General features: G+C 57.7%; 41 protein-coding genes and 1 pseudogene. 26 read left to right on the forward strand and 16 right to left on the reverse strand.

The annotated features are described in order from the left end of the window. Positions 1 to 2,063 (forward strand): hypothetical protein (locus R0I78_RS00005; protein ID WP_317073829.1); only part of this gene is annotated, 2,063 nt, incomplete at its 5' end. 48 nt (positions 2,064 to 2,111) lie between these two features. On the opposite strand, the pseudogene R0I78_RS14895 reads toward R0I78_RS00005, so the two are convergent. Continuing rightward, positions 2,112 to 2,474: pseudogene (locus R0I78_RS14895) on the reverse strand (retention module-containing protein); the annotation flags it as partial. Positions 2,475 to 2,708: 234 nt separating this feature from the next. Here R0I78_RS14895 and R0I78_RS00010 point away from each other — a divergent pair. Genes R0I78_RS00010 through R0I78_RS00030 form a run of 5 tightly spaced genes read left to right on the forward strand, consistent with a single transcriptional unit; the run spans position 2,709 to position 8,593 of the window. Further along, positions 2,709 to 4,118, forward strand: coding sequence for a TolC family outer membrane protein (locus R0I78_RS00010; RefSeq protein ID WP_317073830.1), 1,410 nt, complete (start codon positions 2,709 to 2,711; stop codon positions 4,116 to 4,118). A gap of 56 nt (positions 4,119 to 4,174) precedes the next feature. Then, positions 4,175 to 6,316 (forward strand): type I secretion system permease/ATPase, encoded by a 2,142-nt coding sequence (locus tag R0I78_RS00015; RefSeq protein WP_317073831.1) that lies wholly within the window; start codon positions 4,175 to 4,177, stop codon positions 6,314 to 6,316. Continuing rightward, positions 6,313 to 7,635 (forward strand): HlyD family type I secretion periplasmic adaptor subunit, encoded by a 1,323-nt coding sequence (locus R0I78_RS00020; RefSeq protein ID WP_019933334.1) that lies wholly within the window; start codon positions 6,313 to 6,315, stop codon positions 7,633 to 7,635. The genes R0I78_RS00015 and R0I78_RS00020 overlap by 4 nt, the downstream gene beginning before the upstream one ends. Further along, on the forward strand, positions 7,632 to 8,249 hold the full coding sequence (locus tag R0I78_RS00025; RefSeq protein WP_317073832.1) for a response regulator transcription factor: 618 nt from the start codon (positions 7,632 to 7,634) through the stop codon (positions 8,247 to 8,249). Before R0I78_RS00020 ends, R0I78_RS00025 begins: the two co-directional genes overlap by 4 nt. Then, entirely contained in the window at positions 8,249 to 8,593 is a 345-nt protein-coding gene (locus tag R0I78_RS00030) for a hypothetical protein (RefSeq protein ID WP_026344595.1), read from the forward strand. Before R0I78_RS00025 ends, R0I78_RS00030 begins: the two co-directional genes overlap by 1 nt. Positions 8,594 to 8,602: 9 nt before the next feature. On the opposite strand, the gene R0I78_RS00035 is transcribed toward R0I78_RS00030, so the two are convergent. Together R0I78_RS00035 and R0I78_RS00040 are read right to left on the reverse strand one after the other, a co-directional pair. After that, complete coding sequence (locus R0I78_RS00035; protein ID WP_317073833.1) at positions 8,603 to 10,525, reverse strand: LapD/MoxY N-terminal periplasmic domain-containing protein; 1,923 nt, start codon at positions 10,523 to 10,525, stop codon at positions 8,603 to 8,605. 40 nt (positions 10,526 to 10,565) lie between these two features. Beyond that, a complete protein-coding gene (locus R0I78_RS00040; protein WP_019933330.1) occupies positions 10,566 to 11,249 on the reverse strand; it encodes a transglutaminase-like cysteine peptidase in 684 nt (227 codons plus the stop codon). 168 nt (positions 11,250 to 11,417) lie between these two features. On the opposite strand from R0I78_RS00040, the gene R0I78_RS00045 reads away from it, so the two are divergent. Genes R0I78_RS00045 through R0I78_RS00070 form a run of 6 tightly spaced genes read left to right on the forward strand, consistent with a single transcriptional unit; the run spans position 11,418 to position 16,634 of the window. Continuing rightward, the gene (locus R0I78_RS00045) at positions 11,418 to 12,464 is read left to right on the forward strand and encodes an ABC transporter substrate-binding protein (RefSeq protein WP_317073834.1); all 1,047 of its coding nucleotides are present in this window, start codon (positions 11,418 to 11,420) and stop codon (positions 12,462 to 12,464) included. 2 nt (positions 12,465 to 12,466) lie between these two features. Beyond that, the gene (locus R0I78_RS00050) at positions 12,467 to 13,270 is read left to right on the forward strand and encodes an alkaline phosphatase family protein (protein ID WP_317073835.1); all 804 of its coding nucleotides are present in this window, start codon (positions 12,467 to 12,469) and stop codon (positions 13,268 to 13,270) included. Continuing rightward, positions 13,267 to 14,178 (forward strand): ABC transporter permease, encoded by a 912-nt coding sequence (locus R0I78_RS00055; RefSeq protein WP_317073836.1) that lies wholly within the window; start codon positions 13,267 to 13,269, stop codon positions 14,176 to 14,178. The genes R0I78_RS00050 and R0I78_RS00055 overlap by 4 nt, the downstream gene beginning before the upstream one ends. Beyond that, the gene (locus tag R0I78_RS00060; protein ID WP_317073837.1) at positions 14,171 to 14,953 is read left to right on the forward strand and encodes an ABC transporter permease; all 783 of its coding nucleotides are present in this window, start codon (positions 14,171 to 14,173) and stop codon (positions 14,951 to 14,953) included. The genes R0I78_RS00055 and R0I78_RS00060 overlap by 8 nt, the downstream gene beginning before the upstream one ends. Beyond that, complete coding sequence (locus tag R0I78_RS00065) at positions 14,953 to 15,969, forward strand: ABC transporter ATP-binding protein (protein WP_317073838.1); 1,017 nt, start codon at positions 14,953 to 14,955, stop codon at positions 15,967 to 15,969. The genes R0I78_RS00060 and R0I78_RS00065 overlap by 1 nt, the downstream gene beginning before the upstream one ends. After that, complete coding sequence (locus R0I78_RS00070) at positions 15,969 to 16,634, forward strand: HAD family hydrolase (protein ID WP_317073839.1); 666 nt, start codon at positions 15,969 to 15,971, stop codon at positions 16,632 to 16,634. The genes R0I78_RS00065 and R0I78_RS00070 overlap by 1 nt, the downstream gene beginning before the upstream one ends. A gap of 243 nt (positions 16,635 to 16,877) precedes the next feature. On the opposite strand, the gene R0I78_RS00075 is transcribed toward R0I78_RS00070, so the two are convergent. Then, positions 16,878 to 17,219, reverse strand: coding sequence for a DUF2750 domain-containing protein (locus tag R0I78_RS00075; protein ID WP_317073840.1), 342 nt, complete (start codon positions 17,217 to 17,219; stop codon positions 16,878 to 16,880). Between the two features lie 147 nt (positions 17,220 to 17,366). Here R0I78_RS00075 and R0I78_RS00080 point away from each other — a divergent pair, with 147 nt between their 5' ends. The 4 genes from R0I78_RS00080 (at position 17,367) to R0I78_RS00095 (ending at position 20,434) form a co-directional block, all read left to right on the forward strand. Then, positions 17,367 to 18,014 carry an isochorismatase family protein gene (locus tag R0I78_RS00080; RefSeq protein WP_317073863.1) on the forward strand — a complete coding sequence of 216 codons (648 nt, stop codon included), beginning with the start codon at positions 17,367 to 17,369 and terminating at the stop codon, positions 18,012 to 18,014. After that, positions 18,007 to 19,194, forward strand: coding sequence for a nicotinate phosphoribosyltransferase (pncB, locus tag R0I78_RS00085; RefSeq protein WP_317073841.1), 1,188 nt, complete (start codon positions 18,007 to 18,009; stop codon positions 19,192 to 19,194). The genes R0I78_RS00080 and pncB overlap by 8 nt, the downstream gene beginning before the upstream one ends. A 94-nt stretch (positions 19,195 to 19,288) precedes the next feature. Beyond that, positions 19,289 to 20,083: a phenylalanine 4-monooxygenase gene (phhA, locus tag R0I78_RS00090; RefSeq protein ID WP_317073842.1), complete on the forward strand. Its 795-nt coding sequence runs from the start codon at positions 19,289 to 19,291 to the stop codon at positions 20,081 to 20,083. 9 nt (positions 20,084 to 20,092) lie between these two features. Beyond that, on the forward strand, positions 20,093 to 20,434 hold the full coding sequence (locus tag R0I78_RS00095) for a 4a-hydroxytetrahydrobiopterin dehydratase (RefSeq protein ID WP_317073843.1): 342 nt from the start codon (positions 20,093 to 20,095) through the stop codon (positions 20,432 to 20,434). A gap of 164 nt (positions 20,435 to 20,598) precedes the next feature. Here R0I78_RS00095 and R0I78_RS00100 read toward each other — a convergent pair whose 3' ends face one another. Genes R0I78_RS00100 through puuD form a run of 4 tightly spaced genes read right to left on the reverse strand, consistent with a single transcriptional unit; the run spans position 20,599 to position 24,719 of the window. Next, on the reverse strand, positions 20,599 to 21,873 hold the full coding sequence (locus R0I78_RS00100; protein WP_019933318.1) for an NAD(P)/FAD-dependent oxidoreductase: 1,275 nt from the start codon (positions 21,871 to 21,873) through the stop codon (positions 20,599 to 20,601). A gap of 14 nt (positions 21,874 to 21,887) precedes the next feature. After that, complete coding sequence (gene puuC, locus R0I78_RS00105; RefSeq protein WP_317073864.1) at positions 21,888 to 23,372, reverse strand: aldehyde dehydrogenase PuuC; 1,485 nt, start codon at positions 23,370 to 23,372, stop codon at positions 21,888 to 21,890. A gap of 19 nt (positions 23,373 to 23,391) precedes the next feature. After that, positions 23,392 to 23,952 carry an HTH-type transcriptional regulator PuuR gene (gene puuR / locus R0I78_RS00110; protein WP_317073844.1) on the reverse strand — a complete coding sequence of 187 codons (561 nt, stop codon included), beginning with the start codon at positions 23,950 to 23,952 and terminating at the stop codon, positions 23,392 to 23,394. Further along, on the reverse strand, positions 23,949 to 24,719 hold the full coding sequence (gene puuD, locus R0I78_RS00115) for a gamma-glutamyl-gamma-aminobutyrate hydrolase (RefSeq protein ID WP_317073845.1): 771 nt from the start codon (positions 24,717 to 24,719) through the stop codon (positions 23,949 to 23,951). Before puuD ends, puuR begins: the two co-directional genes overlap by 4 nt. 184 nt (positions 24,720 to 24,903) lie before the next feature. Here puuD and R0I78_RS00120 point away from each other — a divergent pair, with 184 nt between their 5' ends. After that, on the forward strand, positions 24,904 to 26,319 hold the full coding sequence (locus R0I78_RS00120) for a glutamine synthetase family protein (RefSeq protein ID WP_317073846.1): 1,416 nt from the start codon (positions 24,904 to 24,906) through the stop codon (positions 26,317 to 26,319). Positions 26,320 to 26,381: 62 nt separating this feature from the next. Next, on the forward strand, positions 26,382 to 27,866 hold the full coding sequence (locus tag R0I78_RS00125; RefSeq protein ID WP_317073847.1) for a Na+/H+ antiporter NhaC family protein: 1,485 nt from the start codon (positions 26,382 to 26,384) through the stop codon (positions 27,864 to 27,866). A gap of 236 nt (positions 27,867 to 28,102) precedes the next feature. Here R0I78_RS00125 and cydB read toward each other — a convergent pair whose 3' ends face one another. Then, complete coding sequence (gene cydB, locus R0I78_RS00130; protein ID WP_317073848.1) at positions 28,103 to 29,098, reverse strand: cytochrome d ubiquinol oxidase subunit II; 996 nt, start codon at positions 29,096 to 29,098, stop codon at positions 28,103 to 28,105. 1 nt (position 29,099) lies between these two features. Then, on the reverse strand, positions 29,100 to 30,506 hold the full coding sequence (locus R0I78_RS00135) for a cytochrome ubiquinol oxidase subunit I (protein ID WP_317073849.1): 1,407 nt from the start codon (positions 30,504 to 30,506) through the stop codon (positions 29,100 to 29,102). A gap of 291 nt (positions 30,507 to 30,797) precedes the next feature. Here R0I78_RS00135 and R0I78_RS00140 point away from each other — a divergent pair, with 291 nt between their 5' ends. Beyond that, positions 30,798 to 32,666: an ATP-binding protein gene (locus R0I78_RS00140; RefSeq protein ID WP_317073850.1), complete on the forward strand. Its 1,869-nt coding sequence runs from the start codon at positions 30,798 to 30,800 to the stop codon at positions 32,664 to 32,666. Further along, complete coding sequence (locus R0I78_RS00145) at positions 32,663 to 34,024, forward strand: sigma-54 dependent transcriptional regulator (RefSeq protein ID WP_317073851.1); 1,362 nt, start codon at positions 32,663 to 32,665, stop codon at positions 34,022 to 34,024. Before R0I78_RS00140 ends, R0I78_RS00145 begins: the two co-directional genes overlap by 4 nt. 30 nt (positions 34,025 to 34,054) lie before the next feature. Here the strand turns inward: R0I78_RS00145 and R0I78_RS00150 are convergent, their stop codons facing one another. Beyond that, positions 34,055 to 34,804, reverse strand: a complete 750-nt coding sequence (locus R0I78_RS00150) for a M48 family metallopeptidase (protein ID WP_317073852.1) — start codon at positions 34,802 to 34,804, stop codon at positions 34,055 to 34,057. Between the two features lie 225 nt (positions 34,805 to 35,029). On the opposite strand from R0I78_RS00150, the gene R0I78_RS00155 reads away from it, so the two are divergent. Then, positions 35,030 to 36,652: a methyl-accepting chemotaxis protein gene (locus R0I78_RS00155; protein WP_317073853.1), complete on the forward strand. Its 1,623-nt coding sequence runs from the start codon at positions 35,030 to 35,032 to the stop codon at positions 36,650 to 36,652. A 114-nt stretch (positions 36,653 to 36,766) separates the two neighbouring features. Next, a complete protein-coding gene (locus tag R0I78_RS00160) occupies positions 36,767 to 37,093 on the forward strand; it encodes a four helix bundle protein (RefSeq protein ID WP_410506557.1) in 327 nt (108 codons plus the stop codon). Between the two features lie 103 nt (positions 37,094 to 37,196). Here R0I78_RS00160 and R0I78_RS00165 read toward each other — a convergent pair whose 3' ends face one another. After that, entirely contained in the window at positions 37,197 to 38,570 is a 1,374-nt protein-coding gene (locus R0I78_RS00165) for a sodium-dependent transporter (protein WP_317073855.1), read from the reverse strand. Between the two features lie 138 nt (positions 38,571 to 38,708). Next, positions 38,709 to 39,785: a 4-hydroxyphenylpyruvate dioxygenase gene (hppD, locus tag R0I78_RS00170; protein ID WP_317073856.1), complete on the reverse strand. Its 1,077-nt coding sequence runs from the start codon at positions 39,783 to 39,785 to the stop codon at positions 38,709 to 38,711. Between the two features lie 209 nt (positions 39,786 to 39,994). Between hppD and R0I78_RS00175 the strand changes: the two genes are divergently transcribed. After that, positions 39,995 to 40,366 (forward strand): endonuclease domain-containing protein, encoded by a 372-nt coding sequence (locus R0I78_RS00175; protein WP_019933302.1) that lies wholly within the window; start codon positions 39,995 to 39,997, stop codon positions 40,364 to 40,366. Positions 40,367 to 40,739: 373 nt separating this feature from the next. On the opposite strand, the gene R0I78_RS00180 is transcribed toward R0I78_RS00175, so the two are convergent. Both R0I78_RS00180 and R0I78_RS00185 read right to left on the reverse strand, forming a co-directional pair. Next, on the reverse strand, positions 40,740 to 42,740 hold the full coding sequence (locus tag R0I78_RS00180; protein WP_317073857.1) for a UvrD-helicase domain-containing protein: 2,001 nt from the start codon (positions 42,738 to 42,740) through the stop codon (positions 40,740 to 40,742). Between the two features lie 9 nt (positions 42,741 to 42,749). Next, complete coding sequence (locus tag R0I78_RS00185) at positions 42,750 to 43,175, reverse strand: Lrp/AsnC family transcriptional regulator (RefSeq protein WP_317073858.1); 426 nt, start codon at positions 43,173 to 43,175, stop codon at positions 42,750 to 42,752. A 139-nt stretch (positions 43,176 to 43,314) separates the two neighbouring features. On the opposite strand from R0I78_RS00185, the gene yjeH reads away from it, so the two are divergent. The 3 genes from yjeH (at position 43,315) to R0I78_RS00200 (ending at position 47,401) form a co-directional block, all read left to right on the forward strand. Further along, complete coding sequence (gene yjeH, locus R0I78_RS00190; protein WP_317073859.1) at positions 43,315 to 44,589, forward strand: L-methionine/branched-chain amino acid transporter; 1,275 nt, start codon at positions 43,315 to 43,317, stop codon at positions 44,587 to 44,589. Positions 44,590 to 44,855: 266 nt separating this feature from the next. Continuing rightward, positions 44,856 to 45,995: a hypothetical protein gene (locus R0I78_RS00195; protein ID WP_317073860.1), complete on the forward strand. Its 1,140-nt coding sequence runs from the start codon at positions 44,856 to 44,858 to the stop codon at positions 45,993 to 45,995. Then, positions 45,992 to 47,401, forward strand: a complete 1,410-nt coding sequence (locus R0I78_RS00200; protein WP_317073861.1) for a cytochrome P450 — start codon at positions 45,992 to 45,994, stop codon at positions 47,399 to 47,401. Before R0I78_RS00195 ends, R0I78_RS00200 begins: the two co-directional genes overlap by 4 nt. A gap of 34 nt (positions 47,402 to 47,435) precedes the next feature. Here the strand turns inward: R0I78_RS00200 and R0I78_RS00205 are convergent. Beyond that, the coding region (locus R0I78_RS00205) for a transposase (RefSeq protein ID WP_317073862.1) at positions 47,436 to 48,176 on the reverse strand (741 nt) is incomplete at its 5' end.

The following is a 48,176-nucleotide window of genomic DNA, read 5'->3' on the forward strand; positions in this document are numbered from 1 at the left end:
TCAGCATCAGCATCCGCGTCGGCATCAGCATCGGCGTCAGCATCCGCATCGGCATCAGCATCAGCGTCTGCATCGGCATCCGCATCGGCATCCGCATCAGCGTCTGCATCGGCATCAGCGTCTGCATCGGCATCGGCATCGGCATCTGCATCAGCATCCGCATCCGCATCCGCATCGGCGTCTTCATCAGCATCTGCATCGGCATCCGCGTCGGCATCGGCGTCTGCATCCGCATCCGCATCCGCATCAGCGTCGGCATCCGCGTCAGCATCAGCGTCGGCGTCCGCATCCGCGTCAGCATCCGCGTCCGCATCGGCATCAGCGTCCGCATCAGCATCAGCATCCGCATCCGCGTCAGCGTCGGCGTCAGCATCGGCGTCCGCATCCGCGTCAGCATCCGCATCGGCGTCTGCATCCGCATCCGCATCCGCATCAGCGTCGGCATCCGCGTCAGCATCAGCGTCAGCATCCGCGTCGGCGTCCGCATCGGCATCCGCGTCAGCGTCAGCGTCGGCGTCGGCGTCCGCATCGGCATCAGCATCAGCATCCGCGTCGGCATCAGCATCCGCATCCGCGTCGGCGTCCGCATCGGCATCCGCGTCAGCATCGGCGTCAGCGTCAGCGTCGGCATCCGCGTCAGCATCGGCATCAGCATCAGCATCAGCATCGGCATCGGCATCAGCATCAGCATCGGCATCGGCGTCAGCATCGGCATCCGCGTCCGCATCAGCATCTGCATCCGCATCCGCGTCAGCATCGGCATCCGCGTCAGCATCGGCATCCGCGTCAGCATCCGCATCGGCGTCGGCATCGGCATCCGCATCAGCATCAGCATCCGCATCAGCGTCAGCATCAGCGTCCGCATCGGCATCCGCGTCAGCGTCGGCATCGGCGTCAGCATCAGCGTCCGCATCGGCATCAGCATCAGCATCAGCATCAGCATCAGCATCCGCATCGGCATCCGCATCAGCATCAGCATCGGCATCCGCGTCCGCATCAGCATCTGCATCCGCATCCGCGTCAGCATCGGCATCCGCGTCCGCATCAGCATCCGCATCCGCATCGGCATCAGCGTCCGCATCGGCATCCGCATCCGCGTCAGCATCCGCATCGGCATCCGCATCGGCATCCGCATCGGCATCCGCATCGGCATCGGCGTCTGCATCGGCATCGGCATCAGCGTCCGCATCAGCATCGGCATCGGCATCCGCATCCGCGTCCGCATCGGCATCAGCATCGGCATCAGCATCAGCATCGGCATCCGCGTCTGCATCAGCATCCGCATCCGCATCCGCATCCGCATCCGCGTCCGCATCCGCGTCGGCGTCAGCATCCGCGTCGGCGTCCGCATCCGCGTCAGCATCCGCGTCCGCATCGGCATCAGCATCAGCGTCAGCATCGGCATCAGCGTCCGCATCGGCATCCGCGTCAGCGTCGGCATCGGCGTCAGCATCAGCGTCCGCATCGGCATCAGCATCAGCATCCGCATCGGCATCCGCATCAGCATCAGCATCGGCATCTGCATCAGCATCTGCATCAGCATCTGCATCGGCATCCGCGTCCGCATCGGCATCCGCATCAGCATCAGCATCAGCATCAGCATCCGCATCAGCATCAGCATCAGCATCGGCATCGGCGTCCGCATCCGCGTCAGCATCCGCGTCGGCATCGGCATCAGCATCGGCGTCCGCATCGGCGTCAGCGTCGGCATCTGCATCAGCATCTGCATCGGCATCAGCATCTGCATCTGCATCTGCGTCCGCATCGGCATCCGCATCCGCATCGGCATCCGCATCCGCATCCGCATCAGCATCAGCATCCGCATCCGCGTCGGCATCCGCATCGGCGTCTGCATCCGCATCAGCATCGGCATCAGCGTCTGCATCGGCGTCGGCATCGGCATCGGCGTCAGCGTCTGCATCAGCATCCGCATCCGCGTCGGCATCAGCATCTGCGTCGGCGTCGGCGTCGGCATCGGCATCGGCATCGGCATCCGCATCAGGGGCCGCTGCACCGGCTTCAACTTCAAACGGATCTACAGGGGCTATACCAAACTCAAATGACTGAGGATCAACCTGCTCGGCTACTCGGGTTAGCGACACAAAAGAACCACCGCCACCAGAAGGCGCACCGGCAATACCCGCGGCAGGTGCTTCAAGCTCTTCTAAAATATCATCGCCGTTTTCCAGGGCAGCCAATACTGCTTCAACACTGGGATCAAGCAAGGCACTTTCTTGCGTAGCTGGCTCTGCGGCTGACTGCATGCTTGGCGTCATCTGAAGGGTCTGGTTTTCACCAAACAACATGGGCACGTTATCACCAAAATCCAGCGCCACTTCAGCGCCCTCTCCGGTAATTAACGTTTCGCCAGCGAACACAGTGTCGCCAACAGAAAGCTGACGAACAGAACCGTCAGCAGATTTCGCGGTTACCTGGCCAGAGGCCTCGGTGATCACAGCTATTGCTACGCTCATACCTTGCCAACCTTATAAAACCCTGATAATTGCTACATCTTATCGTTAAAGCAAACAAGAAAATATTGTCCTCTGGTACAGTATGTATCCACGTAAAGATGCTTAAGATAGGTTAGGGTTAAAGCTTCAACTGAAGCGCAAGGATATCAGTAAACAGAGCATCCACGTGCACGTGCTTTCGCTTCAATGGATGACTGTAGCTTTAACTAACTCTAATGGACTGGGTCATACATTATGAAATCATCAAAACCACGAGTACTATCTGTTCTTGCAGGAGCATGCTTACTGGCTTCAGCTGCGAATGCGCAGGAATCAGCTGCCAGCCCGGCAGGTATTGTAGAAAAAGCAATTGCAACCAATCCTGATGTTCAGGCCAGCTGGAGAATATTCAATGCCTCGGCATATGACATCGACTTTGCCAAAGGCGGATACAAGCCAACGGTGGATGTAACCGCTGGGTATGGTAAGGAATGGCGCAACTACACCAATCCGGAAGACTTTACCGGCAGTGCCGCAGAAATCTCCCTGGTACAAATGCTCTATGATGGCTTTAAAACCTCAAACGATGTCACTCGTTTTGAGAATGCGCAGCTGGTTCGTTACTTTGAATTACTGGAAACAATTGATGGCACTGCATTAGAAACCCTGAGAGCCTATCAGGATGTCATGCGCTATCGCGATCTGGTGCGTCAGGCGGAAGACAACTTAACCAGCCATGTAGATGTTTTTGAACAAATTGAAACCAGTGCCCGTGCCGGGGTAGCACGCAGAGCAGATCTTGAGCAGATAAGTGGCCGTGTTTCGCTTGCAGAGTCCAACCTGTTAACAGAAACCACCAACCTGCATGATGTCACCGCTCGCTACCTGCGCATTGTCGGAGAGCTGCCACCGGAAAACATGCCGGAGCTGGAGTTCAATAACAGCCAGTTACCGCTGACCTTGCGCGACGCCATGCAACTGGCCTATCAACACAGCCCTTCATTTCACGCCGCACTTCGAAATATCAGCGCCCAGGAAGCTGCTGTAGAAAGCCAGCAGGCGGCGTTTCATCCGGAACTTAACCTTAATGCCAGATACGGCACTCAGGATTATGTAGATGGCACTATCGATGAACGGCGCACCGAAGGGCGTGTTGGTCTGGATGTTCGCTACAACCTGTATCGCGGAGGCCGTGATCAGGCAAATGTTGATAAAGCCTATGAAGAAGTAGACAGAGCCAAGGATCAGCGCAACAAAGCCTGTGTTGATATGCGCCAGACCCTGCAAATTGCATACAACGATGTACAAAAGCTTGATCAGCAGCTGCCCATTCTTAATCAGCACCGGCTGTCCTCAGACAGGGTAAGAGCTGCCTATCAAGGGCAATTTAACATCAGTGAAAGAACGCTGCTTGACGTGCTCGACGCCCAAAACGAATATTTTCAGGCGAGCCGGGCTTATACCAATGCGCTTTACGACAGGGGCACCGCCATTGCACGCACCCTTGCGGCCATGGGCCAGCTGCTGCCAGCGCTGAGCGTAGTTAATGATAAGTTACCCTCGCTCAGTGATCTGGGAGCAGAGCCGGTTACTGTAGATGCAGACTCAGCCTGCCCTGCCGAAGAAATCCGTTCCGCCATCAGCCAGGTCAGAATATTACGCTAATAGCAGGTAATTCATCACAGCCCCGGCATCTTGCCGGGGAATATACGGAAGCTTGAATGCCACAAACAAAACACCATACCCAACAAGCTGATCCCTTGCTCGGGTGTTTGCTCATTTTATGCCGTTTGCACCAGCGAAAGCTTACCAGCGACATCGCACTGGCAGGTTTGCCACTGGCAGATGGCATGTTAACACCGTCTGTGTTTCACCGGGCCGCACGCCGGGCCGGGCTTGCCAGCCAAGTTTCTGTTTACACACTGTCCGACATAAATACATCATTACTTCCCGCCACGCTTTTACTGAATAATAACAATGCCTGTGTTATTACAGGCATTGATCAGCAGCAAAAAACTGCCAGCGTTATCTGGCCCGACCTGCCGGATGCTGAAGTGACCGTCTCTCTTGATACACTTGAACCACAGTATTCCGGAAACCTTATTTATGCTCATCCTCTGTTTCATTTTGATGAGCGCGGAACCAGCGGAAATTTCCGTACCGAAGGACACTGGTTCTGGAGCGTTATAAAGCAAAACCGCCCTCTTTACCGTGACATTATTATTGCCGCCATTCTGATCAATCTGCTGGCGGTCACCATGCCGCTGTTTGTGATGAATGTATATGACAGGGTGGTACCCAATCACGCAACACATACGCTCTGGGTGCTGGCTGCCGGCGTGTTTATTGTGCTATGTGCCGACTTGGGTCTGCGTCTGATGCGAGGCTGGTTTGTTGATATGGGAGCAAATCGTGCCGATATAACGCTCTCTGCGTCCATTATGGAGCACATTCTCAACATGAAGCTGTCACAGCGCCCGGCGTCTGCTGGTTCTTTTGCCAGTAATGTGCAGTCTTTTGAATCAGTGCGCAGCTTTATTGGCTCAGTCACCCTGGTTACATTGGTCGATCTTCCTTTTATTTTATTATTTTGCTCCATTATTGCCATTATTAACTGGCTGATGGTTATTCCCATTATAATAGGCGCATTAATCGTCTTACTGTATGCCATTATTGCCCAGCGCCGTATGCAGCGCCTTTCTGAAAAAATGATGCAGGCAAGCGCCATGCGCAACGCCACCCTGGTAGAGTGCCTGAGTAATCTTGAAACCATTAAAATTACCGGTGCAGCCAGCAAAATGCAGGGCACCTGGGAAAGCACTATTTTATTTCTCTCCAAGCTGACCGCTCGCATGAGACTGCTGGCTTCGTCGGTCAGTAATGGTGCCAACTGGACGCAACAAGTGGTTGCCGTCAGCCTGATTATTCTGGGCGTTTATCTCATTCGTGACGGTCAGCTTACGCAAGGCGGACTTATCGCCTGCTACCTGCTGTCTTCTCGGGCCATGGGGCCGGTAGGCCATGCGGCGTCCTTGCTGTCTCAATATCATCATGCGGTAGCCGCCATGAATACGCTGAACCGGATTATGGACACGCCCACCGAGCGTGCAGAGGGGCAGCATAAAGTCAGCCGTCCTGTGGTAGCAGGAGATATCGAGTTCCGTCAGGTCAGCTTCAGTTATCCCAATGCCGAAAAGCAGGCACTGCAAAATATCAGTTTCAAAATCCAGTCAGGAGAGCATGTGGCTATTCTCGGGCGTAACGGCTCAGGAAAAAGCACCATAGAGCGCATGATCATGGGGCTTTATGAGCCCAGTGCCGGCACTATCCTGATAGACGGCGTTGATATTCGCCAGCTGGATCCGGCCGAATTGCGCAGAGCCATGGGCTATGTGCCACAGGATGTATCACTGTTTTACGGCACTCTGCGCGATAACCTGGTGATGGGCATGTCGCAGGTTGATGATGCCCGTATTGTTCATGCCACCAACCAGAGTGGCCTGGCCGACTTCGTCGACACTCATCCCTCTGGCTTTGATATGCAGGTGGGTGAGCGGGGCGAGCTGTTATCTGGCGGGCAACGTCAGTCCATCGCCATTGCCAGAGCACTGATAAAAGACGCGCCCATTTTACTTCTTGATGAGCCCACAGGATCACTTGATCAACGCAATGAGCAACAGATAAAACAAAGTCTGCAACACTGTGCCCACGGCAAAACCATGGTGCTGGTAACTCACCGGAGTTCACTGCTGTCTTTGGTAGACAGGATCATTGTGGTTGATAATGGCCAGATTGTTGCCAACGGGCCAAAAGAAGAAGTGCTCGAGGCATTAAGGCAAGGCAAAATCGGGAGTGCGGCATGACCCCAAACAGCAAACAGCCTCACACCAACAAAAACTGGGATCTTGATGCCCAATGGGCCCGCCTGCAGCAGGAACCCGTTCGCGCCAGAGCCTTGCTCTATTCCATGGGTCTGGTACTGATTGCTTTGCTGGTCTGGTCTGCTTTTGCTTCTCTTGATGAAGTAACACGGGGAGAGGGCCGGGTGATCCCCTCACGGCAGCTGCAGATAATACAATCGCTGGATGGCGGTATTGTGCAGCAGATCCTGGTGAAAGAAGGCCAAACCGTAGAGGCCGGTGAAGTACTGCTGCGTATCGATCCAACCCGCTCCATGTCCAACCTGCGTGAGAGCCAGGTTCAATATCTGTCGGCCAGTGCTGAAGTGACACGCCTGCAGGCGCTGATTGATCAAACCGAGCCGGTGTTTGCCGATGAGCTGCATGAACAGGCTCCCGATCTTATCAGCCGGGAACTGCGCTTGTATCGCGCCAGCCAGGAAGAGCTGCAAGAGCAAATTGCCATTTATAATCATCAGCTCAGCCAGCGCCAGCAGGATCTGGTTGAAGCGCAGGCTGAACTCAGGCAACACACTCAGTCTTTGGCGCTCAGTCAGCAAGAGCTGAAAGTGACCCGTCCGCTGCTGCAGCTGGGGGCCGTTTCCGATGTAGATATACTGCGCATCCAGCGCGAGATCAGTCGTTCACGTGGTGAAGCCGAGCGGGCAAGAGCCGCCATCAGCCGAAGCGAAGCCGCCATAGAAGAAGCTCAGAACAAACTCAGAGAAGTAGAACTTAATGTGACCAATCAATGGCGGCGTGACTATCTGGCAGCAAAAGCCAGGCTGGATGCACTGGGTGAGGCAGAATCTGCACTGGAAGACAGAGTACAGCAAACCGAGATTCGCGCGCCGGTAAGAGGCACGGTGCAACGGCTGTTTGCCAATACCGTGGGCGGCGTGGTGTCACCGGGCCGGGAAGTGATTGAACTGATCCCGCTGGATGATGAGCTCATCATTGAAGCCAGAATTCAGCCCAAAGACATCGCCTTTATTCGCCCGGGGCAAGACGCCATGATTAAATTCACTGCTTACGATTTTGCCATTTATGGCGGTTTAAATGCGGAAGTCAGACATATCAGTGCCGATACCATCAAGGATGATCAGGGCAGCAGTTACTATCTGGTGCGCCTGGCCACTGAACGAACCAACCTTGCTGCCGATCTTACCATTATTCCCGGCATGGTCACTGAAGTTGATATTCTTACAGGCAAAAAAACCGTACTGGAATACCTGCTGAAACCCGTCCTCAGAGCCACTTCAAAAGCGATGACAGAAAGATGATAAATTCAGTATTTATTACCGAAAAAGGATTTTACAGTCCGCGCTGGCATCAGGCTTTTCCGAATGTAAACCTGGTCGAGGCCAGTGATCAGGCAGCGTTATCTGTTCCTGCCGGACTGATATGGGTTCTTACCGGCGTTGCGGGCTGGGAAGCACAAATCAGGCATCAGACAGCACAAGGAAATACCGTTGTTGCCATTACCCGCAACCCTCAGATAAATGAGCTGCGCCAGGCACTGACCGCAGGAGCCCGAGGCTATCTTGAGGCCTTGTCCAGTCAGCAGATCCTGACTCAGGCAGCCCAAACTGTCTGTGCCGGGGGCATGTGGTTACCTGCCGAGCTGGTCACTCATATGATAGGCCTGCTCTCCCCCATGCTTGAAAACACTGGCAGCGCAGCAGGTGATAAAGAATCGCTGCTCAGCAAATTAACCACACGCGAACGTCAGGTTGCCGCTGAGGTCATAAAAGGCAGCAGTAATAAACGCATTGCCATCACACTGAATATTACCGAGCGTACCGTCAAAGCACATTTAAGCTCTGTATTTGAGAAACTGGGAGCCAGAGATCGCATGCACCTGGTATTACTGGCACGTGAACAGGGACTATGCTGATGTTTGTAAAAAGAGACAAAGACGGGCGTATTTGTGCGGTCAGCCGTGAACAAATCGCGGATATCAGTGAGCCTGTAGAAGACCAATCACCGGAGCTTGCCCGGTTTATTAACGCAGCGGCAGAGCCCGGATCAGATCCGCTCAAAGCGTCTGATCTGGCCATGTCGCGGGTGCTGGAAGACTTGATAGACTTACTGATAGACAAGCAACTGATTCAGTTCACCGAGCTGCCGTCCATGGCTCAGCAAAAACTGCTCACCAGACAAAGCCTGCGCAAGCAATACCGGCTGGATTTATTCAGTGACCATGATAATGATGACGACGAACAAATCCCCATGATCTGATTATTTATATCACAGCGGCCGGATCCCCGGCCCGCCGGCAGCATCAAACCCAAGAGCCCGCAGCAAATCACGCTGCTGTGCATCCTGCACACCGTCTGCAATCATGCACAACCCAATGCTGTGCCCCAGACTGCAAAAACCACGCAAGAACCCCTGGTTGCCTTCATTCTCTTCAAGCCCGGCCAGCAAAGAGCCATCAACCTTAAGATAATCCAGCCCAAGCTCTTCCAGATGCGCAATTTTTGCAAAATCCCGCCCGGCTCGTTCTATACCAAGATGACACCCTGTTGCTTTCACTTCAGTACAAAACGCACGAAATAATTCCAGCTCGGCAATCACATGTCGCTCAGCAAACTCCAGCCAGAGCAAAGGCGCAAAGCCACCGGCATTGCTCAGCAAGCTAACCAGACGCCGCCGGCCTGCCACATCGCGTAATGTATCTACAGACACATTCACTGCCACTGGTTTTTGCTCATTATGTTTCAGCCCGTCAATAACGTGCTCCACCATGGCCAGATCAAGCTCTGCAAGCCGGCCCAGGCGACGGGCCCAGGGCGTAATATCACCGGCCCGCCAGGTGCTGCCCTGCCAGTGCACACGCATCATGGCCTCTTCATGCAAACAGTCATTATCAGCCAGCGTTAATACCGGAAAGCGTGCGGAAACAACCGCATGGGCCGTGGTCACGTTATTCAGCAGCTCACGCCACTCACCTTCACTCCAGTGATGACGCGACGATACCGTTTCCATTACGGCTGTGCCTGTCGCGCCTCCTTGCTCCGCCACGGCCAGCATACTGTCTATCCGGCTCATGACGTCTCCCCGGCTTTCACCGGCGGTGAAATAACAGGCTCCCTGAGGCAACACAGGCTGCACGTCAGCCACCCCCTGGCTCCATTCCCGCAAACGCTGATCAAGCGCGGCACTCAACGCCGGCAAGGCGTCAGTGTCTGTCAGTAATAACAAAAAATCACTGCCATTCAGCCTGCCAGCATTCATGCCGGCAAACAAGGCGCGCTCCTGCTCCGGCCAGCGCTGTAATATGCCTGCCAGCTCAGCCAGCAGCGCATTTGTCTGCCCGTGCCCCAGCATGCGGTTAATACCGGCGAGATCAGCAATACGCACCAGAATCATGCCATGATGGCCGTCATCTTCACTCAGCAGCGCATCAAGCTGGCTGTTAATGGTTTCCCGGTTGGCCAGCCCGGTTACCGCATCATGCTGGTGTTGATAACGTAATGCCTCAAGCCGGCGAGACTCATTTTCCAGCATGTCACGCACCCGGCCCGACAACAGGTTCATGGCTCGCACCAAACGGCCAAACTCCAGGGTTCTGGGCTCGTTGGAGGTAATAAAGCGGCGTCCGCCAATGGCTTCTGCCTGTTTCACCACATCTTCCAGCGGCCGGGTTATTCGTTTTAACAACCAGCTGCCCAGCACACCACATAACACCGCAACCAGCATCAGCCATGCGGTCAGCCGCAGCGTGGTCTGCCACAAGGCGGCATAAGCCACCTGAGTCTGGCTTTCAACATACAAGGTGCCGTATTGATGCCAGCCATCCTGTACCTGAGCAACGCCGGCCGGCACAGACAAGGCTGCCATCTTCTCAAACCAGGCCGGCACAGTATGCTGCTGTGCCGCTGATGCCGACACCTTCTGCTGCCGCACCTCACCGGATGGCGCTATCAGCTCAATACGACGATAGTGGCCGGTATCAAACTGGGCCGATACCAATAATTCCACGGTAACATCATCTTTTTCCACCTGAGATAATGTCAGTGCCAGTGAATTGGCATTATCAATATTCTTCTGCTGCAGCTGTTCCTGATAATAATTACGGGCACTCATGGTGCTGATAGTAAAGCTGCTGATAAAAGCCAATAACATCAGTACCAGGATCGCCAACCACAATTGTTTATTCAGCGACATAGCACTTTCTCCCTGCGGCCATAAACAAATACTGTGTACTTCACCAGCTCACTCCTTCTTGTCGAATTTTTTCCAGCACTTGTCGCCAGCGCGATAACCGCGCCACCGGATTGGCGGCTGATGAAGCTGCGCCCGGTGTCCACAAGCCTTCACTGTTAAAACTAAAAACCGGCGTTAAATCGGTACGCTGAGAGCCGGCCAGAATATTGGAAGTTAAACTGTCCAGCAGCAGCGGATCGGAAGAAGGAGTCGCATAATAACCCAGCACCATATGCGCTTGCGAAATAGAACTGCGAGGCCCGCCAATTTTTGCCCGGACATAAATAAGGCGCAGGCGATCGTCGCTGATCCCCGCCATACGTAAACTCAGATACTGCGCAATGGCGTAATCTTCACAATCACCCAGGCCACGACCCAGGGTTTCTACCGGCGTGGCCCAATAATCTTCCTGCCCCCATAAGTCCTGATCCAGCTGATAGCGCAGATGACGGTGAAAAAAGCGGTTTACCCGGCTTAACCGCTCCTGCTCGGGCAAAGCGCTGATGTCATTCAGCATGCTCTCCCATTCGCGGGAAATATCTGCACGCCCGTAGCGTGCTTCCATCAACTGATGCACACGGGGAAAATCAACATGAATGGTGCCGGCACCGTAAGAAAGCGGCAGATCACGGAAAAGCCATCCCAAAAGCAATAGCAAGGTCATGCTTATGGTTACTTTACGCATTCCGTGAGCCCTGAAGGAGATGATGAATCATCCTAACATAGCGGACTCACTCTGGGCAGTTTCTGAGCATTCCTCGCCACAAAATCATCTTAAAACTGCCGCCTGAATGTCATAAAGCCCCCCTACCATGGGCGCGCATTTTGTTTTAAACACAAGGACATCACGCTCATGAAACAGCTGTTCACCGCAAGTCTGCTTACCCTGGCCCTGGGCACCACCTCCCAGGCCGCCGATCTCAGCGAATTGGAAGCCAGGGCCCGGGCCGAAGGCCAGGTCAACAGCGTCGGCATGCCCGACAGCTGGGCCAACTGGAAGGATACCTGGCGGGATCTGGGTAGCCAGTACGGCCTGAAGCACCAGGACACCGACATGAGCTCGGCCCAGGAAATCGCCAAGTTCGCCGCCGAAAAAGAGGATGCCACCGCCGACATCGGTGACGTGGGTGCCGCCTTTGCCCCTATCGCCGTACAGCAGGGCGTCACTCAGCCCTACAAGCCGTCCACCTGGAGCGAGATCCCCGACTGGGCCAAGGATGCAGACGGCCACTGGATGCTGGGCTACACCGGCACCATCGCCTTTATCGTCAACAACGAGCTGGTGAAAAAAGTGCCCACCTCCTGGGCCGATCTGCGCGACGGCGACTACCAGGTCACAGTGGGGGATGTGGGCGTGGCCGCTCAGGCCAACAGCGCCATTCTGGCCGCCGCCTTTGCTCTGGGCGGAGACGAGTCCAACCTGAGCCCGGCGCTGGATCTATTCGCGGATCTGGCCCGTCAGGGCCGGCTGTCGCCGGTGGACACCAATATCGCCAACCTGGAAAAAGGCGAAATTGAAATGGCGGTGCTGTGGGACTTCAACGCCCTCAACTACCGGGATCAAATCGACCGGGAGCGCTTTACCGTGGTGATCCCCTCAGACGGCTCGCTGATCTCCGGCTATGCCACCATCATCAACAAGTACGCCAAGCACCCCAATGCCGCCAAGCTGGCGCGGGAATACATTCTCAGCGACGCCGGCCAGATCAACCTGGCCCGGGGCTATGCCCGTCCCATTCGCAGTAACGTGACCCTGCCCGACGACGTGCAGGCCAGGCTGCTGCCCAACGAGATGTACGCCAATGCCCGCCCCATTGCCGACTTCGGCACCTGGGAGCAAAGCACCAAGCGCCTGCCCCGCCAGTGGCAGACCGAGGTGCTGGTGCACCAGCAGAGGTAAGCATGCACAAGGTCATACTGATCATCATTGACGGTTTGGCCCATGAGGTAGCCCGGCACAGCCTGGGCTACCTGCTGGCCATGACCGAAGCGGGCCGCGCCACCGGCTACAAGCTACAGTGCGAGCTGCCGGCCCTGTCGCGCCCGCTGTACGAAACCATTCTCACCGGCACCCGGCCGGTGGATCACGACGTGGTGCACAACGGCGTGGTGCGTTTGAGCAACGAAACCAGCCTGTTTCACCTGGCTCAGGGTGCCGGCCTCACCACGGCGGCGGCGGCCTACCACTGGATGAGCGAGCTGTACAACCGCGCGCCCTACGATCCACTGCGGGATCGCTTTACCCAGGACCCACAGCTGCCCATTCAGCACGGCATTTTCTACCACCAGGACGACTACCCCGACAGCCACCTGCTGCTCGACGCCGAGTGGCTGCGATGTAATGCCGATCCGAGTCTGCTGCTGATCCACCCGATGAACGTGGATCATGCCGGCCACCAGTTTGGCCTGGACTCCTCCCAGTACCGCAACAGCGCCCGTCGCTTCGATCTGCTGCTGGCCGATTATGTGCCGCGCTGGCTGCAGCAAGGCTATCAGCTGATGATCACCAGTGATCACGGCATGAACCGGGATCGCAGCCACAGCGGTGCCCTGCCGGAAGAGCGGGAAGTGCCGCTGTTTGTGCTGGGCTCGGCGTTCAGTCACGACCGCCACGCCCACCCGCGCCAGACCGAGCTGTGCGGCACCCTGGCCAGCCTGCTCGGCCTGGATCACCACAAACCCCAGTGCCGGGAGCTGCTGATATGACCGATCTTGCCCTGACCACCGACCGGCCCTCACGCACCGCGGCTCCCGTGAACACCGGCAGCGTTCCGGCCGCTCGCCCTTCGGCCTGGCGACGCCGGCTGCCGCTGCTGTTGCTGCTGCCCTTTGGCCTGGTGTTTACCCTGTTTCAGCTGGCGCCCATTGCCTGGGTGGCGATCAACGCCTTTCAGGCGGGCGGCGACTGGAGCCTGGCCAACTTTCGCGAGATCCTCGGCTCCCCCTGGTATCACCAGTCCTTTAGCAACAGCCTGGATCTGGCGTTCTGGTCCAGCCTGGCGGGACTGATCATCGCCACCCTGGGCACGGCGGCACTGCGGCGGGTGCCGGGCCGGCTGCAAAACGCCGTGGTAGCCTTTACCACCATGGCCAGCAACTTTTCCGGCGTGCCCCTGGCCTTTGCCTTTATCGTGCTGCTGGGCATGAACGGCGCCCTGACCCTGTTGCTGCAGCAGCTGGGGCTGGCCGAGCAGTTCAATCTCTATTCCCGTGGCGGCCTGCTGGTGCTCTACACCTACTTTCAGGTGCCGCTGGCGGTGCTGTTGCTGTACCCGGCCTTTGACGCCGTGCGCGACGACTGGCGCGACGCCGCCGCCCTGCTGGGGGCCGGCCCGGTGCGCTACTGGCTGCGGGTGGTGCTGCCGGTGCTGAGCCCGGCCCTGCTCGGTACCTTTATCATACTGCTGGCCAACGCCCTCGGCGCCTACGCCAGCACCTATGCGCTGATGACCAGCAACTACAACCTGGTGACCATCCAAATTGCCGGCCTGGTGGCGGGAGACATCTTCCTCGAGCCCCAGCTGGCGGCGGCGCTGTCGCTGCTGCTGATGGCCCTGCTGGTGCTGGTCACCGTCGTTAACCAGTGGCTTGTTGCCCGGAGTCGTCATGTCTAAGCCCCCCCTGTCCGCCCGCCTCACGGTCTGGGCCCTGGTCACTCTTCTGGCCGCCCCCATCGTCATTACCCTGGCCTATTCCCTGGCCGAGAGCTGGGGCGCTCACATTCTGCCGCAAGGGTTCAGCACCGAGTGGTATGCCAAACTGTGGACCGACCAGCGCTTTCTGGCCGCCTTTGGCCGTTCGCTGCTGGTGTGCCTGGCGGCGCTCGCGCTCAGCCTGGTGCTGATATTGCCGGCGCTGTTTGTGGTGTTTTACCACTTTCCCCGGCTCAAAGGGCTGATGAACCTGCTGGTGCTGCTGCCCTTTGCAGTGCCGCCGGTGGTGTCGTCGGTAGGCCTGCTGCAACTGTACGCCGGCGGCCCCCTTCCGCTGGTGGGCACGCCCTGGATCCTGGTGCTGTGCTACTTCACCCTGAGCCTGCCCTTTATGTACCGGGCCCTGGCCAACAATCTGGAGGCGGTGAACCTGCCCGACCTGATGGACGCCGCCCACCTGCTGGGTGCCGGCACCACCCGCGCCTTTTTGCAGGTGGTGCTGCCCAACCTGCGCAACGGCCTGCTCAGCGCCCTGTTTCTGGCGTTTTCCTTCCTGTTCGGGGAGTTCGTGTTTGCCAACCTGCTGGTGGGCACCCGCTTTGAAACCCTGCAGGTCTACCTGTACAGCCAGCGCACCACCAGCGGCCACTTCACCAGTGCCATGGTGATGTCCTATTTCCTGTTTATCGGCCTCGCCACCTGGGTGGCGCTGCGCCTGCAATCCCGGAGCGCCTGATGTTTTATCTGGAAGTTGCCCATCTCGCCAAATCCTTTGGCGACACCCGCGTGTTCAGCGACATTCACTTCGATATTAGCCGGGGCGAGCTGGTCACCCTGCTCGGCCCTTCGGGCTGTGGCAAGTCGACCCTGCTGCGCAGCCTGGCCGGGCTGGTCAGCCCGGATCATGGCCATATTCGCGTAGCCGGTGAAGACATTACCCATCTCAAGCCCCAGAAGCGGGGCATTGGCATGGTGTTTCAAAGCTATGCCCTGTTTCCCAACCTGACGGTGGCCGGCAACATCGCCTTTGGCCTGAGTATGCAAAGGCTGAACAAGGCCGAGCTGAATCGCCGGGTGGCGGAAGCCGTGGAGCTGGTAGGCCTGGAAGGCCGGGAAAAGCACTACCCCGCCCAGCTGTCCGGCGGCCAGCGCCAGCGGGTGGCCCTGGCCCGGGCATTGGTGGTGCAGCCGCGCATTCTGCTGCTGGACGAGCCGCTGTCGGCGCTGGATGCGCCCATTCGCAAGCGGCTGCGCGAGCAGATCCGGCGTATTCAGCAACAGCTTGAACTGACCACGGTATTCGTGACCCACGATCAGGAAGAAGCCCTGACCCTGTCGGATCGCATTTTTGTGATGAACCAGGGCAGCATAGTGCAGGCCGACACCGCCGAGGGCGTTTACACGCGCCCCGCCAACGACTTTGTGGCGGGCTTTATGGGCAGCTACAACCTGCTTGGCCCCGAACAGGCCGCCGCCCTGTTCGGCCTGCGCATTCGCGGCCGGCTGGCCATTCGCCCCGAGACCATTTACATTCACGAGCCGGGTCGCGATTATAGTATGCCGATGACAACGCCTTTACCCGCCCACGTGGAGCACCACCAGCTGCTGGGCAACGTGATCCGTTATCGCATGAGACTGGCCCACGCCACCCTGGAGGTGGATACGCTAAACCGGGGCCCGGCCTCATTACTGTCTGCCGGAAGCCGGGTCGAGCTGCTGCTCCCCAAAAATGAACTGAAAGAGGTTGCCTGATGAAGCTGGCCATATTTGATCTGGACGAAACCCTGATTGCCGGTGACTCTGCCACTTTGTGGCTGGAGTTTCTGGCCAAGCGTGGCCTGGTCAGCGACGCCCTGCTGGCCGAAGAGCAGCGGTTAATGGAAGACTATTACGCCGGCACCCTCGATATGAACGCCTACATGGCGCTGACCCTGGCACCGCTGGAAGGCCGGTGTCCCGAAGAGGTGGCCCCACTGGTAACGAAGTTTATCAGCCAGCACATTGCCCCCATCGTTTATCCGCAGGCTCGGGAACGTCTGGACTGGCATCGCACCCAGGGCCACCGCTGCCTGATCATTTCCGCCACCGGCGAGCACCTGGTCAGGCCCATCGCGCATTATCTGGGGGTGGAAGACGCCATTGGTGTACAGGTGGAAGTCGTGAACGGCCGCTACAGCGGCCGGCCGGAAGGTGTTTTCAGTTTTCAGCAGGGAAAGGTAGTGCGCCTGGGTCACTGGCTGCGGGAACACAATGTTGAGCCGGACTTTTGCTACGGCTACAGCGACTCCCACAACGATCTGGCGCTGCTGGAATACGTGGATAAAGCCGTGGTGATCAACGGTGACGAGGCGCTGAACGCCATCGCCGCCGAGCGAGGCTGGCAACAGCTGAACTGGACGCTGAAAAAACAGCCGTAAGCGATCAGCTATAAAAGCATAAACAGACAACGCCGATATTGCCCGAAGCAGCAGTGGGGATTGCCGGAGCCGACTATAAAATGCCAGGGAGGCATTTTCGAGCGTCACATGGGGCGAACCTGCTCGCCGTGACGAAATAAAAAGCCTGACCGAACATTGAGTATGTTCGCAGCAGGCTTTTTAATGAGTGGCATTCAACGAATGCGTGTCGTGAAATCGATTCTTTTCCCGACTTAGCAGCCGTCAGGCGAATTCTTTCACCATTTCCAGCACATCCAGCTCGATACCATCAAGCTCTTCGTTCCAGTTGGGGCCAATGCGTACGCCGTCTTCCGACAGGTCTTCCACCCAAATTTCCAGAAACTCGGCCAGCGTGATCTCAAACGGCTCATACTGGGCCCACTCATCCATGCACTGGGCCTGGGCCTCAGCTTTGGTAGACCACACCGGCATCACTTCGGTATCCTCAAACTCGGTGGAGTCACACACCACCCACTCGTCTCCGAAGCGAAGCCCCCACATCACATTGTCGGCTTTAACCTGATCGATAAAACGCTGATATTCTGTCTGGTGGAGCTGGCTCATTACGGTCACCTTTGGCTTAATGAGGGGAGAACACCCCGAATGGGGGCGATACTGAACCAAATTAACATTAGACTCAATCAAAACAATATTAAAAAACAGTGCTATGCAGTGCCCTTTGCCACACATAACAAACAGGAGACGGCCTTGATGAAATTGCCCGCCAAACACAGGGTAGCCAGTCTGGACGTAGATGCCCAGTATACTTTCACTCCCGCCTGCCCCGAAGAGCTGCCGGTAGCCGGTGGCGATACCATTGCCGAAGAGCTTAACCGCCAGGCCGCCTTTGCCGGCCTGCGCCTGGGCTCCAAAGACGCTCACTCACCGCAAGCTGTCTGGGTAGCCAGTGATGACAAGCCCGCGTTCAGTCCGGTGGAAGGTGACAACGTCGATATTCGCTGGCCCCTGCACGCCGTGCCCGGCACCCGAGGCTTTGAGCTGCTAGACGGCCTGCCCCACCCGGCCGATTATGACTTTTTTGTATGGAAAGGCGTGGAGCCCGACATGCACCCCTACGGTGCCTGCTATCACGACATGGCAGAGCGCCAAAGCACCGGCCTGATTGAATACTTGCGCGGTAACCGCATCAGCACCGTCATCATTGGCGGCCTGGCCACCGATTATTGTGTGTTTCACACTGTCAGGCAGCTGCTGGCCGCCGGCTTTACTGTCATTGTAAACCGTGCCGCCACCCGGGGCGTGGCCGATGACACAACGGAGAGGGCCATTGCCGAGATGATTCAGCTGGGCGCGCACTTTGTGCAGCATGCCAGCGAGCTGGAGCAGGCCCATGACTGAGCCCGTGATCACTACCCTGCTCGACACCGACCTCTATAAATACACCATGATGCAGGCGGTGCTGCATCAGCATCCGGCCGCCGAAGTGGAATACAGGTTTCGCTGCCGCACCCCAAATGTGGACTTTTCAGCCTGCTTTAACGACATCAGCCGGGAAATTGACCACTTATGCACACTGCAGCTCAGCGATGACGAGCTGAATTATCTGGCCGGTCTCGATTACATCAAGCCCGACTTTATTCACTTTTTACGGCTGTTCCGGCTCGACCGGCGCTTTGTGCACCTTGAATGCGTTAACGGCCGGCTGGAACTCAGCATTCGCGGCCCCTGGCTGCACACCATTCTGTTTGAAGTGCCGCTGCTGGCCATTATCAGCGAGGTGTATTGCCGCCATCATTATCCTCAGCCCGACTGGGAGCAGGCACGGGCGCGCACGCAACACAAAATGGACCTGCTGGCACCGGCAGAGGGCTTTCGCTTTTCCGACTTCGGCACCCGCCGGCGCTTTTCTGCCAGATGGCAACAGGAAGTGGTGCAAACCCTGGCCGCCGGCCTGCCCACACAGTTTTCCGGCACCAGCAACCTGGCGCTGTCACGGCTGATTGACCGCCCGCCCATGGGCACCATGGCCCATGAATTTTTGCAGGCCTTTCAGGCGCTGGGCCCGCGCCTGATAGACAGCCAGAAAGCAGCACTCGACGCCTGGGTGAGTGAATATCGCGGCCGGCTGGGCATTGCCCTGACCGATGTGGTGGGCATGGATGCATTTTTGCAGGACTTTGATCTCTACTACGCCAAGCTGTTCGACGGCCTGCGCCACGACTCGGGCGATCCGGTTATCTGGACCGAAAAAGCCCTGGCCCACTACCGCAAGCTGAAAATCGACCCCAACGGCAAGCGGCTGGTCTACAGTGACTCACTCACGGTCAGCAAGGCACTGGAGCTGTATCAGCGCTTTGCCGGCCAGTGCCGGCCGGCCTTTGGCATTGGCACCCACCTGACCAACGACGTTACCAACACGCCGCCGCTCAGCATGGTGATTAAAATGACCCGCTGTAACGGCCAGGCGGTGGCCAAACTGTCCGACAGCCCGGGCAAGGCCATGTGTGAAGACGCCGGTTATCTGGCTTATCTGTCTCAGGTATTTGGCGTGCAGCCGCCATCCGTAAACAAAAACTGACACCCCTGTAACGTCACAGTGCCGCCCTGCCCTTTTCACTCATGGCCGCTGTCTCTACAGTAAAGGCATTATCACTGACAAAGGGCAAGGCTGAATGAACGCCTCCACCTACGTGGCCCGCACACCCGGGCCTGACGGCCATATTCATTATCCGGAGGAAGAAAACGCCATCTGGCAGACGCTTATCACCCGCCAGCTGGATTGTGTGCAGCAAACGGCCTGTAACGAATATCTGACAGGGCTTAAGCAGTTAAATCTGCCACAAGACCACATTCCACAATTGGCAGACATTAACCGGGTGCTGCAGCCCGCCACCGGCTGGCAAGTGGCCAGAGTGCCGGCGCTGATTTCCTTTGATCGCTTTTTTGAACTGCTGGCCAGCCGGCAGTTTCCGGTGGCCACCTTTATTCGCCGGCGTGAGCACCTGGACTATTTACAGGAGCCGGATATTTTTCATGAGCTGTTTGGCCACTGCGCCATGCTCACTCACCCGGCCTTTGCCCGCTTTACTCATACTTATGGCAGGCTTGGCGAAAAAGCCACGCCCAAAGAGCGGGGGTTTCTGGCGCGGCTATACTGGTTTACCGTGGAGTTTGGTTTGCTGAACACGCCTCGGGGCCGGCGCATTTACGGCGGTGGCATACTGTCATCACCCGGTGAGACGCAATATGCTTTTGGGTCGGGCGAGCCCGAGTTTCGCCCCTTTAACCTGCTGGATGTGCTGCGCACCCCCTATCGCATCGACATTATGCAGCCCATTTATTATGTACTGGACAGCCTGGATCAGCTGTTCGCCATTGCCGATATGGATATTATGGCCGAAGTGCACAAGGCACAGCAGCTGGGGCTGTTTGCACCTGCTTTTCCACCCAAGAAAACCGCCATTTAAGGAGACACCATGAGCCAACTGGCCCAACAAGAATGCGAGGCCTGCCGCGCCGATGCGCCCAGAGTCAGCGATGCCGAGCTGGCCGGACTGATGACGCAGATCCCCGACTGGACACCCCAGTCCCGGAACGGTGTGCTGCAGCTGGAGCGGGAGTTTACCTTCAAGAACTTTAAACAGGCCTGGGCCTTTGCGGATAAAGTGGCAGAACTGGCCGAGAGCGAGTTTCATCACCCGGCCATTTTGCTGGAATGGGGCAAGGTCACCGTGACCTGGTGGACTCATGCCATTCATGGGCTGCACCGCAACGACTTTATTATGGCGGCACGGACGGATCAGCTGCTCCCTTCGTAATCCCTTAACCCCCTCCCAGCCTCCCCCTTAAAAAGGGGGAGGTGCAAAAAAGCTCCCTCCTCCTTTTTAAGGGGGAGGTGCATAAAGGCTCCCTCCCCTTTTTAAGGGGGAGGTGCATAAAGGCTCCCTCCCCTTTTTAAGGGGAGGGTTGGGGTGGGGTTGGGTCAAACCCCGAGCTTGTCCCGCAGGCTGTAGTAAACCGCGCCCATGGCGCTGAAAGGCACCTGGAAGCGGCGGCCGCCAAAAAATGGCAGATGCGGCAGGCCGGCAAAGGCGTCAAAACGCTCAGCCTGGCCTTTCAGCACTTCCGACAATAACCGCCCCGCCAGGTGAGTGCAGGTTACCCCGTGGCCGCTGTAGCCCTGCATGTAATACACATTGGGCTCCAGCCGGCCAAACTGGGGCAAACGCGACAGGGTCAGCAAAAAGTTGCCGGTCCAGCGATAATCCACCTTAATGCCTTCCAGCTGTGGAAAGGTCTTCAGCAGTTTGGGCAGCACCAGCCGGTCAATGTCGTCCGGATCCCGGGCACCGTAGACCACACCACCGCCATACAGCAGCCGGTTGTCGCCGGTTACCCGGTAATAATCCAGCAAATAGTTACAGTCTTCCACGCAATACTGATTGGCAATCAGGCTGTGCGCCTGCTCGTCGCTCAGCGGCTCAGTGGTCACAATCTGAGTGCCGCAGGGCATGGCTTTGGCCGAGAGCTTTGGCTCCAGGTTGCCAAGATAGGCATTGCCCGCCAGCACCATAAATTTTGCACTGACGCTGCCCTTATCGGTTGTGGCCAGGGCCGGATCGCCGTATTTGAGCCCGGTGACCGCCGACTGCTCAAAAATGCGTCCGCCCAGTTTGCGAATGGCTTCTGCCTCGCCCAGCGCCAGATTCAGCGGATGAATATGCCCGCCTCTGTGATCCAGCAAACCGCCCACATAGTTCTTGCTGTCAATTTCCTGGGTAATACGCTCAGCATCCAGCAGCTCCAGGCCGTCATGGCCATATCGCTCCCAGTTGCCCTTCTGGCTTTCCAGTTCATGCAACTGGCGGCTGTTCAGCGCCGCAAAAATACCACCGGGTTTAAAGTCGCACTGAATATCGTACTGCTGAATGCGTTCACGAATAATATCGCCGCCTTCAAACATCATGCTGCCCAGCATGCGCGCGGTATCGTGGCCATAGCGGGATTCAATCACGTCTATGTCCCGGCTGTAGGAGTTGACCAGCTGGCCGCCGTTGCGGCCACTGGCACCAAAGCCGATACGACCGGCTTCCAGCAGCACCACATCAAAGCCGGCTTCACACAGAAACAAGGCAGTAGACAGGCCGGTGTAGCCGCCGCCCACCACACATACATCGCACTGAATGTTCTCGGTCAGTTGCGGCCAGGGCGCATGCTCGTTGGCAGTGGCCGCATAATAGCTGTTAACGTGCTCCATGGTTCTGTTCTCCCTTAATCCAGTGCCAGCCAGGTGGTTTTTAGTTCGGTAAACTTATCAAAGGCATGCAGCGACTTGTCGCGGCCGTTGCCGCTTTGCTTCACGCCGCCAAAGGGCACCGTCATGTCACCGTCGTTATAGTTATTAATAAACACGGAGCCGGCTTTCAGCTGCCGTGCCAGCCGGTGGGCCCGGCGCAAATCCGAGGTCCACAGCCCCGCTCCCAGACCATACTGGCTGTCATTGGCCAGACGCACGGCTTCGCTTTCATGCTCAAAGGCAGTAACGGCCAGCACGGGGCCGAAAATTTCTTCCCGCGACACCGTCATATGAGGGTTCACCTGCTCCAGCACAGTCGGCCCGATAAAATTGCCCGCCTGATCCCGGCCATCCAGGCCCAGCACAGCGCCGTCTTTCAGACCTTCGGCAATATAGCGGCACACGCTGCCGTGATGATCGCTGTCGATCAGGGTGCCCATGGCAGAAGACGGATCCAGCGGATCCTTGGGCTTGAACGCTTCGGCGGCTTTTTTCAGCTCCGCCATAAAGGCGTCCTTGATGCTGCTTTCTACCAGCAGCCGGGTGCCGGCAATGCACACCTGCCCCTGGTTGTAGAAAATACCGGCGGCAGAAGCCCGGGCCGCTTTGGCCAGATCCGGGCAGTCGGCAAACACAATGTTGGCACTCTTGCCGCCGGCTTCCAGCCACACCCGCTTCATGTTGGAGCGGCCGGCATATTCCAGCAGCAACCGCCCCACGCCGGTAGAGCCGGTAAAGGTCAGGCAGTCCACGTCCTCATGCAGCGCCAGCGCCTTGCCCGCCTCATGGCCAAAACCGGGCAGCACATTAAGCACGCCATCGGGCAGGCCTGCTCCTTTAGCCAGTGCCGCCAGGCGAATGGCCGACAGCGGTGACTTCTCGGAAGGTTTTAAAATCACCGAGTTGCCCGCTGCCAGCGCCGGCCCCAGCTTCCAGCAGGCCAGCAGCAGCGGAAAGTTCCAGGGCACGATGGCCGCCACCACGCCAATGGGCTCACGGCTGACCAGCGCCAGCGCATCGGGGCCGGTGGGCGCAATTTCGCCATAAATTTTATCAACCGCTTCCGCATACCAGCGTATGCAGCGCACCGCCCCGGGAATATCATCCCGCAGGCTGTGGCGAATGGGCTTACCGGTGTCCAGGGTTTCCAGCAGTGCCAGCTCTTCACTGTGCTGCTCCATCAGGCTCGCCAGCTTCAGCAACACCGCCTTGCGTGCAGCAGGCGATTGCTGTGACCACACCCCTGCCTCAAAGCTGGCCCTGGCGGCCACTACCGCCATGTTCACATCGGCGTCTCTGGCACGACTCACCTCTGCCAGGGTGGCATTGGTGGCGGGATTAATGCTCGCAAAGCGCTCGCCGGCCACGGCCTCGCGATAGTCACCTTCAATAAACAGCCGGGTTTCAGGTTTCAGCTGGTGTGCTTCGGCCTGCCAGTGGGCCTGAGTTCTGAATTCCATCATGTGTCTCCGCTTTGCATTACAGGTTGGCCGGCGTATGCGCACTGATAATGCGGCATTCCCGGCTCGATGAATTGGTAAAGGTATGGGGCAGGCCAGTGTCTATTACATAACTCTGACCGGCGCTCAGCTGGTAGCGCTCACCGTCCACCGTCAGCTCAATGTCGCCTTCCAGCACAGTGCCCACTTCTTCTCCCGTGTGTTTAATATGGCCGCCGGTACTGGTGCCCGGGGCATAGCATTCAATTAAAAACCCTAATGTGCGCCTGGGGTTGCCGTTGTGCACCAGTTTGAACGACACGCCCCGGCTGCCAATCTCCACCAGCTCGCTTTCGTTAATCACTACCTTGTTGCGGACAGCGGGTTGCTGCTCGGCAAAAAACGCTGACAGCGACATGTCATATACCTTGAGCAGTTTTTGCAGGCTGCTCACCGCCGGGCTCACCTTGTCCTGCTCTATGGTGCAAATGGCACCATGCGTCAGGCCCGATAACTCCGCCACCCGGCGCTGGCTCAGCCCCAGCTGCCGGCGAATGCTGGCCAGCCGGCTGCCCAGTGCCAGCTCATGCCCGCGGCTCACCCCCGGCTCCTTTGCCCGGCATAGTCATGGCAGGCCGCCACAAAGCCGTCAAACAGCGCGCGAGACAGCGGGTTTTCCCGGCTTTGCCACTCGGGGTGCCACTGCACCCCCAGCGCAAAAGGATGATTCACAAGGCTGATGGCTTCTACCAGACCGTCGGGTGCGGTGGCTTCCACCTGCACACCGGGCCCTATGCTTTTGGCACCCTGCATGTGCAGCGAGTTCACGTTAAGCTCAGCGTCACCGGCCAGCCGGGCCAGCACACCACCCACCACCGGAGTAATGCTGTGGGCCGGCGCATATTGTTGCTCCAGCGGTAATTCCTTGTTCTCACGGTGCTCGGCAAACAGACCGGTTTCATGCAACCGACGGTGCAGGCTGCCGCCACTGGCCACCACCATTTCCTGAAAACCGCGACAAATGCCAAACAGTGGCATTTTCATGCTCTGTGCCGCGGCAATCAGCCGCAGGCTGAGCCTGTCACGGCCTTTGTCGGTGTGCGCTTCTTCGCCGGTTTCACCGTAATGATGCGGCTCCATATTGCTGTAGCTGCCGGTCAGCAAAATGCCGTCAAGGCGCGCCAGCATGGCATCAAGGCTTTGCTCGTCTGCACCCAGCTGGTGCACCAGAGGCACAGGCACAGCACCGGCAGCCACAATGGCATCCAGGTATTTCTGCTGCACGGTCAACCCCACATGAGGCCCCAGCTGCTGCTGACAAAGGATCACGCCCACCCAAGGCTTGTTAAATATATAAACCATCGACATAAGCATCCACCCGCTCTAAATTTTGAACACTTCGCCTCTGAGACGAGGAAACCGTAAAAAATATAGTCAAAACCCTAGCATCACCGTTTTGAAACCACAATAATTTTTAACACTTGCAAAACAAATTAAACAATCCTAAGTTATCACCGTAAATTATATTTAACGGTCACATGGTGGTGAAATCATGCAAGCAAACACAACGGTTACAGCCCTTCCTTCTGCCGGCGAGCCGGCCTTAACCCCCTTTGAACAGGAGGTAGCCGCTTACCTTGCCCGCTATCCCGACACTCAGTATGTGGACGTATTACTCACCGATCTTAACGGTATCTTTCGCGGCAAGCGGCTGCCGGTAACTGCCCTCGACAAGCTGGAAAACGGCTGTTTTTTCCCCGCGTCCATGTTTGCCATGGACTTTCGCGGCAACGTAGTGGAAGAAACCGGCGTCGGGCAGGACATCGGCGAGCCGGATCTGCCCTGCTACCCCATTGCCGGCACCCTGGTGCCCTCAGCCGCCGACTCCGACAGCGTAGCCCAGCTGCTGCTAACCATGGTGGATGAAGACGAGCAGCCTTTTGCGCTGGAGCCGCGCAATGTGCTTAACCGGGTCTGGCAGGAAGTCAAAGCCAGAGGCCTGACGCCGGTCATTGCGCTGGAGCTGGAGTTTTATCTGGTAGACAGAGACAGAGACGAACAGGGTCGGCTGCAGCCTCCCCGCTCCCCCCTCACCCAAAAGCGCGACACCTACAGCCAGGTATATTCGGTCGATAACCTTAATAACTTTGCCGACATTCTTGCCGACATAGACACCATTGCCGAGCGGCAGAAGCTGCCTGCCGACGGGGCCGTGGCCGAGGCCGCGCCGGGCCAGTTCGAGATCAATATGCATCACGGCAGTGATGTGCTGGCCGCCTGCGATCAGGCACTGGCACTGAAACGGCTGATCAAGCTGGTGGCGGAGCAATATGAAATGGACGCCACCTTTATGGCCAAGCCCTATGAAGAGCACGCCGGCAGCGGCCTGCATGTGCACATCAGCGTGACCGATGAGCAGGGGGTGAACCTGTTTTCCGATGATCAGGGCGAAGACACTGCGCTGCTCAAGCGCTCACTGGCAGGCATGCTCGATTTAATGCCCGACAGCATGGCGCTGCTGGCCCCCAACGTGAACTCCTTCCGTCGTTTTCAGCCGGGTATGTATGTGCCGGTGCAGGCCTCATGGGGTCACAACAACCGCACTGTGGCCCTGCGCATTCCCGCCGGCGACGACGAGGCCCGCCGCATTGAATACCGGGTGCCCGGTGCCGATGCCAACCCTTATCTGGTGGTGGCCACCATACTGGCCGGTCTGCTGCACGGGCTGGATAACCCGGAGCTGCCGCTGCCGGCCCCTGTGGTGGGTAACGGTCTGGAGCAGCAAGGTCTGCCTCTTCCCACCCGCCAGAGCAGTGCCCTGGCCAGGCTGGAAGGCAAGACCCCGCTCAAGCACTACCTGGGGAAAGACTTTATCGAGGTATACCGTATCTGCAAAAACGACGAGCAGCTGGAATTTGAAAAGCGCATCACCGACATAGAGCTGGAATGGATGCTGAAAAACGCCTGATGCCGGAACATATCTGAAGAGCGCCCCAAGGTGCCGACCTCACGACCAGAAGGAAAATGATGATGGAACATCCCGACACCCTTGCAATGACCCCCAGTGTAAAATGGCCACCACTCTGGCGTGGCCTGGCGGTGGCCAGCCTTGCTGCCATGGTCTTTGCCTGGCTGGGCTTTACCCATGAACAAGGCAGTGACTATGGCGCGCTCAGCTTGTTGCCTGCCGCCCTGGTGATCACCATGGCGGTCATCACCCGTAAAACCGTGGAGTCTTTGCTGGCAGGCAGCCTGCTGGGGCTCTTGCTGATCAACCCGGGCGATTTGATCAGTCCGCTGGCAGACGTGACCCTGGCAGTGATGATGGATGAAACCATCGCCTGGCTTATTCTGGTCTGCGGCATGATGGGCGGCCTGATTAACCTGCTGGCCCGGGGCGGCGGCGTGCACAGCTTTGGTGCTGTCATGACCCGCATTATCAAAACCCCGAAAAGCGCCATGGCCGGCACAGTGGGCCTGGGGCTGGTGGTGTTTATTGACGACTACCTCAACTCGCTGGCGGTATCGTCCTCCATGAAGCGCATTACCGACAGCTTTAATATCTCCCGGGAAAAACTGGCCTACATCGTCGACTCCACCGCCGCGCCCATCTGCATTCTGGTGCCGGTCTCTACCTGGGCGGTGTTTTTTGCCTCGCTGCTGGAAGACTCGGGCGCAGCAGAAGGCGGCAAGGGCATGTCGCTCTATGTCGCCAGCATTCCTTACATGCTGTACGGCTGGGCCGCGCTGGCGGTAGTGGCGCTGGTGGCAGCAAACAAACTGCCGGATCTGGGTGCCATGAAAAAGGCCGAAGCCCGGGCCAGAGCCGGCCAGCCGGTACCGGAAGGCTGGCAGGATGAAGTCACCGCTGAGCCCGCCAACGCCGTGCCAGGCTGGCTGGGACTGACCAACTTTCTGCTGCCCATGGTGGTGCTGGTGCTGGCGAGCGTGTATTACGACATTGATCTGCTCAAAGGCGTACTGGTGGCACTGGGCGTCACCATGGTGCTGTATTCGGTACAGCGGCTGCTGTCGTTTCAGCAGCAGGTGGATGCCACTCTGGACGGCTTCAAGGTCATGCTGTATCCGCTGGCCACCGTCTGTGCCGGTTTTATTCTGAAAGAAGTGAATGATCAGCTGGGCATGACCCGCTACATCATCGATACGGCCACACCGCTGATCACACCGGCGCTGCTGCCTGCCATCGTGTTTCTGGTGATGGCAGCGGTGGTGTTCAGCACGGCATCAAGCTGGGGCGTGTTTGTGATTTCGCTGCCCATCGTCGTGCCCCTGGGCCAGGCCATGAACGTGCCCATGCCGCTGGTGGTGGGCGCCCTGCTGTCGGCCTCGGCCTTTGGCAGCCACGCCTGCTTTTTCAGTGACTCCACCGTGCTCTCGGCTCAGGGGGCCGGTTGCGACACCATGGATCACGCCATGACCCAGCTGCCCTACGCCCTGATTGGCGGTGCCATCACGCTCGCTGCCCTGCTGGCCGCCGGCTTCTGGATGATGTAACAACACCAAGCTGTAAGCCATCAGCGATCAGCTGTAAGCCGCCCAATGTAACCTGCAGGCACCCTATCATGCCTGCAGGTTATGGGGTTGACTTATGGCTGACAGCTTAAAACTTACAGCTTCCGAAGGGGATTAGATTCCCAGCAGCCACCTCAGGGCCATGCCCACCACAGTGAGCACTGCAACCCCGGCAAGGTAAAGCCCGGCAAACCACAGCCAGCTTTTCTTGCCGGCCATCAGTAACCTTCCTCAAAGTCTTCTACCTTGCCCGAGAAGATGCGGTAACCCCACAGGGTATAGGCACAGATCAGCGGCAGAAAAATAAGCACGCCCGGCAGCAGGAACTTAAGGCTGGTATCAGGCGCACTGGCCTGGGCAAAGGTCAGCTGATGAGGAATAAGATACGGGAACAGGCTCACCACCAGCCCCGCAAAGCCCATCACAAACAGGCCGCAGGCCAGCCAGAACGGCCGGGTTTCATGGGGTTTACCGTCAAGATCCCGGTACAGCAGCACACCCAGCAGCGCACTCAGCAGCGGCAGCGGAGACAGCCACAACAGGTTAAGGCCGTCAAACCAGCGAGCGCTCACTTCCTCGTTGGCCAGCACCATCCACAGGCTCAGCACCAGCAGTATGGCCATAATCATGATCACCAGCCTGCGTCCCAGATGCGCCGCCCGGGCCAGCATTTGCCCGCGGCTTTTCAGCACCAGATAACAACAGGCCAGCAGCGCATAAGCCACCATCAGTGCAAAACCGGTAAAAATGCTGAACGGACTGAGCCAGGCCAGGGCGCTCAGCTCGGCGGGTGCGGCATCTACGCCCTGCACCACAGAGCCCAGAATGGCCCCCTGACAAAAGGTGGCTACCGTAGAGCCCAGCCAGAACGACTTGTCCCACCAGGGCTTGGAGCGATTCGATTTAAAGCGGTATTCAAAGGCCACCCCACGAAATATCAGGCCAATCAGCATAATAATAATGGGTGTATACAGGGTAGACAGCACCCCCGCATAAGCGGCAGGAAACGCCGCAAACAGCACCACGCCGCCAAACACCAGCCAGGTTTCGTTGCCGTCCCACACATGAGAGATGGAGCGCATCATATGATCCCGCTCGTTTTCGCTGCGAAACCAGGGATACAAAATGCCCAGGCCCAGATCAAAGCCGTCCAGCACCACATACATGAGGACGGCAAAGCCCAGCAGCAAATAATAAAACAGCGCCAGATCCATATCAGTTCTCCACCACGTCACGTTGCAGTTTCTTCACCCACTCCAGGGCAAAGCCGGGGGCATTTACGCCTATCATGTGCTGCTCCAGGCGCGCCATGTCCGGCGGCCCCTTGCGTATCAGCTTGGCCATAAAATAGAGATACACGCAAAGCAGCAGGCTGTAGGTCAATACAAACAGGGTCAGCGAGAACAGAATACGCTCCGGCGGCAACGGCGACACCACATCCATGGTGCGCACCAGACCGTGCACCAGCCAGGGCTGACGGCCCACCTCGGCCACATACCAGCCGGCCAGGGTAGAAATCACGCCAGAGGGAATCATCAGCATCATCAGCCACTGAAAGGGCCGGCTCTGAAAGTTGCCATTGCTGCGGCGCAGCCACAGGCCCCACAAGGCGGCCACTATCATCAGCACACCCAGCCCCACCATAATGCGGAACGAAAAGAACACCAGCGGCACATGGGGTCTGTCTTCGGCGGCCACCGACTTGAGCCCCTGCAGCTCGCCGTCGGCATCATGAGTGAGGATCAAGGACGCCAGCTTGGGAATTTTAATCTCAAAGTGGTTGGTCTCGGCTTCCATATCAGGCCAGGCAAACAGCAGCAAGGGCGCGCCGGTTTCGGTCTCGGGCCAGATGCCCTCCATGGCCGCCAGTTTAATGGGCTGATGCTCTTTTACATTCAAACCGTGAAAATCACCCACCACCGCCTGCACCGGAGCCAGCAGCAGCGCCGCCCACAGCGCCATGGACAGGCCCTTGCGGCCAAAGGCCAGATCCCGCTTTTTAAACAGATACCAGGCACTGACACCACCAATCACAAAAGTGGCGGTCAGCATGGATGCCAGCAGCATATGAGACAGCCGGTACGGCATGGACGGGTTAAAAATCACCTCCATCCAGCTGGCCACCTCAAAACGACCATCTACCAGCTCATAGCCGGCCGGCGTCTGCATCCAGGAGTTGGCCACAATAATCCAGAAGGCCGAGATCCAGGTGCCCACCGCCACCACACAGGTGGCAAAAAAGTGCAGTTTTTCTCCTACCCGCTGCCAGCCAAACAGCATAATGCCGAGAAACCCCGCCTCCAGAAAAAAGGCGGTCAGCACTTCATAGGCCATTAACGGCCCCAGCACGGCACCGGTAATTTCGGAGAAGCGGGAAAAGTTGGTCCCGAATTCATAAGACAGCACGATGCCGCTCACGACCCCCATGCCAAAGGTAATGGCAAAGGGTTTAATCCAGAACTTGGCTAATTGAAAGTAAACCGGGTTGCGGGTTTTCAGCCAGAGCCCTTCCCAGATGGCAATGGCCGTGGCCAGACCAATGGTAATGGCAGGAAAAATAATGTGAAAACTGACAGTAAAGGCGAACTGTATTCGCGACAGTATGGCGGCATCAAGCTCCATGGATCCTCCTTATCGGACCAGCTGGCGGCGAACCAGTGCAGGCAGGCCCGCCATAAGAAGAACGATAACAATAGCGGAAAATTCCATTATCAGGGTGATCAGGCTCATAATTATAATGCTCACTCGTTAGTCTGGTTACTCTAATCAGGCACAAATCATGCCAACATCATAGCTACTTACTCCCTCCTTGCTCTGAATCAATAAAACGCGCAAAATTTGTGTTAACCGACAACAAGGTTTACAGTTTTTCACGCCCCAAGTGTCAACCTTATTTACACCGGACTTGCTGTTATGCCGCTGGAATTTGCCTTTGAACTCATGATGATGCTCACCAGCGGCTGCGCCCTGCTGGTGTCGGCCTGGTTGTTCTGGCGGGCCCGCCGGCAGCGCAGCATGAAGGCGCTGGCCGGCTTTGGCGTTATGATGGCGCTCTGGTGCGCCGGCCATGTGGCGGTGTTTTATGGCTGGCATACCACCGGCATGGCGCTGATCCTGGCCAACCCGCTCATGCCCACCTTTTTTCTCGACTTTGCCATTGGCTTTGTTAATCAGGGGCCGGCCCGGCGCGTCTGGCTGAGCCGGCTGGCCCGCTTTCGCGCGCTGCTTTATGTCACCGCCGTGCTGGTCAGCCTCGGCACCCTGTGGCTGGGGGGCGGCAGCATTATCGCCTTTGGCCCCTTTGAGCATTATTTTGTATTTCACGGCAGTGGCTGGTTCAACATTGGCTACACCATTTTTATCGGCATGCTGGCCCATGCCCTGCTGCTGTGGGGATTTATGCGCCAGCAGGGCAACCGCCGCCGCTCCATTGCTGCCATGTTTGCCGCTGGTGCCTGGGGCCTGTTGTTGGCCACCAGCTTTATCTTTCCGTCGCTGGGGCTGCTCTGGTATCCCTGGCCCATGCTGCTGTTGCCAAGCTATGTGCTGCTGCTGGTGTATGGGGTGGTGCGCTACCAGATGCTGGAGGTGAACGCCTGGGCCAACCGCGCCCTGCTGTGGATTTTAATGACAGCTCTGCTGCTGGGGCTGATGGCGCTGTTCAGTGCCATGGCCGGCCAGCTGGGCATGCAGGCGCTGGCGGCGGTGCCGCAGTGGCAGCTGTGGCTGTATTCGGTGTTGCTGCTGATGCTGGCACTGACCCTTTACCGGCCGGTCAGTGCGCTGGTGGAGCGGTTAATTTATCCGGGCAGCCGGCTCGATGAACAATTGCTCGACACCTGGCTGGCACAGTTAAGAGACACCGACAGCTGGCACTCGCTGGCACAGGAAGCCGAGCAGCTGCTGGCCCGGCAAATGGGCCAGCCGGTTACCGTGCGGCTGCTCACCACAGCCCCCCGCTTTGAGCCCGGCCCGGGGCTGGAGCTGTGGTGCCTGCATCATAAGCAAGACTGGCAGTTCCGGCTTAAAGGCTTTGATGATGTCACACCGGGCATGCGTCTTACCGCCGAAGTGTTCGGCTCCTTGCTGGCCACCCGCTGTGGCCTGCTGGAACGCTCGCTGCAGCTGGCCGAAGCCGAGCGCAAGCGGGTATCAGAGCAGCATCTGGTGGAGCTGGGCGGTCTGTCAGCGGCCATGGCCCATGAGCTGCGCAACCCGCTTAATATTATTTCCATGGCCACTGCCGGCCTGGAAGCCGAGCGCAAAGCCATGATTCAGGATCAGCTCAAACGCGCCGACCGGCTGATAGTAGACATGCTGGCCTATTCCGGTCAGCTGCATATTCAGCCCAGAGCCGTGCCGCTGCTGCCGCTGCTGCACAGCCTCAGGCCCCAGTTCAACTGGCAAGACGTGCAGCTTGAGCTGACGCTGCCCGATGACTATCAGGTGTTTGCCGATCCCTATCGTCTGCAACAGGTGCTGACCAACCTGCTGGATAACGCCCTGTCGTTTGTGCGCAACCAGCCGGATGGCCGCATTGTGCTGGCGGCCGGCACGTCGGCGGGCGAGCTGTGGCTGCATAACAACGGCCCGGCCATTCCCCCCGATATGCAGGCCAGACTGTTCCGGCCTTTTGTCAGCCACCGCCCCGGCGGCAGCGGTCTGGGGCTGGCCATAGTGCAGCGCATTATGGAGGCTCACGGCGGTCATATTCAGTTTGATAACAACGCCGGCTGGCCGGTGAGCTTTATGCTTTATTTTCCCGAGGAGCCCGCATCATGAGCAACGCCCGCATTGTGGTAATTGACGACGAACCCGCCTTTCGCACTCTGAGCAGCCAGTGGCTGCAGGCTGAGGGCTATGAAGTGCACACCGGGGCCTGCCTGGATGATCTGCGTGAGCTGCTCACCAGGGTGGATGCCGATCTGATCCTGCTGGATCTTTCCATGCCACCGGCCTTTGATCCGCGCCAGACGCTGGCCGCGCTGCCGGAATTTACCGACAGACCGGTGATCATTTTAACCGGCCATGGCGAGCGCGAACTGGCACTGGAAGCCCTGCGCCAGGGTGCCTGGGATCTGCTGGCCAAACCCATGGATCCGGATTTGCTGGCAGTGGTGATCCGCCGGGCCATTACCAAGCATCAGCTGGTGCGCGAACTCAACAGCCTGAAAACCCGCATCAGCAAACAGCACCCCATCACCACCCTGATTGGGGCTTCACCGGCCATGAACAACACACGGGCGCTGGTCAGCCGCATTGCTCCCACCGATGTACGGGTGCTGGTCACCGGCCCGTCCGGCACCGGCAAGGAAGTGATCTCCCGCGCCATTCATGATCTCAGCAGCCGGGCTCATGGTCCTTTTATCTCGGTGCACTGCGGGGCCATTCCTGCCGAGCTGCTGGAAAGCGAGCTGTTCGGCCATACCAAAGGGGCCTTTACCGGGGCCGATCGCAACAAGGCCGGCCTGCTCAAGCTGGCCGACGGCGGCACCTTGTTTCTGGATGAAATTGGCGATATGCCCCTGGCCATGCAGGTAAAACTGCTGAGAGTACTGCAGGAAGGCAGCTTTTATCCGGTGGGCGGGCGTGAGCTTGAAACCATTAACGTGCGGCTTATTTCCGCCACCAACGCCAGCCTGCCCGATAAAGTGGCCAGCGGCGAATTCCGGGAAGACTTGTTCTACCGCATCAAGGGCGTGACCATAGAAACTCAGGCGCTGGATCAGCGCCCGGAAGACATTCCGCTGCTGATCAGCCACTTTCTGGAACTGCAGGCCCAGGGCAACGGCCGGCCACCGCTGCACCCCGACACCGCCGCCTTTAACTGGTTTATTCAGCGGCGCTGGCCGGGCAATGTGCGCGAGCTGAAAAGCACCCTGGACAGCGTGGCCGCCATCGCTCAGGGCGGCATTATCACACTCGACGACATTGCCCTGCTCTACCCCGACGCCAAAGACAGCCACCAGGCGCTGCCGGCGGCCACCGGAGACACCCTGGATGCCCAGGTGCGGGCACTGGAAATATCACTGATTAGCAGCGCCCTGGCCAGCCACGACAACAACCGCACTCACGCCGCCCTGGCGCTGGGCCTGTCTCGCCAGGGCCTGCTCAAAAAAATAGAAAGATACGGATTATAGGCCCGCGTTTATCAAACGGGGCCTTCACCATTAACCGCTGCAGCTGGCGTTGGCCGCGGCTTGCTGCGCTTTTTCAATACGGGTTTGAGTGGCCGGGTGGCTGGAGAACAGGCCGCCGCCATTACCGCCGTGCTTCATCAGCTTTTGCTGAGCGCGCACCGCCGCATAGGGGTCCATCCCCTGCTGGCACAGCACTTCCACACCGTAGGCATCCGACTCCAGCTCATCTTTCTGAGAAAACTGAGCGCTGAGGAACTTGGTACCAATATCACCATACTGGGAAGCCGCCAGCTGTCCAACGGTGCCACCGGCTGCCACCGCTGCCTTCTTGGCCGCTTCAGTCAGGTAAGCGGTTTTAAACTGGTTCAGGGAGTGCTCAAACTTAACGTGACCAATTTCATGACCAATCACCGCCATCAGCTCGCCGTCGTCCATAATATCCATCAGGCCGGAATAAACACGCACCGTGCCATCGGGCATGGCAAAGGCGTTAATTTCGTCAGCCTCATACACTGCAAAGTTCAGCGGCGTGCCATCGACACTGGTCAACCCCTTGGTCAGGCGGGCCAGACGCTGGCTGTAACGGCTGTTTTTGGCAGACAGTTTATTTTGCGAATCCATCTGCCTGGCAGACAGACTGGCCTGAGCCTGCAGCTCCTGCTTGGACAAAGTCATGCCTTTAAACGCTGTTAAGCCGGCATCCATATAGCCGCCACCATTAGACACACAGCCAGACAGGCCGGCCACTGCAACCAGGGCGGCAATCACGGTTTTTTTCATATAAATGCTCTCTTATTAATTGTCAGCAACTGAAGCGTTATCACTTCGTTTTTCAACGTGGGCAATGTAAATAACTATAGATTCAATCGCAACCGTCACATTCAGTAAATAAGTTTCTTCTGAATCTGATTTAACTGCCTATACTGCCTTTATTGATCCTTCGCAAAAAGACAGTTCAACAGCACTGTCATGATGCGCGCCATTATCAAATAAAGAGGCAACACCATGCTGAGAAAACTGAAAATTGGCCCCCGTTCGGTTCTGTCGTTCAGCGCCCTGGGTCTTGTTACCCTGCTGCTCGGGTTAACCGCCATACTGCAATTCAGCCGTGTAGGCGATGAAGTCAACATCATGGCCGACCGGCGCATTCCCGCCGCCATCAAGGTGGGTGAAATACGCCGGGACTTTCTGCTCATTCGGCTTTATACCCTGAATGCCCTGTATGCCGACACGTCTCAGCGCAGGCAGAATGCCCTTTCCCGGCTGCAGGAGCTGGAGTCCAGTTTTCAAAGCAATATGCAGGAAATGAGCGGTTATATCGAGTCGGAAACAGGCAGCCGGCTGATGGCCGATATCAGCGCCAGCAAAGAAAAATATGATCAGCTGCAACAACGGCTTATCGGCATGATCAACGCCGGTCAGCTGGAGCTGGCAGAGCAGTTCCGTTATCAGGACTTTGACGGCACCGGACTGCAGGTTACCAATTATCTGAATGAGCTGGGCGCAGATCAGAAAACCCGGGCCAACACCGCCGCCGCCGTTACCAATAACATGATTTCTTCGTCCAGCACCATTATGGTGGTCGCCATTCTGGTGGCCATTGTCCTGGTGATAGTGCTGGCCCTGTTGTTCAGCCGCAGCCTGCTGCTGCCCATTCGCAAGGCGGTAGAGGTGAGCCGCACCATCGCATCCGGCAACCTCACCAGCCAGTTTAATGACGATGCCAACGACGAAGCCGGCGACATGATTCGTGCCCTGCGGGACATGCAGCAACGGCTCAAGCAGACCATAGTGGAAATTAATGACTCATCCAACCAGCTGGCCTCCACCGCCGAAGAGCTCAATGTGGTAACGGATCAGTCTACCCGCACCCTGCAGCAACAAAGCGATGAACTGGAGCAGGCCGCCACCGCCGTTAACGAAATGACCTCAGCGGTAGAAGAAGTGGCCCGCAATGCCGCCGCTACCTCACAGAACTCAGACACCGCCGACGACAAGGCCCGCATTGGCCGCGACAAGGTTTCTCACACCATTAATACGGTGGCAGAGCTGGAGCAGGAAATTACCAATACCCGCCATGGGGTAGAAAGCCTGGCAACCCGGGTGCGCGACATTGGCACCGTGCTGGATGTGATCCGCGGCATTGCCGAGCAAACCAACCTGCTGGCGCTGAACGCCGCCATTGAAGCCGCCCGTGCCGGTGAATCGGGCCGCGGCTTTGCCGTGGTGGCCGACGAAGTACGCGCACTGGCGCACCGCACTCAGGACTCCACCAAAGAAATTGAGGCCATGATGCACGCCATTCAGGGCGAAACCAACGACACCGTAAACGCCATTCAGGTCAGCACCGAGCGCAGCGCCCAGACCCGGCAAATTGCACTGGAAGCCGGCGACGCCCTGGAGCTGATTGCCGAAGCCATTATGCAGATAAACGAACAAAACCAGACCATTGCCAGCGCCGCCGAAGAGCAGGCCTCGGTCTCGCGGGAAGTAGACCGCAACCTGGTCAATATTCGGGATCTGTCGGTGCAAACAGCAGCCGGTGCCAACCAGACCAACGCCTCCAGCAACGATCTGGCCCGTCTGGCCGAACAGCTCAACCAGCTGGTGAAGAAGTTTCAGGTTTAAAGAGATAGGGAGTGGTGAGTGGGGATTAGTGAATGGTGAAAAGGGAGTCGTGAATGGGAAGAGAGTGGGGGCAGTATGCAGAATCATAAGAGTCTGGAGGCATGGCAGCAGTCTATGCTGCTGGTCAAACTGACATACCTGGTTTCCGCCTCTTTTCCCAGAACAGAGCAATTTGGCTTAACCTCACAAATGCGGCGTGCAGCCGTATCCATTCCGTCAAACATTGCAGAGGGGGCAGCAAGAGGAACAAGCAGAGAATACCTCTACTTTTTAAGTGTTGCCCGAGGCTCATTAAGTGAGCTTGATACTCAGTTTGAAATAGCCAGGATGCTTAACTTTATTGAAAGCAAGCATCCTGCATTTCAACAGCTTGATACCGTATCGCGGCTGTTGACAGGTCTGCACCGTGCAATGCACAAGAAAGTAAAAGCAGGGCGCTAACCCATTCCCCCTTCACACATCCCTGCTCACTACCCTGCCCCTTCACTATTCCCTCTTCACACCTCCCCTACTCGTCACTACTCCCTCTTCACACCTCCCCAGCTCACCCCAAATTGGTATAAAACACGATCAGCACTGCAATGGGAGTAAGATAGCGCATCACGCCATACCAGATGCCGTGCCAGCGCTGGCCAAGCTCGGCGGCGGAGTGCGCCGGCTTCATTACCCAGCCGGCGAAGATGGCGGTAAGAAACGCGCACAGCGGCATCATGATGTTGGCGGTAAAATAGTCGTACAAATCAAACAGGGTCTTGCCTTCAAAGCGCTCAAACATGCTGAGCGGCGCAAAGTCAGACCACATATTCAACGACAGTAGTGTAGTAATACCAATCAGCCAGGCTACAAAGCCACCACCAATGGCTGCTTTCACCCGGCTGATGCCCCGCTCATGCAAATGACTGACCATCGACTCCAGCATGGAGATAGACGAACTCCAGGCCGCAAACAACAGCAGCACAAAAAACAGCAGGGCAAAAAAGCTGCCGCCGGGCATCTGGCCAAAGGCCACCGGCAGAGTCACAAAAATCAAACCTGGCCCCGCACCTGCTTCAAGACCGTTAGCAAACACCACCGGAAAAATGGCCAGGCCTGCCAGCAGAGCCACACAGGTATCAAGAATAGCCACGGTAAAGGAAGTGCGCACAATCGACACATTTTTGTTGAGATAAGCGCCGTAAGCCATCATGGCACCGCTGGCCAGACTAAGGGTAAAAAAGGCATGGCCCAGCGCCACCAGCACCGCCTCGGCGGTCAGGCTGGAAAAGTCGGGCCGGAACAAAAAGCTCACCGCCTCACCAAAATGCCCGGTAGTGGTGGCATAACCCACCAGGATCAGCAGCAGCACAAACAACGCCGGCATCAGCTTGGTTACCGCCCGCTCCAGACCATGGCGCACACCGCCCGCCGACACCAGCACGGTTAACCCCATAAATACCGAGTGCCACAGCAACAGCTGCCCCGGCGACGCCAGCAGGTTATCAAACAAGGTACCCGAGCGCTCGGCACTGATATTGCTCAGCTCACCGCTGGCCGCCGACACAATATAGGGCATGGTCCAGCCGGCAATCACGCTGTAAAACGACAGGATCAAAAACGAGGCCACAGTGGCCAGAATGCCAATGCCCACCCAGCCACGAGACTTGCCCTCGGCCCGGGTCAGCACCTGCATGGTGCCAATGGGGCTTTTGCCGCCGCGCCGGCCCAGCATCACCTCTGCCATCATGATGGGAATGCCGATAACAGCAATACAGGCCAGATATACCAGCACAAAGGCACCGCCGCCGTTTTCGCCGGTGATGTAAGGAAACTTCCAGATATTGCCAAGCCCCACGGCCGAGCCCACCGCCGCCATAATAAAAGCGAACCGGCTGGACCACTGAGCCGGACTGGCACCGGCTCCCTTTACACTGTTAACCACACCCACTCCGTTTTTCGTTTTAGCCTGTTGGCATCATCAGCCACCCCGGCTAAAGGTGTAAAGAATGGCTGACAGCATGTCCTGCTATTTTGCCACCTTACGTTCAAATAAAAAACGGCTCGGATTAAAAAATGAAGACTAATCCGCCTTCAGCACGCCTCTGCGTATCTGATCCTCCTCAATAGACTCAAAAAGCGCCTGAAAATTACCTTCGCCAAAGCCCTCGTTGCCCTTGCGCTGAATAATTTCAAAGAAAATGGGGCCAATCACGGTATCGGTAAAAATCTGCAGCAAGAGCCCCTGCCCCTGAGTAGGCGCACCGTCCATTAAAATGCGATTGCGTTGCAAGCGCGCCACATCCTCACCATGGCCGGGCAGGCGATCATTCAGACGCTCATAGTAAGTGTCGGGCGTGCTCATAAAGCTCATGCCGCCGGCGCGCAGCTGCTCTACCGTGCGATAAATATCCCCGGTGCCCAGAGCAATATGCTGAATGCCCTCGCCTTTATACTGGCGCAAAAATTCCTCAATCTGGCTGTGCTCGTCGGAAGACTCATTAATGGGAATACGAATTTTGCCGCAGGGGCTGGTCATGGCCCGGGAGCGCAGCCCGGTAAGCTTGCCTTCAATATCGAAATAACGAATTTCGCGAAAATTAAACAGCCGCTGATAAAACCCGGACCAAGTGTCCATATGGCCGCGGGCCACATTATGAGTAAGGTGATCAATGCAGGTCAGCCCCACGCCCTTCGGGTGGTGCTCCACGCCCTCAATGGGGCGAAAATCCACATCATAAATGCTGTGATCACCGTATCTGTCTACCAGATAGATAAGCGAGCCGCCTATGCCTTCAATGGCCGGGATCTGCAACTCCATGGGCCCGGCACCGGACGGCACCACTTTGGCTCCGTCGGCCTGCAGCCGGCGAATGGCCGCCGCTGCATCTTTCACACGAAAGGCCATGGCATTGGCACAAGGGCCATGCTCCCGCGCAAAGCGCGCCGCCTGGCTGTCGGGCTCGGCATTCAGAATAAAGTTGATATCGCCCTGACGATACAGGGTCACATTTTTGCTGCGATGGCGCGACACCGCCGCAAACCCGAGCCGCTCAAACAACTGCGCCAGCCGCTCGGGCTCGGTGGAGGCATATTCCACAAACTCAAAGCCGTCAGTGCCCAGCGGGTTTTCCCACAAATTATTGTTACTCGCCGCCATAACGCCCTCCTCACCCGAACATGGCGGATTAAGTATAGAGGCGGGGATGAAGAATGAAGCCGGAGCGAAAGGAGAGGTGTAAAGAAATGATTACAGAGACCCCCTCCCTGCCTCCCCCTTAACAAGGGGGAGGAGCACATACTGTTCCCTCCCCTTTTCAAGGGGAGGGCTAGGGTGGGGTTTGCTTCAGGTTCCACTACACTATTCCCATGAGCACCACCTTCAACCGCAAATCCCAGCTGCCCTTTCGCAGGGCACTGCGGCAAGAAATGACAGCACCGGAACGAATACTCTGGCAGCAACTCAGAGCCGGGCAAACCGGCGTAAAATTCCGGCGGCAGCACGGCATTGGCCCCTATATCGTTGATTTTTACTGCCCAAGCTTAAAACTGGTACTGGAAATTGATGGTGACAGCCACTTTTTGAATGAAGCAGCGCTGGCCTACGATCAGCAGAGAACGTTGTATTTATCCCGCTTGAGTATTGATGTGCTTCGGTTTACCAATCTGGAAGTCATGCAGAATCTGGATGGCGTGATGGCCGTGATTATGGAATATGTGCGTTCTTCAACAACCCCCTAAGAGAGAAAACCCCCTCCCACCCTCCCCCTTGAAAGGGAGAGGAGCAAAACAGCGGCATCCCCTTAAAAGGGAGAGGAGCACATACTGTTCCCTCCCCTTTTCAAGGGGAGGGCTAGGGTGGGGTTTGCTTTCAACCCCCTCCCACCCTCCCCCTTGAAAGGGAGAGGAGCAAAACAGCGGCCCCCCTTAAAAGGGAGAGGAGCACATCTCTGTTCCCTCCCCTTTTTAAGGTGAAGGGCCAGGGTGGGGCTTGCTTTCAACCCTCTCCCAACCTCTCCCTTAAAAGGGAGAGGAGCAAGACAGCGGCATCCCCTTGAAAGGGAGAGGAGCACATTCTGTTCCCTCCCCTTTTTAAGGTGAAGGGCTAGGGGGGTTAGCTCCGCCACCGGCTCACGCCAGAATATCCGCCTTCCAGCAGCTCCTTTACAAAAGGTGACGGCAGTTGGCTGTCGGCCAGCAGAAACACCTGCTCGCGGGCGCGGGTCAGGCCCACATAAAACAGCCTGCGCTCTTCTGCGTGAGGAAAGTCTTCTTTGGCGGGCAGCAGTGCATCCAGCAAAGATGCCTGCTTTTTCTCAGGCGGAAAGCCATAATGGCCGCGGGCAAGGCCCAGCATAATCACACAGTCGGCCTCTTTGCCCTTGGCACCGTGCAGGGTCTGGGCGTTCAGGGTCAGGCCGGCAAAGCGTTTGCGCCAGCCGGCCAGCAAATCATCATCGGGCAGGCTAAAGCGAAAGCGAGACAGCACATACACACTCGCCTCGGGCCGCTGCGCCGCAATTTGCCCCAACAAGCGGGCCACGGTGTCCATGGTGTTATCAGACGTAACCGGCAGCACATGCACACAGGGGCCTTCGGAGCGGGTAAGGGTGCTTAAGGTTTTGGGCAACTGCTGCGGATTGCGGGTAACAAAGCGGCTGGCTACCTTTTCAATCACGTTATTAAAACGAAAGGTAGTATCAAGGGCCGTTACCGCACTGGCTCCAAAAAAGTCGGCAAAGCCGGTGGTCACAGACACATCCGCCCCGGTGAAGCGATAAATGGCCTGCCAGTCGTCGCCCACGCAAAACAGTGCCAGCCCGGGGGCAGCCTTGCGCAGTGCCAGCAGCAGGCCGGCCCTGTGCTCAGAAATATCCTGAAACTCATCCACCAGCACATGCCGCCAGGGCACCACAAAACGGCCGCTGTACACCAGCTCGGCGGCCTGCTCTATCATGTCATCAAAGTCAATTTCGTTATGCTCGCACAAATACTGCTGATAGCGCGCCAGCAAGGGCCGCACCAGTGCCAGCTGCTCAGCCTGCTCCGGGGTTAACTGCTCGGGCGCGCCATACAATTTAAGCGCCGCCACCAGCGGTGCCCACTCTCGGGCCAGGCGGGCAAAATCGGGGGTTGGCACCGTCTGAAAACGATGCTGGCGCAGCCAGGCCAGCAGGCGCACGCCATAGCTTTCATCCCCGGCCAGCTGTTCCAGCCAGCGGGCAAACATGCGCTGTTTGTGCTGCTCATTACCGGCCAGCTCGCTCAGTGCCGGAGCCCGCCCCGTGGCCTGCGTAATAATATTCAGCCCAAGGGCATGAAAGGTGCTTACCTGCACATCACGGGCATTATCGGGCAGGCGCTGGCGCATTTCTGCCGCCGCCTCATTGCCAAAGGCCAGCAGCAGCACCTCATGAGCATCGGCCTGGCCTGATGCCAGCAAAAACGCGGTGCGCGCCGCCATCACGCTGGTTTTGCCGCAGCCGGCGCCGGCCAGCACCAGGTTATGATCTTCATCGGTCACGCAGGCCAGACGCTGGGCCACCGTCAGCGGATGGGCCTCCAGGGTATCAAACAGCGTTTTATGCTCTCTCAGCGCCTGCTGGCAATATTCCTCTGTGCACTGCTCACGCCAGTCGTCATTTGCCTGCTGCAAGGTGGCCACCAGCTCAAAGGCCGCATACACACGGTCACTCAGGCCCTCGGGCAGGGTAAAGGCATGCCACTGCACCGGCTCGTCTTCAAGCCACAGCTTCAGCTGCTGCCAGCGGGAATAGCGCAAATAACCCATTTCCAGCAGCGCCAGGCAGCGCTCCGCCAGCGGCAGCACCCGCGCCCCGTGAAACTCAAACCAACCCAGCGCCAGCTGTTGTGCCAGCGCACCGGCCCGGGCAGCAGGCAGCCAGGCGCACACCAGCTGGCCGTCGTGGCAGTCCAGCACCAGCTGGCGAAATAACCGCCCCTGCTCCAGCTGCGGCGGGGCCAGCAGCTCATGCCAGCCCAGTGCATGCTGCTCATCCTTAAGATGTAACACCGGACCGTGCGCCGAAGCAGTTACCGCCACAAACGGATGGTTAAACAGCTGGCCCAGCCAATGGGCTTTGCAAATGAACATAAATAAGCCTTAAGACAGGGTATTAATCACTTCGCCCAATATCATGTGAGTGCGCACCGTTTTAATATGAGGTGTGTGCTCAATAATATGGCGAATGGCATCCAGCCGCTCCATTGACTCGGCTTCCACATAGACCAGCATGTCGGTTTCGCCGCTGATGGTATAGCACAGCTTAATTTCGGGCACGGCCCGCAGTGGCTCGGCATATTGCTCGCACTGGCGCACATGATAACAAAGGGCAAAATAGGCACGCACCACGCCCTTGGGCTGCCCCACCCGGGCATGATACCCCTTGATAACGCCCCGCTCTTCCAGGCTCTTGATGCGCTCCGACACCGCCGAACGCGACAGGTTTACCTCACGGGCAATGCTGGCCACCGCCATACGAGCGTTTTCCGTGAGCAAAGACAGAATTTTCTGGTCGAACTTGTCCACTGTTACCTCATTTTCACGCTGCCGGACAAACGCCGGGTAAAAGCGACGTTTTGCCGACTGAAAGCATCATAGTGCCAAGTGGGGTTGAAAGAATGTGGCGGTAATATATCAGAATTACTGAATACGGATTTAAAACTCGATGGGACGATTACATAAAGAGCTGGGCCTGGGCTACGGCACCGGCATGATGGCCACCTCGCTGCTGGGCAGCGGCATTTTTGTGGTGCCGGCAGTGGCAGCCAGCCTGGCCGGGGCCGACTCACTCTGGGCCTGGCTGTTACTCATGGTGCTGGTGCTGCCGGTAGCCTTTACCTTTGCCCGCCTGGGCCGCGCCTTTCCCCATGCCGGCGGCGCACCGCACCTTATTGGCCGGGCGCTGGGGCTGCCCATGGAAAAACTCGCCGCCTTTTTATTTCTGGCGGTGCTGCCCGTGGGCCTGCCCGCCATGCTCACCCTCACCACCGGCTTCTGGCATGCCCTGTTTCCGCTGAACAGCACGGGTGATCTGCTTATTCAGCTGGGCACCCTTGGTCTGGTGCTGGTGCTGGGCAGCCGCCCCAGCGGAGCCTCGGGCCTGGTGCAGTTATTAATTGCCGTGACCATTGTCAGCCTGCTGGTGGCAGTGTGGCTGGCAGGCGATCTGGCCACCAGTGCCGCCACCACTCTGCCGGCGGCATCGTCAGTAAGCTGGAGCGCCCTGCCCGCCGTGCTGGCAGTGATGTTCTGGTGCTTTGTGGGTCTGGAAGCCTTTACCCACATGGGCGAGGAATTTCGCCGGCCCGAGCGGGACTTTCCGCTGGCGCTGCTGTTTGGTGTGCTGCTGGCGGGTTTTATCTACTTCGCCTACGCCATGGCGGTAGTAAAATTTGGCCTGTTTGGCGACGAGCGCACCAACACCACGTCATTCCCGGTGCTGCTGGCCATGCTGTTTGGTGAAAAAGGCCGCTGGGCCGCCGCCCTGGTGGGCTACGCCGCCTGCTTTGCCAGCCTCAACCTCTATGTGCAGGGCTTTGGCCGCCTGCTGTGGAGCATGGCCGACGAAGGCAAACTGCCCGCCTCGTTAAGCAAACTTAACCGCCACGGCGCACCCTTTGCCGCCCTGTGCTGGGTGGTGGCAGCCAGCGTCATTTGTGTGCTCGCCGCCTGGCTGTTCAGGCTGCCGCTGGAAACCTTAATGCGCTACGCCAACGGCAACTTCGTGCTGGTGTATCTGCTGGCCATGGTGGCCGGAGTAAAACTGCTGCAGGGGTTCTGGCGCGCCCTGGCCGTGGTGGCCACCCTGCTGTGCGCCGGCGTATTTATTTATCTGGGGCTGGAAGCCGGCTACGCCCTGGCCATGGGCGCAGGCTTTGTGCTGCTGCGGCGGTTCCGGCAACCCCAACCTGGCGTAACTGCTCCTCCCCCAGCCAAATAAACCCCACCCTAACCCTTCACCTTACAAAGGGGAGGGAATCAATCCGCTCCTCCCCCTTTTTAAGGCGGAGGTCGGGAGGGGGTTAAAGGCCAACCCCACCCTAACCCTCCCCTTATAAAGGGGAGGGAATAATTGCTCTGTGCCCCTCTCCCTTTTAAGGGAGAGGCTGGGAGAGGGTTAAAGGCCAACCCCTTTTTCTCCTCCGTCGCCAATAATTTCAATTTACTGTACCCTATGCGCGCCCCATCCAGCTCAGGAACAACGGATTGACCGCCATTAAACAACGCCAGGTATTTTATCTTCACGGCTTTGACCCTCGCGGAGCCGCCCACTATCACCGGCTCTATCGCGAGCAGGCAGCGCAGCAAAGCAAGGTAACCGGCCTGAATATTAACGTGGCTGACCGCAAACGCCACAGCAGCCACAGCCACCAGTGGCAGCTGAATGCCAGCGGCACGCAAAGCAACTACTGCTTTTTAAGCTGGGACGACATAGTGCGCCGGCACTGGGCCAAAGGCTGGCGGCAAATAGTAAGTGATGCCCTGTATTTTGTTAGCGCGTATTTACTTTCCGGAAAAATATTCCGCTTTGCCAAAGCCTCTCCCAAGCAGCTGATGGCAGGGCTTTATCCGCTTATTTTTTTACTGCTGAGTGTGTTTGCGTCTTTGTGGCTGTCGGGTATGGCCGCCGCCCAGCTACCCTGGCAAATGGCGCAGTGGCCCGCCGGGCTGGTGCTGTTTGCAGCCCTCATGCACGGCAGCAAATGGCTGGGCAACAAAATGGCGGTGTTCTGGCTGTTGCGCATTTATGCGTTCTCGGCGCGCTGGGCCAACGGCAGGGTGCCGGAGCTTGAAGCCCGCATTAATCACTTTGCCGGCCAGATTGCCAATGCCATTAACGATGAGCGTAACCAGGAAGTGGTGGTCATCGCCCACAGCGTGGGCACCATGGTGGCCATGCCCGCCATGGCCCGGGCGCTGGAGCTGATTAGCAACAAAGCCAGGCTGGCCAACCAACGCGTGGTGCTGATCACGCTTGGGCACTGCATTCCGCTGGTAAGCTTTCATCGCAAGGCCAGCGCCTTTCGTGCCGACATGCGCGCACTGGGGCACACGCCCGAGCTGCTGTGGCTGGACTACACAGCCCCCACAGACGGAGCCTGCTTTCCGCTGCTGAACCCGGTAACGTCCTGCGGCGAAACCTGCGCCCCCAATGCCGGGCCGCGCATGCTCTCTCCGCGCTTTTTTACGCTATTTCATCCGCCGCATTATAAAAAACTGCGGCGCGCCTGGTATACCATGCACTTTTTATACTTAATGGCCACCGACAAGCCCGGCCCTTACGACTTTTTTGCCTTTACTGCAGGGCCTCTCGCCATTGCCAGCCAACTGAAGGAGCGAACATGAGCTGCCCGGTATTTCCCAAACCCGCCAAAAGCAAAGCCTCGCTGTGGAAAGTGTTTTTCACCAAGCGCCACTCCTGGCTGGATGCACTCTATGAGCGCAGCTACGGCATGAAAATGGGCGAATACAAACTGCCCGGCCTTACCCTGTATATGGTGAACCAGCCCGAACTGGTAAGAAACGTCATGGTGCAAAACATGGCCAACTTTCCTAAAAACCAGATGCTGGGCGATATTTTAGAGCCGCTGCTGGGCGAAAGCATTTTCACCACCAACGGTGAGCAATGGCAAAAACAGCGAGACATGCTCGATCCGGCCTTTAAACACGCACGGGTGCAGCAGGTATTCGGGCTGATGCAAAACGCCGCTCAAGACATGCTGGCACGGCTTAAAAACCACCAGCCCGGGCAAGATATAGATCCGGAAATGACCTTTGTCACCGCCGACATTATTTTTCGTACCATAATGTCGGCCAAACTGAACGAAGCGCAGGCCAACCGCATCCTTGAGGCGTTTGTGCGCTTTCAGGCCGAGTCGCCCAAACTGGCCTTAAAAAAAATGTTCCGTCTGCCCGGCTTTATGCAGCGTGGTGCCAGTGAGCGCCAGCGCATGGCCGCCGCCAAAGAAATTCGCGGCACCATAGAAGACATTATTCGCCCGCGCTATGAGCAGGCCGAGGCCGCCCGCGCCGGCTGCCCCAACGCCAGGGCAGAGCTGGAAAACCAGCAGGATATTCTCTCTTCCCTGCTGCTCACCACAGACCAGACCACCGGCCAGCCCTTTAACTTCAACGAAATAGTGGATCAAATATCCATGCTGTTTCTGGCAGGCCACGAAACCACCGCCAGCTCACTCACCTGGTCTCTCTATTTGCTGGCCCTGCACCCGCAGGTGCAGCAAGACGCCTATGAAGAAGTAGCCAGAGTGCTGGCAGAGCAACCCATGAGCGTGGCAGCCATTCGCAAAATGGTGCTGGTGCGGGACGTCTTCCGGGAAGCCTTGCGGCTCTATCCGCCGGTCGGGTTTTTATCGCGCGAGTGCGCTCACGCCACCGAAATGCGAGACAAACAAATGAAAGCCGGCAGCACCGTTATGGTTTCGCCCTGGCTTATTCACCGCCATAAAGACTACTGGCACAACCCGCACAGCTTTGACCCCTATCGCTTTACCAGCAAAGAGCTGAAAACGCCGCTCAGCAAATCTTACCTGCCCTTTGGTGCCGGCCCGCGAGTGTGCATTGGTGCCGCCTTTGCCCAGCAGGAATCCAGCCTGATACTGGCCAGCATTTTGCAGCACTACCACATATCCATGCCACCAGGCTTTGAGCCCCAGCCCGTGGGCCGGCTCACCATTCGATCCGAAAACGGGCTGCAGCTAATTCTTACACCAAGGAACAAGCAAGAACCTTGACTGCTCCCCTCCCTAAAGGAAGGGGATTCCCAATTCATCGAGAACAGGACACGGAGACTAACCCCATGCCACTTACATTCTCTCCAAGGGCTAACACCGCCAGCCCGGCGGCTTTAATGTTGGTCGCGGCGTTAATGTCGCGGTCATGGTCTGCGCCACATTCGGGGCAGCTCCATTTCCTGACCGACAGCGGCAGCGACGACAAGGTATGTCCGCAACCCGAACAGCGTTTGGAGCTGGGGAACCACTGGTCAATGGCGGCCAGTGAACGCCCGGCCCATTCCGCCTTGTACGCCAGTTGGCGCACGAACTCGCCCCAACCGGCGTCGGCAATGGCTTTGCTCAGTTTCGGGTTGCGGATCATGTTTTTCACTTTCAGGGATTCGACGCAGATCACTTGGTTCTCGTTAATCAGTCTGCGGGACAGCTTGTGCAAGTTGTCCTGTCGGCAATCGGAGATTTTGGCGTGAAGTTTCGCCACCTTCTGCCGGGCCTTGGCACGGTTGGCCGAGCCGAGCTTTTTCTTGCTCAGCCGGCGCTGTGCCTTGGCCAGTCTGGCGGCGTATTTCGCGGTATGGCGGGGATTGCCGATCCGTTCACCCTTGTCGGTGATAAACAGATCTGTCAGGCCCAGATCAATGCCGGTCATGTTCGGTGTGACAGGCAATTTTCTGGGTTCGAACTCACACAGGCAGCTCACGAAGTAACGGCCTGCCGAGTCCTTGGAAACGGTCACGGTACTGGGCTCGCCGGGCAGTTCACGGCTCCAGCGAAT

Source organism: Oceanimonas sp. CAM02, assembly GCF_032842915.1.
GTDB classification, from domain to species: Bacteria; Pseudomonadota; Gammaproteobacteria; order Enterobacterales; family Aeromonadaceae; genus Oceanimonas; species Oceanimonas smirnovii.

Excerpts from the sequence above, each read along its gene's own strand:
- R0I78_RS00010 (WP_317073830.1), top strand. The coding sequence starts at position 2,709 with ATGAAATCATCAAAACCACGAGTACTATCTGTTCTTGCAGGAGCATGC.
- R0I78_RS00015 (WP_317073831.1), top strand. The coding sequence starts at position 4,175 with ATGCCACAAACAAAACACCATACCCAACAAGCTGATCCCTTGCTCGGG.
- R0I78_RS00020 (WP_019933334.1), top strand. The coding sequence starts at position 6,313 with ATGACCCCAAACAGCAAACAGCCTCACACCAACAAAAACTGGGATCTT.
- R0I78_RS00025 (WP_317073832.1), top strand. The coding sequence starts at position 7,632 with ATGATAAATTCAGTATTTATTACCGAAAAAGGATTTTACAGTCCGCGC.
- R0I78_RS00030 (WP_026344595.1), top strand. The coding sequence starts at position 8,249 with ATGTTTGTAAAAAGAGACAAAGACGGGCGTATTTGTGCGGTCAGCCGT.
- R0I78_RS00035 (WP_317073833.1), bottom strand. The coding sequence starts at position 10,525 with ATGTCGCTGAATAAACAATTGTGGTTGGCGATCCTGGTACTGATGTTA.
- R0I78_RS00040 (WP_019933330.1), bottom strand. The coding sequence starts at position 11,249 with ATGCGTAAAGTAACCATAAGCATGACCTTGCTATTGCTTTTGGGATGG.
- R0I78_RS00045 (WP_317073834.1), top strand. The coding sequence starts at position 11,418 with ATGAAACAGCTGTTCACCGCAAGTCTGCTTACCCTGGCCCTGGGCACC.
- R0I78_RS00050 (WP_317073835.1), top strand. The coding sequence starts at position 12,467 with ATGCACAAGGTCATACTGATCATCATTGACGGTTTGGCCCATGAGGTA.
- R0I78_RS00055 (WP_317073836.1), top strand. The coding sequence starts at position 13,267 with ATGACCGATCTTGCCCTGACCACCGACCGGCCCTCACGCACCGCGGCT.
- R0I78_RS00060 (WP_317073837.1), top strand. The coding sequence starts at position 14,171 with ATGTCTAAGCCCCCCCTGTCCGCCCGCCTCACGGTCTGGGCCCTGGTC.
- R0I78_RS00065 (WP_317073838.1), top strand. The coding sequence starts at position 14,953 with ATGTTTTATCTGGAAGTTGCCCATCTCGCCAAATCCTTTGGCGACACC.
- R0I78_RS00070 (WP_317073839.1), top strand. The coding sequence starts at position 15,969 with ATGAAGCTGGCCATATTTGATCTGGACGAAACCCTGATTGCCGGTGAC.
- R0I78_RS00075 (WP_317073840.1), bottom strand. The coding sequence starts at position 17,219 with ATGAGCCAGCTCCACCAGACAGAATATCAGCGTTTTATCGATCAGGTT.
- R0I78_RS00080 (WP_317073863.1), top strand. The coding sequence starts at position 17,367 with ATGAAATTGCCCGCCAAACACAGGGTAGCCAGTCTGGACGTAGATGCC.
- pncB (WP_317073841.1), top strand. The coding sequence starts at position 18,007 with ATGACTGAGCCCGTGATCACTACCCTGCTCGACACCGACCTCTATAAA.
- phhA (WP_317073842.1), top strand. The coding sequence starts at position 19,289 with ATGAACGCCTCCACCTACGTGGCCCGCACACCCGGGCCTGACGGCCAT.
- R0I78_RS00095 (WP_317073843.1), top strand. The coding sequence starts at position 20,093 with ATGAGCCAACTGGCCCAACAAGAATGCGAGGCCTGCCGCGCCGATGCG.
- R0I78_RS00100 (WP_019933318.1), bottom strand. The coding sequence starts at position 21,873 with ATGGAGCACGTTAACAGCTATTATGCGGCCACTGCCAACGAGCATGCG.
- puuC (WP_317073864.1), bottom strand. The coding sequence starts at position 23,372 with ATGGAATTCAGAACTCAGGCCCACTGGCAGGCCGAAGCACACCAGCTG.
- puuD (WP_317073845.1), bottom strand. The coding sequence starts at position 24,719 with ATGTCGATGGTTTATATATTTAACAAGCCTTGGGTGGGCGTGATCCTT.
- R0I78_RS00120 (WP_317073846.1), top strand. The coding sequence starts at position 24,904 with ATGCAAGCAAACACAACGGTTACAGCCCTTCCTTCTGCCGGCGAGCCG.
- R0I78_RS00125 (WP_317073847.1), top strand. The coding sequence starts at position 26,382 with ATGGAACATCCCGACACCCTTGCAATGACCCCCAGTGTAAAATGGCCA.
- cydB (WP_317073848.1), bottom strand. The coding sequence starts at position 29,098 with ATGGATCTGGCGCTGTTTTATTATTTGCTGCTGGGCTTTGCCGTCCTC.
- R0I78_RS00135 (WP_317073849.1), bottom strand. The coding sequence starts at position 30,506 with ATGGAGCTTGATGCCGCCATACTGTCGCGAATACAGTTCGCCTTTACT.
- R0I78_RS00140 (WP_317073850.1), top strand. The coding sequence starts at position 30,798 with ATGCCGCTGGAATTTGCCTTTGAACTCATGATGATGCTCACCAGCGGC.
- R0I78_RS00145 (WP_317073851.1), top strand. The coding sequence starts at position 32,663 with ATGAGCAACGCCCGCATTGTGGTAATTGACGACGAACCCGCCTTTCGC.
- R0I78_RS00150 (WP_317073852.1), bottom strand. The coding sequence starts at position 34,804 with ATGAAAAAAACCGTGATTGCCGCCCTGGTTGCAGTGGCCGGCCTGTCT.
- R0I78_RS00155 (WP_317073853.1), top strand. The coding sequence starts at position 35,030 with ATGCTGAGAAAACTGAAAATTGGCCCCCGTTCGGTTCTGTCGTTCAGC.
- R0I78_RS00160 (WP_410506557.1), top strand. The coding sequence starts at position 36,767 with ATGCTGCTGGTCAAACTGACATACCTGGTTTCCGCCTCTTTTCCCAGA.
- hppD (WP_317073856.1), bottom strand. The coding sequence starts at position 39,785 with ATGGCGGCGAGTAACAATAATTTGTGGGAAAACCCGCTGGGCACTGAC.
- R0I78_RS00175 (WP_019933302.1), top strand. The coding sequence starts at position 39,995 with ATGAGCACCACCTTCAACCGCAAATCCCAGCTGCCCTTTCGCAGGGCA.
- R0I78_RS00180 (WP_317073857.1), bottom strand. The coding sequence starts at position 42,740 with ATGTTCATTTGCAAAGCCCATTGGCTGGGCCAGCTGTTTAACCATCCG.
- yjeH (WP_317073859.1), top strand. The coding sequence starts at position 43,315 with ATGGGACGATTACATAAAGAGCTGGGCCTGGGCTACGGCACCGGCATG.
- R0I78_RS00200 (WP_317073861.1), top strand. The coding sequence starts at position 45,992 with ATGAGCTGCCCGGTATTTCCCAAACCCGCCAAAAGCAAAGCCTCGCTG.